The organism is Hydrotalea lipotrueae, from assembly GCF_019249625.1.
Classification (GTDB): domain Bacteria; phylum Bacteroidota; class Bacteroidia; order Chitinophagales; family Chitinophagaceae; genus Hydrotalea; species Hydrotalea flava.
In genome coordinates this window covers 57,672-111,497 of record NZ_JAESDL010000010.1, presented here as the reverse complement: position 1 = coordinate 111,497, position 53,826 = coordinate 57,672, and the positions used below count along the sequence as shown (strand labels likewise).

General features: G+C 38.2%; 47 protein-coding genes (1 of these 47 cut by a window edge). 24 read left to right on the top strand and 23 right to left on the bottom strand.

Annotation, left to right across the window (positions count from 1 at the left end):
- Positions 1-99: 99 nt before the first annotated feature.
- From JK139_RS07990 to JK139_RS07970, 5 genes are all read left to right on the top strand, one after another.
- A complete protein-coding gene (locus JK139_RS07990; RefSeq protein WP_218331000.1) occupies positions 100-2,271 on the top strand; it encodes a TonB-dependent receptor domain-containing protein in 2,172 nt (723 codons plus the stop codon).
- A 23-nt stretch (positions 2,272-2,294) separates the two neighbouring features.
- Positions 2,295-4,016 carry a SusD/RagB family nutrient-binding outer membrane lipoprotein gene (locus JK139_RS07985; protein ID WP_218330999.1) on the top strand — a complete coding sequence of 574 codons (1,722 nt, stop codon included), beginning with the start codon at positions 2,295-2,297 and terminating at the stop codon, positions 4,014-4,016.
- Between the two features lie 18 nt (positions 4,017-4,034).
- Positions 4,035-4,970: a hypothetical protein gene (locus JK139_RS07980; RefSeq protein ID WP_141676791.1), complete on the top strand. Its 936-nt coding sequence runs from the start codon at positions 4,035-4,037 to the stop codon at positions 4,968-4,970.
- 233 nt (positions 4,971-5,203) lie between these two features.
- Complete coding sequence (locus tag JK139_RS07975; protein WP_218330998.1) at positions 5,204-8,314, top strand: SusC/RagA family TonB-linked outer membrane protein; 3,111 nt, start codon at positions 5,204-5,206, stop codon at positions 8,312-8,314.
- A 38-nt stretch (positions 8,315-8,352) separates the two neighbouring features.
- Positions 8,353-9,714 carry a RagB/SusD family nutrient uptake outer membrane protein gene (locus tag JK139_RS07970; RefSeq protein ID WP_218330997.1) on the top strand — a complete coding sequence of 454 codons (1,362 nt, stop codon included), beginning with the start codon at positions 8,353-8,355 and terminating at the stop codon, positions 9,712-9,714.
- Between the two features lie 87 nt (positions 9,715-9,801).
- Here the strand turns inward: JK139_RS07970 and JK139_RS07965 are convergent, their stop codons facing one another.
- From JK139_RS07965 to JK139_RS07950, 4 genes are all read right to left on the bottom strand, one after another.
- Positions 9,802-10,137, bottom strand: coding sequence for a hypothetical protein (locus JK139_RS07965; RefSeq protein ID WP_218330996.1), 336 nt, complete (start codon positions 10,135-10,137; stop codon positions 9,802-9,804).
- Between the two features lie 260 nt (positions 10,138-10,397).
- Positions 10,398-11,030 carry a flavin reductase family protein gene (locus tag JK139_RS07960; RefSeq protein WP_218330995.1) on the bottom strand — a complete coding sequence of 211 codons (633 nt, stop codon included), beginning with the start codon at positions 11,028-11,030 and terminating at the stop codon, positions 10,398-10,400.
- Positions 11,031-11,065: 35 nt separating this feature from the next.
- A complete protein-coding gene (locus JK139_RS07955) occupies positions 11,066-11,650 on the bottom strand; it encodes a hypothetical protein (protein ID WP_218330994.1) in 585 nt (194 codons plus the stop codon).
- A gap of 109 nt (positions 11,651-11,759) precedes the next feature.
- A complete protein-coding gene (locus JK139_RS07950) occupies positions 11,760-15,143 on the bottom strand; it encodes a methylmalonyl-CoA mutase family protein (protein ID WP_218330993.1) in 3,384 nt (1,127 codons plus the stop codon).
- A 107-nt stretch (positions 15,144-15,250) separates the two neighbouring features.
- On the opposite strand from JK139_RS07950, the gene JK139_RS07945 reads away from it, so the two are divergent.
- Together JK139_RS07945 and galK are read left to right on the top strand one after the other, a co-directional pair.
- Positions 15,251-16,195: an aldose 1-epimerase gene (locus JK139_RS07945; RefSeq protein WP_218330992.1), complete on the top strand. Its 945-nt coding sequence runs from the start codon at positions 15,251-15,253 to the stop codon at positions 16,193-16,195.
- Entirely contained in the window at positions 16,195-17,373 is a 1,179-nt protein-coding gene (gene galK, locus JK139_RS07940) for a galactokinase (RefSeq protein ID WP_218330991.1), read from the top strand. Before JK139_RS07945 ends, galK begins: the two co-directional genes overlap by 1 nt.
- On the opposite strand, the gene JK139_RS07935 is transcribed toward galK, so the two are convergent.
- On the bottom strand, positions 17,345-17,728 hold the full coding sequence (locus JK139_RS07935; protein ID WP_218330990.1) for a RidA family protein: 384 nt from the start codon (positions 17,726-17,728) through the stop codon (positions 17,345-17,347). The genes galK and JK139_RS07935 overlap by 29 nt on opposite strands.
- 80 nt (positions 17,729-17,808) lie before the next feature.
- On the opposite strand from JK139_RS07935, the gene JK139_RS07930 reads away from it, so the two are divergent.
- From JK139_RS07930 to JK139_RS07915, 4 genes are all read left to right on the top strand, one after another.
- Complete coding sequence (locus JK139_RS07930) at positions 17,809-18,426, top strand: 3-hydroxyacyl-CoA dehydrogenase family protein (protein WP_218330989.1); 618 nt, start codon at positions 17,809-17,811, stop codon at positions 18,424-18,426.
- Positions 18,427-18,437: 11 nt separating this feature from the next.
- Positions 18,438-19,139, top strand: coding sequence for a tRNA (adenosine(37)-N6)-threonylcarbamoyltransferase complex dimerization subunit type 1 TsaB (gene tsaB, locus JK139_RS07925; protein WP_074421326.1), 702 nt, complete (start codon positions 18,438-18,440; stop codon positions 19,137-19,139).
- A gap of 81 nt (positions 19,140-19,220) precedes the next feature.
- Positions 19,221-19,556 (top strand): ArsR/SmtB family transcription factor, encoded by a 336-nt coding sequence (locus JK139_RS07920; protein WP_068242201.1) that lies wholly within the window; start codon positions 19,221-19,223, stop codon positions 19,554-19,556.
- Between the two features lie 375 nt (positions 19,557-19,931).
- Positions 19,932-20,624, top strand: a complete 693-nt coding sequence (locus JK139_RS07915; RefSeq protein WP_218330988.1) for a rhodanese-like domain-containing protein — start codon at positions 19,932-19,934, stop codon at positions 20,622-20,624.
- A gap of 17 nt (positions 20,625-20,641) precedes the next feature.
- On the opposite strand, the gene JK139_RS07910 is transcribed toward JK139_RS07915, so the two are convergent.
- From JK139_RS07910 to kbl, 7 genes are read right to left on the bottom strand one after another with little or no spacing between them, the layout of a single operon-like run.
- Complete coding sequence (locus tag JK139_RS07910; RefSeq protein WP_317196297.1) at positions 20,642-21,541, bottom strand: lysophospholipid acyltransferase family protein; 900 nt, start codon at positions 21,539-21,541, stop codon at positions 20,642-20,644.
- A 44-nt stretch (positions 21,542-21,585) separates the two neighbouring features.
- Positions 21,586-23,181: an L-aspartate oxidase gene (gene nadB, locus JK139_RS07905; protein ID WP_074421207.1), complete on the bottom strand. Its 1,596-nt coding sequence runs from the start codon at positions 23,179-23,181 to the stop codon at positions 21,586-21,588.
- A gap of 51 nt (positions 23,182-23,232) precedes the next feature.
- Positions 23,233-25,245 (bottom strand): (E)-4-hydroxy-3-methylbut-2-enyl-diphosphate synthase, encoded by a 2,013-nt coding sequence (gene ispG, locus JK139_RS07900; RefSeq protein ID WP_218330986.1) that lies wholly within the window; start codon positions 25,243-25,245, stop codon positions 23,233-23,235.
- Between the two features lie 52 nt (positions 25,246-25,297).
- Complete coding sequence (locus JK139_RS07895; RefSeq protein ID WP_218330985.1) at positions 25,298-25,888, bottom strand: tetratricopeptide repeat protein; 591 nt, start codon at positions 25,886-25,888, stop codon at positions 25,298-25,300.
- Positions 25,889-25,895: 7 nt separating this feature from the next.
- Positions 25,896-26,951 carry a vWA domain-containing protein gene (locus JK139_RS07890; RefSeq protein ID WP_218330984.1) on the bottom strand — a complete coding sequence of 352 codons (1,056 nt, stop codon included), beginning with the start codon at positions 26,949-26,951 and terminating at the stop codon, positions 25,896-25,898.
- A 59-nt stretch (positions 26,952-27,010) separates the two neighbouring features.
- Positions 27,011-27,883, bottom strand: a complete 873-nt coding sequence (locus JK139_RS07885; RefSeq protein WP_218330983.1) for a penicillin-binding transpeptidase domain-containing protein — start codon at positions 27,881-27,883, stop codon at positions 27,011-27,013.
- Between the two features lie 5 nt (positions 27,884-27,888).
- Positions 27,889-29,076: a glycine C-acetyltransferase gene (kbl, locus tag JK139_RS07880; protein WP_218330982.1), complete on the bottom strand. Its 1,188-nt coding sequence runs from the start codon at positions 29,074-29,076 to the stop codon at positions 27,889-27,891.
- 401 nt (positions 29,077-29,477) lie between these two features.
- Between kbl and JK139_RS07875 the strand changes: the two genes are divergently transcribed.
- Complete coding sequence (locus JK139_RS07875; protein ID WP_218330981.1) at positions 29,478-30,791, top strand: APC family permease; 1,314 nt, start codon at positions 29,478-29,480, stop codon at positions 30,789-30,791.
- 15 nt (positions 30,792-30,806) lie between these two features.
- Here the strand turns inward: JK139_RS07875 and mqnC are convergent, their stop codons facing one another.
- On the bottom strand, positions 30,807-31,931 hold the full coding sequence (mqnC, locus tag JK139_RS07870; RefSeq protein ID WP_218330980.1) for a cyclic dehypoxanthinyl futalosine synthase: 1,125 nt from the start codon (positions 31,929-31,931) through the stop codon (positions 30,807-30,809).
- A 267-nt stretch (positions 31,932-32,198) separates the two neighbouring features.
- On the opposite strand from mqnC, the gene JK139_RS07865 reads away from it, so the two are divergent.
- The 4 genes from JK139_RS07865 (at position 32,199) to JK139_RS07850 (ending at position 36,384) form a co-directional block, all read left to right on the top strand.
- Positions 32,199-33,413: an aspartyl protease family protein gene (locus JK139_RS07865; RefSeq protein ID WP_218330979.1), complete on the top strand. Its 1,215-nt coding sequence runs from the start codon at positions 32,199-32,201 to the stop codon at positions 33,411-33,413.
- A 93-nt stretch (positions 33,414-33,506) separates the two neighbouring features.
- Positions 33,507-34,748, top strand: a complete 1,242-nt coding sequence (locus JK139_RS07860; protein WP_218330978.1) for a M16 family metallopeptidase — start codon at positions 33,507-33,509, stop codon at positions 34,746-34,748.
- A complete protein-coding gene (locus tag JK139_RS07855) occupies positions 34,745-36,025 on the top strand; it encodes a M16 family metallopeptidase (RefSeq protein WP_218330977.1) in 1,281 nt (426 codons plus the stop codon). Before JK139_RS07860 ends, JK139_RS07855 begins: the two co-directional genes overlap by 4 nt.
- A gap of 11 nt (positions 36,026-36,036) precedes the next feature.
- A complete protein-coding gene (locus JK139_RS07850; protein WP_074421137.1) occupies positions 36,037-36,384 on the top strand; it encodes a phage holin family protein in 348 nt (115 codons plus the stop codon).
- Positions 36,385-36,460: 76 nt separating this feature from the next.
- Here JK139_RS07850 and mutY read toward each other — a convergent pair whose 3' ends face one another.
- Positions 36,461-37,525, bottom strand: coding sequence for an A/G-specific adenine glycosylase (gene mutY, locus JK139_RS07845; protein WP_218330976.1), 1,065 nt, complete (start codon positions 37,523-37,525; stop codon positions 36,461-36,463).
- A 215-nt stretch (positions 37,526-37,740) separates the two neighbouring features.
- On the opposite strand from mutY, the gene JK139_RS07840 reads away from it, so the two are divergent.
- From JK139_RS07840 to JK139_RS07825, 4 genes are all read left to right on the top strand, one after another.
- Entirely contained in the window at positions 37,741-38,031 is a 291-nt protein-coding gene (locus JK139_RS07840) for an HU family DNA-binding protein (protein ID WP_074421138.1), read from the top strand.
- 20 nt (positions 38,032-38,051) lie between these two features.
- Positions 38,052-38,900, top strand: coding sequence for a tetratricopeptide repeat protein (locus JK139_RS07835; RefSeq protein ID WP_288096665.1), 849 nt, complete (start codon positions 38,052-38,054; stop codon positions 38,898-38,900).
- A 312-nt stretch (positions 38,901-39,212) separates the two neighbouring features.
- The gene (locus JK139_RS07830) at positions 39,213-40,787 is read left to right on the top strand and encodes an Rne/Rng family ribonuclease (RefSeq protein WP_228733165.1); all 1,575 of its coding nucleotides are present in this window, start codon (positions 39,213-39,215) and stop codon (positions 40,785-40,787) included.
- Positions 40,788-41,021: 234 nt separating this feature from the next.
- The gene (locus JK139_RS07825; RefSeq protein WP_218330975.1) at positions 41,022-42,176 is read left to right on the top strand and encodes an acyltransferase family protein; all 1,155 of its coding nucleotides are present in this window, start codon (positions 41,022-41,024) and stop codon (positions 42,174-42,176) included.
- 450 nt (positions 42,177-42,626) lie between these two features.
- On the opposite strand, the gene JK139_RS07820 is transcribed toward JK139_RS07825, so the two are convergent.
- The 9 genes from JK139_RS07820 to JK139_RS07780 all read right to left on the bottom strand — a co-directional run bounded on the left by JK139_RS07820 (position 42,627) and on the right by JK139_RS07780 (position 48,661).
- Positions 42,627-43,277 (bottom strand): hypothetical protein, encoded by a 651-nt coding sequence (locus JK139_RS07820; RefSeq protein ID WP_218330974.1) that lies wholly within the window; start codon positions 43,275-43,277, stop codon positions 42,627-42,629.
- A 168-nt stretch (positions 43,278-43,445) separates the two neighbouring features.
- A complete protein-coding gene (locus JK139_RS07815; RefSeq protein ID WP_218330973.1) occupies positions 43,446-43,949 on the bottom strand; it encodes a hypothetical protein in 504 nt (167 codons plus the stop codon).
- Positions 43,950-44,267: 318 nt separating this feature from the next.
- On the bottom strand, positions 44,268-44,633 hold the full coding sequence (locus JK139_RS07810) for a hypothetical protein (RefSeq protein ID WP_218330972.1): 366 nt from the start codon (positions 44,631-44,633) through the stop codon (positions 44,268-44,270).
- Between the two features lie 219 nt (positions 44,634-44,852).
- Complete coding sequence (locus JK139_RS07805) at positions 44,853-45,122, bottom strand: C40 family peptidase (RefSeq protein ID WP_218330971.1); 270 nt, start codon at positions 45,120-45,122, stop codon at positions 44,853-44,855.
- A 298-nt stretch (positions 45,123-45,420) separates the two neighbouring features.
- On the bottom strand, positions 45,421-45,876 hold the full coding sequence (locus JK139_RS07800; protein WP_218330970.1) for a hypothetical protein: 456 nt from the start codon (positions 45,874-45,876) through the stop codon (positions 45,421-45,423).
- Positions 45,877-46,015: 139 nt separating this feature from the next.
- A complete protein-coding gene (locus JK139_RS07795) occupies positions 46,016-46,384 on the bottom strand; it encodes a hypothetical protein (protein ID WP_218330969.1) in 369 nt (122 codons plus the stop codon).
- A 179-nt stretch (positions 46,385-46,563) separates the two neighbouring features.
- Positions 46,564-46,758, bottom strand: coding sequence for a hypothetical protein (locus JK139_RS07790; protein ID WP_218330968.1), 195 nt, complete (start codon positions 46,756-46,758; stop codon positions 46,564-46,566).
- Positions 46,759-46,773: 15 nt separating this feature from the next.
- Positions 46,774-47,364 carry an MjaI family restriction endonuclease gene (locus JK139_RS07785; protein WP_218330967.1) on the bottom strand — a complete coding sequence of 197 codons (591 nt, stop codon included), beginning with the start codon at positions 47,362-47,364 and terminating at the stop codon, positions 46,774-46,776.
- Positions 47,339-48,661 (bottom strand): DNA methyltransferase, encoded by a 1,323-nt coding sequence (locus JK139_RS07780; protein ID WP_218330966.1) that lies wholly within the window; start codon positions 48,659-48,661, stop codon positions 47,339-47,341. The genes JK139_RS07785 and JK139_RS07780 overlap by 26 nt, the downstream gene beginning before the upstream one ends.
- A 292-nt stretch (positions 48,662-48,953) precedes the next feature.
- Here JK139_RS07780 and JK139_RS07775 point away from each other — a divergent pair, with 292 nt between their 5' ends.
- The 4 genes from JK139_RS07775 to JK139_RS07760 form a co-directional block, all read left to right on the top strand.
- A complete protein-coding gene (locus JK139_RS07775) occupies positions 48,954-50,903 on the top strand; it encodes a M1 family metallopeptidase (RefSeq protein ID WP_218330965.1) in 1,950 nt (649 codons plus the stop codon).
- A gap of 253 nt (positions 50,904-51,156) precedes the next feature.
- Positions 51,157-51,738, top strand: coding sequence for a Crp/Fnr family transcriptional regulator (locus tag JK139_RS07770; RefSeq protein ID WP_218330964.1), 582 nt, complete (start codon positions 51,157-51,159; stop codon positions 51,736-51,738).
- A gap of 194 nt (positions 51,739-51,932) precedes the next feature.
- Positions 51,933-52,517, top strand: coding sequence for a YceI family protein (locus JK139_RS07765; protein WP_218330963.1), 585 nt, complete (start codon positions 51,933-51,935; stop codon positions 52,515-52,517).
- A gap of 619 nt (positions 52,518-53,136) precedes the next feature.
- A protein-coding gene (locus JK139_RS07760) for a GDSL-type esterase/lipase family protein (RefSeq protein ID WP_074420780.1) crosses the window boundary here: on the top strand, positions 53,137-53,826 show its 5' portion. It continues 6 nt past the right edge of the window; only the first 690 of its 696 coding nucleotides appear in the window; it begins with the start codon at positions 53,137-53,139; its stop codon lies beyond the right edge, outside the window.

Genomic DNA, 53,826 nt, shown 5'->3' with positions numbered 1-53,826 from the left:
CCTGCAACCTTTTTTATCCGCATTTGTTCATAAACTATTGATCCCATTGTGTTCTATTCGTTTTTGAGGAACGACTATTTATACAAATTTTACAATAGTGTGCACAATTTCTTTCAAACAGGAAATACAAGTACCACCTCAATTAATGTTTCAGGCACTTCCGGTAAATTAAACTATAATATGAACTATGGTTATACTGGTGATGCCGGATATATTCCAATGAATAGTATGTTTAAAAATACGTTTGGTGTGGGGGGTAGTGCAAAATTGACAAATAATTTAACCATTAGTGGTACTTTGAATTATGTGTCTGATGATGTGAAATCACCGCCCACCAGTAATAGTTATGGTAACAACCCTGCCAATACATCTATTTTCGGTAACGTAATGTATACCCCTACGGCTGTAGATTTAATGGGATTACCTTACGAAAATCCTTTTGACCACTCTTCTGTATATTATAGGGGAAGTAATGATATTCAAAACCCCAGATGGACTTTATACAATTCATTTACAGATGACAAAGTGAGCCGTGTATTTGGCCAAATGCGTATTGGGTTGGATTTGGCGAAGGGTATTAATTTATCTTATCATGTTGGTATAGATAATTATACCGAATCTCAAATGTATGCGCAAAACAAAGGGGGTATTTTTACCCCAACCGGTATACTACGCACCTCTACTGCATTGAATACAATTATGGATCATACTGTATTGTTGAATTTTAACAGAAACCTCAACAGCAACTTCAACTTAAACTTAGATGCGGGTTTCAATGCCAGAAAGTATAATTTTTCGCAGACCGGGATGACGAGCACACAGCAACTGGTTTATGGATTAATGAACCACGGCAACTTTATTACTCATGATATCAATAGTGAAGCAGGTGCTCCTTTAAACTATAATACAGAAAAACTATTGATGGGTGCTTTTGCACAAGGGCAGTTAGGATATAAAGATTATGCATTTTTAAACTTTGGAGGCAGGAACGACTGGGCCTCTACTGTTGAAAAAAGCAATCGTAGTTTATTTTATCCAAATGTGGGTGTATCTTTTATCCCTACCAGCGTAATCAATTGGCTGCAAGGCAATAAGCAAATTAATTATTTAAAGTTTAGGTTAGGTTATTCAACCAGTGCTAATTTCCCTGATCCGTATAGCACCAGACCTTCTTTAAATATTGGTACACGTTCATTTATTACAGGGGGTGGAACTGCAATTAATGTGAATTCATTACAAACGCAATTGCCCAATCCGGATTTAAAACCTGAGTTATTAAAAGAAGCAGAGGCCGGTATTGAGGGAAGATTTATTGATAACCGACTAACATTAGACCTCTCATTTTATAGAAGAGTAGCTAATAATCAAATCTTAAATAGATTTTTAGACCCTTCAACCGGTTATACGTTCCAACAAATTAATGCAGGTACTGTAACCAATAAGGGAATAGAAATGGCTTTGGGTTATGATGTTATTAGAGGTAAAAAATGGAAATGGCACTTAGATGGTTTGTGGTCATTGAACAGAAGCAATGTGAGTGATTTGCCCAGCTATATCACCAGAATCAATACTTCCGGTTATTCAAACCAGGGAACATTTGCCATAAACGGGCAACCTTTAGGGGTTATTATGGGATCATACATACAAAGGGATCCCAAAACAAAACAGCGTTTAGTTGGTGTTGATGGAAACTATGTTGCTGCAAATGATATTGGTATTATAGGCGATCCGAACCCTAAATACAAATTAACCGGTATCAGTGAATTAAGTTATAAAGCGTTTTCATTTAGAATGCAATGGGATTATACTGCAGGAGGTGATTTATACTCTGGTACTTCAGGTGCCTTGTTAGGACGCGGTGTAACAAAAGATACACAGTTTGATAGAGCAGCCCCATATATTCTACCGGGTGTTTTAGCAAATGGTCAGCCAAATAATATACAGATATCAGCTACACAGGCATTTTTTAGTAATAGCATTACCGGTGGCGCTCCTGATGAAACTGCTATTTATGATGCAACCTGTATCAGGTTAAGAGAAGCTTCTCTATCCTACCAACTTCCTGCAAAATTGTTAACGAACTTACCTTTTGGTAGCATTTCAGTTTCACTTTCCGGAAGTAATCTTTGGTATTATGCACCTAATTTCCCTAAGTATATTCATTTTGATCCGGATGTGAATGGTTTGGGAGTAGGTAATGGAAGAGGAATGGAATTTTTAACTGGTCCTTCCGCACGTCGTTACGGAGCCAGTATTAGGGTAACATTCTAATTTTTAAATTAAAACTGCGTAAAATGACTTATAAAAAATTATTTATTGGATTGGGGATTTTTCTTACCCTTGTATCCTGTAACAAACAGCTGGATTATAATTTAAATAATCCAAACTATCCGGGCCTATCTACGGCCGATGTAGACTTGTACTTAAATCAGGTAGAAATAAGTTTTAATAACTTTTGGACTACTGCTTCTGATTATGGTGCACAATTAAGCAGACAACAAAACTGGGGTGGGCCTTTGTATAAAAACGCCTATCAACCTGCCAGTTTTGATGGTATGTGGACAACCGCCTATTCCAGTATGCTGGTGAATGCTACCGCCATGCTGCCTTTGGCCATTCAACAAAAAAAATACATCCATTCCGGTATTGCCAGAACACTAATGGCATTTACTTATGGCACTTTGGTAGATGATTTTGGAGATGTGCCTTATTCACAAGCAGTATTAGGTGCTGCCAATACCAATCCTAAAGTAGATGGCGGTGCAGCTATTTATACTGCCGTACAATCGCTTTTGGATAGTGCAATCGCTGATTTTCAAAAAACAGCAACAGCAAAACCTGCCAGCGATTTATTTTATAATGGCAGTGCTGCAAAATGGTTAACATTAGCCAAAACATTGAAGCTAAAGTTCTATATGCAGGCTCGCTTGGTAGATAATACTGTTGGGCCTAAAATTCAGGCTTTGTTAACTGAAAATAATTTAATTAATACCCCGGCACAGGATTTTGTTTTTAAATACGGAACAAATTTAACCGCTCCGGATAGTAGGCATGAACATTATGGTATAGATTATGTAAATAGTGGAGGTGTAGGTGAGTATTTAAGTAATTACTTTATTTGGGCAGTAACTGCTGAAAAATATAATGGTATTGTTAATATTGCCAATAATGCAAGCAGTAATGCAGATCCCAGAGCCAGGTATTATTTTTATCGTCAGGTAACCAATTATAGCTGGGCCAATCAACAAACCGCCCCATGTTTTGGCAATTCTTTGTATGGTAATTCTAATTTTCCTGCATGGTATCCAAGTGTGCCTGATCAAACACCCTATTGCGTAGTTGGTAAAGGTTATTTAGGACGTGACCATGGTGATAACAGCGGAGCCCCTCCAGATGGAAGTTTTAGAACTGCCTGGGGTATTTATCCTGCGGGTGGACAGTTTGATTATGATCAATCTCAATCAGTTTCATTAGGTATGGGTGCCGGGGGTGCTGGAATCAATCCAATATGGCTTTCTTCTTACACTGCTTTTTTAGAAGCTGAGGCTGCTTTATCACTCGGTATTACCACACAGGGCTCTGCCAGATCTTTATTACAAAGTGGTGTAACTGCCTCTATTAATAAAGTGATTAATTTTCCTGCATCTATTGGTTTTACAGGTGTTCCTGCAGCTCAAGTTCCAACTACTTCACAAATTAATAATTACATTAATTTAGTGTTGAATAACTATGATGCTGCACCAAATGCAGATGCACAAATGAATATAGTGATGAATGAATACTATATTGCTTTGTGGGGTAATGGTGTTGAGGCTTATAACAACTTAAGAAGAACAGGTAAACCCTCTAATGTGCAATTGGCTGTAACTACACCTTCTCCAGGTTTCTTTATGCGTTCGTTCTTTTATCCTTCTGTTTTTGTAAACAGAAACTCAAATGCGCCGGCACAAAAAACACCTGGCGATGCAGCAAACAAAGTATTTTGGGATAATAACCCCGATAACTTTATTAAATAAATGATTAAATTTATGAACATGAAGAAGCTAATATATATTTTATCGGTTGTCTGTTTAATAACAGTAACCAACTCCTGTAAAAAAACGGGGGGAGATATTAATCCTTTAAGCAGTTATAAAAATTTTGGGGTAGGGTCTTATTTAGTGTTAGATAGTACCATTAACCAAAATCTGAACTATGCATCTTTATCTAATTCTACAGTTGGAGTTATTGTTCACCAATACCCCAATGGCGAAGCAATTACCAGTATTACTGTTTTTGCTGTTGCAGGAACATCTTATGATACTACCCAATGGAAGAAGGTAAAGACCCTTAGTTATACAAGTCCTCAAACTACCATTACAGTAACAGGTGCAGAACTGGCAGCTGCTATGGGTGGTGCATCCGCCATTCAGCCCGGTGCCAATTACACTTTCTATAATCGAATTACTACCAAAAGTGGTAAAACCTATGATGTAAATAATACGGGCAATAACAGTGGTAGTGGATTGGTAACTGGTTTCTATTATCATAGTGCTTTCTCTTTCAGTGCTTATGTGGTTTGTCCGTTTGTGGCACCTATTGCCGGTACTTATAAAGTAATAAGAGATGATTGGGCAGATTGGAATCCGGGTGCCTTGGTGCAGGTAACAGATGGCCCAGGGCCTAACCAAGTAAATATAAGTAAGGTATATCCTAACCCAGCTTATGGAACAGTAGTAAGCCCATTAATTGTATATGTAGACCCCGCTTCAGGAACTGCCTCGGTTCCAAAAACAAATTTTGGAAATTATGGCGGCGGTTATAATATGACTGCTGTTGGTACCGGTGCAAAAACTTCTACTGGAAATATAGCCGGATATGTATTTTCCTGTACAGGTTATATTACTTTAACCATGGAATTAAAAGCAGACGGTCCCGGTGGAAACGGATATGATAATGGCCCTACCAAACTTATTCTCCAAAAACAGTAAAAAATATTTAAATATTTGTTTTTTTCTCTCGTGTTTTAATTTTCTATTCAATTCCGGGCGGTATTCTTACCGCCTGTTTTTTGTGGGCACATCAACATAAACACTTTTTATTAAACCATTCTTACTTTTTATCAGCCGTTCTTAATTTTTAAGCTTCACAATTTTATTTTTTTAAAGATTTTTCTGTAATTTGCTTCACTGGCAAGTATTTACGTTTAACTAAAACAACATTTATGAGAAAAAAGCTGTTGCTCATTATGAGTGCTGTATTGTTGCTTATGCTGCACGTACAGGCCCAAACCACCGTAACCGTAATCGGTACTATTACCGACCAACAAGATGGGAAACCACTTTCGGGTGTTACTATTAAAGCAAAAGGTACCAATGAGGCTACCACCACCAATGCAGAAGGAAATTTCAAAATTGTAGTACCCCAATCGGTTACTACCTTAGAAATTAGTTATGTAGGCTATCGCGATATGGCTGTTCGTTTAACCGGTCAACCACTTACCATTAAAATGGCGGAGGCAGATAAAAGCCTCAACGAAATAGTGGTGGTTGGATATGGTACCAAAATTAAAAAAGATGTATTAGGGGCTGTTTCAACAGTAACAGCTAAAGAAATAGCCAATACTCCCGCTACCAGTTTTGAAAGTGCCATGCAGGGCAGGGCTGCCGGCGTATTGGTATCACAACAAAACGGCAAATTAGGACAGGCCATTAATATTAAAATCAGAGGTGCATCTTCTGTGTCAGCAGGTAATGAGCCGCTGTATGTGGTAGATGGCATTCCGATTACTACCGATAACCTTTCCAGTACTACCGCTGCTACCAATGCATTGGCAGATTTAAATATGAATGATATTGAATCCATTCAAATTTTAAAAGATGCTTCTTCTACAGCTATTTATGGTGCCAGTGCTTCTAATGGTGTTGTGCTAATTACCACTAAAAAAGGGAAAGCCGGTACCTCCCGAATTGATTTTAATTATTATACCGGAACCCAAAAGCCAACAGGTAAACGCGAATTTCTTAATTCAAAACAATATGTAGATTATTTTACCCAGGCAGCATTAGGTGCCGCTAATCAGGATTATCTGGCCGGTTATTATTCTACACTTCAGGCGGCTCAACAGGATTATTTAAATTTTGTCAATAGCCGGTTTACCCGCTACTCTGCCGGTAATAATGACTGGCAAACTGCTAAAGTAAATACCAACTGGCAGGATCAGGCTTTTCAAAATGCGCCCATTTCTGAATATGACCTGAATATTTCCGGTGGCGATGCAAAAACAAAATTTTATGTATCAGGTCAGTATTTGGACCAAACCGGTATATTGGTGCGCAACAGTTATAAAAGATATTCCGGCAGGGCCAATTTGGAACATAAAGTAAAAGACTGGTTAACTGCAGGTGTAAATTTGGCTTTTGCCCGTTCTATGAACAGCAGGGTATCGAATGATAATGCTTTTTCTACCCCTTTACAGATTGTAGCTTTATCACCCATTACACCATTAATTGACCCCCGTACCGGTTTAATTAGTGGTGCTTTAGACCCCAATAGCGGAGCCCCCAATACCAATTATCCGGTATATTACAACCCATTGTTAAGTGTTATTGATGGTTTTTATAATACTTTGGTAAACCGAACTGTTGGTACTTTTTATGCTACTGCCAATTTAACAAAGAACTTAAGTTTTCATACCGACTTTGGTATTGACCAATTGAATCAGTTTGAAGAAAGTTATTATGGAAGATTAACTGCCCGAAATAATGGCGTACCCAATGGCAGTGGTTTTTATGGTACTACACAGGTGTTGAATTTAACCACCAACAACTATTTTAATTATAAAGCTAATTTTAAACAGAAGCATGATGTTGATGTAATTTTGGGTACCAGCTACACCGACCGCTCCTTCGATTTCAGCAGCGCTAATGGTGAACAGTTTCCCAGTGATGCCTACAAAAAATTAATCAATGCCGCATCTAAAACCGACGCCAGTTCTTCCTCCACTTCTAGTACCCTGGTTTCTTATTTCTCAAGGATAAACTATAAATTCAATAATAAATATCTGTTATCTGTTACAGGCCGTTATGATGGTTCGTCTCGTTTTGGTGCCAATAACCGGTATGGTTTATTCTTAGGCGCATCTGCAGGATGGGTATTAACGGAAGAAGATTTCTTAAAAGATGTAAGCTGGTTGAGCTTTTTGAAAATTAAAGCCGGTTATGCCGGTAATGGTAACGATCGTATTCCCGATTTTGCTGCAAGAGGTTTGTATTCAGGAAATGCACCTTATGGTGGCCAGCCGGGGCAACATCCTACGCAAATTGCCAATCCCGATCTAAAATGGGAAACTACCTATGGCACTGATATTGGCATTGAAGCCAGTTTGTTCAATAACCGTGTAAGCGTTGAAATTGATTATTACAACCGCGATACCCGCGATTTATTATTGAATCAGGAAATACCCGGCACCAGTGGTTTTGCTACGCAATTAAAAAATATTGGCCGACTGAAAAATAACGGTATAGAATTTACCATTAATACTACCAATATTTCCAATAAAAATTTCAGATGGACAAGCTCTCTGAATTTTGGTGCTAACAAAAACAAAGTAATTAATCTTGGGGGCCAGTTATTGGGTACAGATGTAAATAAAGCAATGGAGGGCCAACCACTGGGCGTATTTGTAGCCAGAGAATTTGCTGGTGCAGATCCTGCTAACGGTGATGCATTATACATTAAAAATACTTTGAAGGCTGATGGCACCAGAGACAGGAGCACTACCAATGATTATAATGCTGCCCAGGATGTAGTGATAGGCAGCCCAATTCCTAAATTCATTTATGGCTTTGGCAACACTTTTACCTTTAAAGGTGTTGATTTAGATATTTTATTGCAAGGAGTGTACGGCAATAATATTTATAATGGTGGCGGGCAATACATGTCAGCCAGTGGTAGTAATGGCTTTGATAACCAAACAATTGACCAATTAGCTGCCTGGAAAAAACCCGGTGATAAAACGATGGTGCCGGAGGCCAGATTATTTTACGCCAATGGTACCAATCCTTCCAGCCGCTATATTTCAGATGGTTCCTATTTAAGAGTGAAAGCGGTGACTTTAGGTTATAATTTACCTGCTAACCTGATTAGAAAAATTAAATTGGAAAGTCTAAGGGTATACCTCCGTGCGCAAAACTTATTTACCATTACCAAATACAAAGGTTGGGATCCGGAAGTTACTGCCGACTTTTTGGCAAGTAACATTACCCAGGGTGTAGATTTTTACTCTGCTCCACAATTAAAAACCATTGTTTTTGGTGTAAATATTGGGTTGTAATATAATGTAAATTTATTTTTAATACGAAATAATTTTTTATGAAACAATATATGTATAAAAGCTTGTTGCTGCTGTTGGTTGTTTATGGAACAGCCTGCAATAAAATGTTGAATACGCAGCCTACACAAAGTATTGATCAAACCGCTGCATTAAATACCAGCAGCGATGTGTTGGTAGCTTTAACAGGCGCTTATGCCGATATGGGCGTGGAGAATGCTTATGGAGGATTAACTTTTGTTGCCCCCGATTTATTAGGCAATTTTGCTGAATTAAACTGGAGTGGAACCTATCAGGGAATGACTCAAATTTATAATAAAACCATTCCTATTGATAATAATTTTACGACTCAAAATTGGTTAACCAGCTATAAAGCTATAAACGATGTAAACAATGTATTGAGTGCATTGAACGTGGTTACAGCCGATAAAAAAGCATCGGTGGAAGGACAGGCTAAATTTATTCGTGGCGCAATGTATTTTGATTTGGTACGCTTGTTTGCCAAAGCATGGAATGATGGTGACCCAACTGTTAATGACGGTGTGCCGCTTGTGTTAACTCCTACCGAAGGAATTACTGATGCGAATAAGGTAAAAAGAAATAAAGTATCTGAAGTATATGCGCAGGTAATCAGCGATTTAACTACTGCAGAATCATTATTGCCGGCTACCAATGGTTTTTATGCCAATAAAGCTGCCGCCAGTGCCATGCTGGCCAGAGTATATTTACAAAAGGGCGATTATGCCAACGCTGCAGCTGCCGCCAACAGAGCCATTACTACGGCCACTGCCAATGGCTTTGCATTAACACCTACTTATGCTGCTGCTTTTCCTGCACCCTACCCTCCGGCCGGTGTAGCCAATACTACTGAAGATTTGTTTGCCATGCAGGTAACTCCCACATCGGGTTATAATACCTTTAATGAGTACTATTCACCATTAAGCAGGGGTGATATTCAAATTAATCAGGCGCATTTAAATTTATATGAACCGGGCGATGCCCGTTTGGGTTTGTTCTATAATTCAGGCGGTTCTATTTATACTGCTAAATTCGATAATTTATATGGCAATGTGCACATTATTCGGTTGGCAGAAATGTATTTAACAAGAGCTGAAGCCAATTTTAGAATGGGAACACAAGTAGGTGATGCACCGGTAAATGACATTAATAAAATAAGACAAAGAGTGAATTTGTTGCCATATACTGCAAGTACGTTAACACTTGCCGCCATTTTAAAAGAAAGAAAATTAGAATTGGCTTTTGAAGGGTTTACATTACATGACATTAAAAGAACGCAGGGTACAGTAGGGCCGTTAAATTTCGATTCACCTAAATTAGTGTTTCCAATACCCAAAAGGGAAATTATTGTGAATCCGAATTTAACACAAAATGCAGGATACTAACGGAGTATCATTGACTTCCTTAACATAAAAAATGCCGCCTCTTTGCAGGGCGGCTTTTTGTTTTCATAGGTTCTTGATATTTTTTATTTAGTCATCATCTCCTTCATCTCTATGACCCCAACCATGGTTATGACCTTCATGTTCATTCCTTTCTCTATTATAATATACTACTCTCCCCCTGTTATAATAATCATCCCTACCCCAGTTATCATAATAATCATATCTACGTCGTGTAGGTACTACAATAACAGCTCTGGGTGCGCAAACTGGATAAGGATCATCATAAACAACAACTGGCCGTGGAGCCGGATAATAAACCGGTGTGCCAATTCCAAGGTTTACATTCACTCTAACTTGTGCTTGTGTATGTTCGGTTAAGCCTAACACTACAAATAATCCGGCTGCGATGATTAGCTTTTTCATAAAAAATGGTTTAATGGTTTAAAAATCCGGGATAGGGAAAACTCCTGAAAGGGCAACTTATCCAAACCCGTTCTAATTGATATAATGCCAATTGCGTGCCAGAATTTATTTTTTAGGGAAGAAGTATTTCCGGCTTCTATTTTACAGGAAGTAATTGGGATGCCTGAAAAGCAGTATTTACAATATTTTCAGGCATAATTGGAAAATATTTTTGAAGATGATTTTATCCATTTGATGCGCAGCTATTAACAAATCATTTATTAAATTGACGTAACCGGACGATCAGGTTTTGCGTAATGAAAGCGTTGTGTAATATTTCCGCAGCAATAGGTGTCTGAACCCAAACAAGCCAATGAACCTGTTTTGTCAATAGCTATCAATCCATCCGCTTCCGGTAAAATATCTTTTAAAAAAATATCGGTTATTTCTCCTATTACCAAGAATGTATGGTTATGTGTAATGGGTATTATCTCTACCAACTGTAAAGCGTATCGAATGTTGCTTTCTGCTACAAATGGTGCTTCAATACCTTCTATCCATTGCATAGTTAGGCCGGTAGCTATAAATTCATTTACAGCTGCATCATATTTGGCACTGGTTTGATGTGCCTGTGCCACAAATGCTGCCTGGATATGGTTAATGGTATACACTTTCGTGGCTTGTATATTGGCCAGGGTATGTGGCGCGGCACTTATTGGCCGATTGATGTAGCCAATTAATGCAGGATTGGAGCCCAAATGAACAATACTACTAAAAATAGCCAGATTGGGAATGCCATCCGGACTGGTTGTTCCAATTAAAGAGGCCGGTTTAAAACCGGTAATACTCTGAATGAGGTTGGCACGGTAAAATCTTTCCCAACCAGCAATGATTTGTTGATTAAAATGCTGCATATGGTTATAGTAACATATAACCCATAAAATTGTTGTTAATTGGGATTGGTTGATGCAACCTCATAAGTGTGCATAGGTTTAAAACTTAGCCGATCACCTTCTCCTTTTTGGAGCTGGTATTGAATAAACCTTTTTTTACCGGTATAGGAGGCAGTTGAATCATTGGAAGAATACAATGGGAAGTTTCGCATCAACAATCCTTCCATTAATTGAAAATGATCCTGACCTTTATAGCCATCTCTTAGTTTCGGGTCATTTAAAATGTCGGGAAAGCTAACAAAGGATACGGATTTGTTTTCATTCGATACCAATGCAATAACGTTACCATACATTTCATTCGGGCCGTTATAAACATTCATCATTAAATCGGGGAATCCGTCATTATTAAAATCATCAATGGCTGCCTGCTTAATCACTCCCTTTACAAAAAACTCAGGATCTCTGGCATTGGTGAAACCTACTAATTTGATGCTGGCTAAATTATTATCCGGATTTTTGTTATTGCACCGAACTCTGTAACCAATTTTACCAATTAAAACCGTGGTATCAATTTTTGAGGTTTGTGCCAAAATACATACAGGAAAAAAAACTACCATTAATGCAATACATCTTTTATTCATGCTTTCTGATTTAAATTGTATTAAACATTCCACTTCCATTTCTTCAAAAATGTCAGGAACAGTAAAGATGAATTTTTTTGTTTTGTTGAACGATTAAAATCAGTACAAATTACATATTTCTTCTGTATTGGCCACCCGCCTGATACAGTGCATGTGTTATCTGGCCTAAACTACAATATGGAACTACTTCCATAATAGCCGTAAACAAATTTCCATTTTGTTTGGCAGTTTGCTGCAAATAAGCCAGTTTTTCATTGGCTACTCCGGCATTTCTCTGGTGAAAAGCCTGCAAATTTTGAATTTGTTGTTCCTTCTCTTCTGTTGTTGAACGAATCACTTCACCGGGAATTACAGTTGGACTGCCTTTTTTATTCAGGAATGTATTTACGCCTATAATTGGTAAGTTTCCATTGTGTTTTAAGGTTTCATAATGCAAACTTTCTTCCTGAATTTTATTGCGCTGGTACATTCTTTCCATTGCACCCAAAACGCCACCCCGTTCATTAATTCGGTCAAATTCTGCCAATACGGCTTCTTCCACTATATTGGTTAATGTTTCTATTGCAAAACTACCTTGTATAAAATTTTCAATTTGCGCTGTTCCCAATTCGCGGTTAATAATGAGTTGAATAGCCATGGCTCTGCGTACACTTTCTTCCGTAGGTGTAGTAATGGCTTCATCATAGGCGTTGGTATGCAGCGAATTACAATTGTCGTAAAGAGCATACAATGCCTGTAAGGTGGTTCTGATATCATTAAAATCAATTTCCTGTGCGTGTAAACTTCTTCCCGATGTTTGAATATGGTATTTCAGTTTTTGGGAACGTTCGTTGGCATTGTATTTAAATTTCATGGTTTTGGCCCAAATTCTGCGGGCTACCCTGCCAATAACACTGTATTCGGGGTCCATTCCATTGCTGAAAAAGAATGACAGATTGGGAGCAAAATCATCGATATGCATACCTCTGCTTAAATAGTATTCTACATAGGTAAATCCATTGGCAAGGGTAAATGCCAATTGAGTAATGGGATTGGCGCCGGCTTCTGCAATATGATAACCACTAATGCTTACACTGTAAAAATTACGTACCTTATTTTCAATAAAATATTCCTGCACATCGCCCATTAGTTTTAGTGCAAATTCAGTTGAAAAGATGCAGGTGTTTTGTGCCTGATCTTCTTTCAAAATATCTGCTTGTACAGTACCCCTTACCTGTGCTAATGCGTTGGCTTTTATTGAAGTATAAATTTCATGTGGTAATACTTCACTACCCTGTAAACCAAGTAACCGCAAGCCGAGTCCGTTATGTCCTTCGGGTAAACGTTCCGGTGCCATGGGATTATAGTAAACCGGGCGCTGCAATTTATTATATTTTTTTGTGGCATATGCTTCTACTTCAGGCCATAAACCATGTTGTTCAATATATTTTTCGCATTGCTGATCAATTGCAGCGCACATAAAAAAAGCCAGTAAAATGGGTGCAGGACCATTAATCGTCATGCTTACAGAAGTTTTTGGATCACATAAATCAAAACCACTGTATAATTTTTTAGCATCATCAACAGTGGCAATATTAACTCCGCTATTGCCAATTTTACCATATATATCCGGTCTTATGGCAGGATCTTCGCCGTATAAGGTAACACTATCAAATGCGGTTGATAAACGGATAGCGGGTTGCCCTAACGATACATAATGAAATCTTTTATTGGTTCGTTCCGGTCCGCCTTCACCGGCAAACATTCTGGTTGGGTCTTCCCCTGTTCTTTTCAATTCAAATACACCTGCAGTATAAGGAAATCGCCCCGGCAAATTTTCTTGTAATTGCCAATGCAACACATCACCCCAGTCTTTGTATTGTGGCAATATAATTTTATGTATTGCAGTTCCGCTTAATGAGGTAACGGTTAGGGGCTGCTGTATTTTTTTTCCCCGAACTTCATAACTTAAAAATTCTGACTGGTATTGTTTTTTGATTGAAGGCCATTCATCAATGCGTTGTTTACAGTCAGGGTCTAATTGTTGTAAAGTTTGGGTTACAGCATTTTGCAGGTCTGTATTTTCTTTCAACCATTTGTTTTCTAAAACACCCTGTAGCTGATATAGTTTTGATGCAATATTGGATTGTTGTATGACCCATGCATCATATTCTCTGATGCGTTCAACAATTTCTGACAGGTAGCGTATTTTTTTGGGTGGAATAATAGAGGGTTTATTGCTATGCAAATGCAGTTCTGTGGCCGGTAGATGTTCAATGGGCCAATGTATATTTAATTTTTCTGCTGTTTTTTGCATCAGTAAATTAAAAAGTGTGTTCATGCCCGGATCGTTAAACTGCGCAGCAATGGTGCCTACAATGGGTAATTCAGCTACACTTGCCTGAAACAATTGGTGGTTGCGTTTGTATTGTTTTTGTACATCGTGCAGCGCATCTAATGCGCCTGCTTTATCAAATTTGTTGATACAGATCAGATCCGCAAAGTCCAGCATGTTTATTTTCTCTAATTGAGAGGCTGCTCCATATTCGGGCGTCATTACATATAAACTGACATCACTGCAATGTAAAATAGAAGCATCGCTTTGACCAACACCTGCGCTTTCCACAATAATACAATCAAAGCCGGCAGCTTTGCAAATGTTAATGGCATCTTGTGCATGCGCACTGATGGCTGCATTGTCTTCTCTGGTTGCTAAACTGCGCATATAGGTTCTTGCCCCAGCTATGGCATTCATTCTGATACGATCGCCCAATAATGCACCACCGGTTTTTTTCTTGGAGGGATCAATACTGATTACTGCGATGGTTTTTTGCGGATATTGAAGCAGGTAACGCCTAACCAGCTCATCGGTTACCGAACTTTTGCCGGCACCGCCTGTGCCTGTTATTCCAATAACTGGAATGAAGGCAGGAGCAGTATTGGTTTGTTGTAAATAATCTGTAATTGCTGTGTATGGTTGCTTGTTTTCTGCCATTGTTATGGCTCGTGCTATGGCTATAACATCTTTTTGCTCTCCCAGTGCAAAATGGAGCGGTTTCTTATAAATTTGTTTTAATTGGGGAGATATAACGGTACTGCACTGTTGCAGCACATCTTCAATCATGCCATCCAAACCCATGTGCCTGCCATCATCAGGTGAGTATATTCTGGTGATTCCATATTGATGTAAAATTTCAATTTCCTCCGGCAATATGGTACCGCCGCCACCGCCGAATATTTTAATATGTCCGCAACCATTTTCATCCAATAAATCTTTCATGTACTTAAAAAACTCAACATGCCCACCCTGGTAGGATGTGATGGCGATTCCCTGAACATCTTCCTCAATAGCCGCTTCTACAATTTCCTGAACACTGCGGTTGTGGCCGAGGTGAATAATTTCGGCACCTTTACTTTGTAAAATGCGTCGCATAATATTAATCGCTGCATCGTGTCCGTCAAATAAACTGGCAGCAGTAATCAATCTAATCTTTGAATGGTTCTTTTGTTCCATAGCACATGCATTCTAGTGACCAACAAAATTAGGGTATTGATGTTAACGGTTGTTAGTTTTGTGGATACACAGATTTTATTTTTACATTGTGCCTCAAAAATTAAGGTATGCGATTCAGCAGCTCAGTCATTACAAAAACGCCATTTGAAGTAATACAGTTAAAAGATGAATTAAATGGAACGGTGGTTGAAATTTATAGCATGGGTGCATTAATGAACGGATTCTATGTTTTTGCAAACGGGCATTTACACAATGTGATAGATGGATTTGCTACACCCGAAGCTGCTCTAAAAGAAATAACCTATGGCTTTAAGAGCGCAAAACTGGCGCCCTTTGTATGCCGAATGGCAAACGGACAATTTACAATAGATGGTCATCAATATACCATCGGAAAATTTTATTTAGGCGATCATGCCATTCATGGTTTAGTGTACGATGCTTTATTTGATGTGATGAACATACATGCCGATGAACATGCCTGCTCCGTTGGGCTGCGCTACAGCTATACCGGTTCCGACAAAGGTTATCCCTTCCCATTTGAATTATTGGTGAATTGGAAATTAGAAACCAACAATAAAGTTACCGTAACAACCACAGTACTGCATCACCATGCATCTGCTATTCCTTATAGTGATGGCTGGCATCCTTATTTTACTTTGGGTACCAGTGTAGATGATTGTACACTTCAATTTACCGGTAACCAGCAGGTTGAATTTGATGAACGCTTGTTGCCTACCGGCGTAACCATTGATGACCATCGGTTTGTTAAGGGAACGAATTTGAAAGACATTGATTTAGACAATTGCTTTCTGCTCAATGCATCTGAACCTCCACGTTGCCTGCTCAAAAATAATTTAATGGAACTGTGTATTCAACCCGATACAGCATATCCTTATTTGCAGGTATATATTCCACCACATAGAAACAGCATTGCCATTGAAAATTTAAGCAGTACTCCCGATGCGTTTAATAATGAGATGGGGCTATTGTGGTTAAAACCCAATCAACATCACATTTTTAGTACTTCATATACAGTAAAATCGCTTGAATAATGGATAAAGATCAGGAACGAATTGTCAGCATCTTTAAAAATACATTTAAAGATACACCTGCTTTGTTTTTTTCTCCCGGCAGAATGAATTTAATAGGAGAACATATTGATTATAATGATGGATTTGTTTTGCCGGCTGCAATTGATAAAGGTATCTGGATAGCTATTTCAAAAAACAATACCCACACCATTCGTTGTATTGCGGCCGATATTCAGGAAGAACTTTTTGTAACTACAGATGCAATTCAAAAGCAGGACGGATGGAAAAATTACATACTGGGTGTATTGCATGTATTGCAACAGGAAAATTTTTCAGTTGAGGGATTTGATTGTGTGTTTGGCGGTAATTTGCCGCCGGGTGCAGGCCTTTCTTCTTCGGCTGCCATAGAAGCGGGATTGTTATTTGCATTGAATGAATTGTGCAACTACCGGCTTTCTACCCTGCAGTTGGCTTTGCTGGCACAAAAAGCCGAACATAGTTATCCGGGTGTGCAATGTGGTATCATGGATATGTTTGCGAATTTGTTTGGAAAAGAAGCCAATGCCATATTATTGGATTGTGTTTCCCTTCAATATAAATGGGTACCTTTTGTTTTGAAAGAATATACTATTGTATTAATTAATTCAAATATACATCATAGTCTTGCTTCCGGCGAATACAACAAGCGAAGAGAGGAGTGTAAAGAGGGATTAAGCATATTGTCTTCTTTGCATAAAGACTATCATTCTTTCCGAAATATTTTACCTGAAATGGTTGAAGCCAATAAATCTGTTTTACCTGAAGTAATTTTTAAACGTTGTTTATTTGTTACACAGGAAATACAAAGGGTACTGCAGGCAGTAGAAAAATTGGAACAACAAAATTTAAAAGCTTTTGGGCAATTATTGTATCAAACCCATGAAGGGTTATGCCACTTATATGAAGTTAGCTGTGCTGAAACCGATTTTTTAGTTGCGGCTACTCGGAATTATCCGGAAGTGATTGGCGCCCGGTTAATGGGTGGCGGATTTGGAGGTTCTGTTCTTTGTATGATGCAGGACGGAGCGGCAGAAGCAATAACCCGGGCAATTTTAGCCGCCTATCAACAGCAATTTAACATCAAAGCAGAGGCCTATTTTGTAAAACCGGCTCCGGGTACGTACCAACAGGTTACAGATGCTGCAATGCAATCATGCTGATTTCAACATGTACATTTTTAGGTAATCCTTTTACAGCAATCGTTTCTCTGGCCGGGTAATCACCGGAAAAATAGCTGCCATATACTTCATTTACGGCCGCAAACAATGCCATATCGCTTAAAAAAATGGTTGTTTTAACAACATGTTCAAAGCTTATTTTGCTGGCTTCTAAAATGGCTTTTATGTTTTGCATCACCTGATGGGTTTCTGCAACAATATCATCTGTAACTAAATTGCCGGTTTGGGGGTTAATTGCAATCTGTCCGCTTAAATAAATGGTTTCTCCGGCTTTAATGGCCTGGTTATAGGGTCCAATGGGTGCCGGTGCTTTATCTGTTTTGATAATTTGCTTCATTGTAAAACTTATTTTACTTTGGCAAGTAACTGTATTTTCTGTTATCAACCAACCTATTTTTGTATTTTAAATAATGGATAATGCATATACTGGTTAAAGCCAATCAGGCGCAACGGGCCGCTTTATTACAGAAAAAAATACCGGCAGGGGTACAAGTTTACTGGTTTGAAGAGAACAACCATCCAATAGCAGATGCTTATTTTGATTTTTTATATGAAACAGAAGGCCCTGCATTTCAGCATATTACCGATAAACCTGTTTTTGTAAATGCAGTTATTCCACTATGGAAAACAATGCCTGTAAACTTTATTCGTTTCAATGCCTGGCCTTTTTTTTGGGAGAGGTCTATTATTGAATTGGTCAATCAGGAAAGCTCCGTTCAACAAACAGCAGAAAAAACGATGCAGCAACTTAATTTTTCATTTATCTGGTGTCCGGATATGCCCGGTATGATTGCTGCCAGAATCATTGCTGCCATTATTAATGAAGCGTATTTTTGTTTGGGAGATGGCGTTAGTACAAAAGATGAAATTGATACAGCCATGCGTTTGGGCACCAATTATATTTTGGGGCCGTTTGAATGGGCTGAAAAAATAGGTGTAAGCAATATTGTGCGCTTATTAGAGGCAATGCAACAACAATCTTCTCAATACCAGGTTGCCCCACTTTTATTGGAATCAATTCATACAACATATTAAAATATACAGTATTGGCAATTATTTTAAATATTGATACCGCTACAGAAACAGCCTCAGTATGTATATGTTATAACACTGAAGTCCTTTCTATCGCATACAGTAATGAACAAAAAAACCATGCAGCATTTGTACAGCCTGCCATTCAACAAATATTGCAAAAAACAAATACCCATATTGCTGCTATTGATGCAGTTGCCGTAACAGGTGGTCCGGGTAGTTATACAGGCTTACGTGTTGGTTTAGCCACAGCTAAAGGAATTTGTTATGCATTACAAAAACCACTTATTATTGAAAATACACTCAGGGTAATGGCTCAGGCGGCTTTGGCAACACTATCGCATTACATACTACAAAATACAAATACCCAGTGGCTGTTATGTCCGATGATAGATGCCCGTAGAATGGAAGTGTTTACTGCGGTTTATCAACCGAATTTAATGTCGGTATCTGAACCTGCAGCACGTATTTTAGAAGAGCACTGCTATAATAACTTGTTAAAAGACCACCATATATTATTTTTTGGCAGTGGCAGCATAAAATGGAAAAAATTAATACAACACCCCAATGCACAGTTTGCCGAAATTAGTCAAAATGCAGGCCATCTCGGTGTTTTAGCCTATCAGGCATGGCGAAATAAACAATGGGTTAACCTGGCTTATGCCACTCCTTTTTACCTGAAAGAATTTTATCATCCAAAAAAAAATTACAAATAATCCTTTTTTGGTATACACCGTATTTAAAAAGTATTTAACTTTAGCCTTATATTGTAATTTTTTAATCCCCAATCACTAAACATGAGTAGTTCACAAAACACACTAACCTTAAGCAATGGCAGGCCCAGTGCAAAGGTTGACTTGATCCAGTCAAAGAAGGCGGCTCTAATTTTAAGAGCGCTGAACCACAAACTTCGCCAGCAAATGCTGAAGTTGTTGGATGAAAACAAAAAAATGACTGTTACTGAGTTGTATGTAAAATTGCGTTTAGAGCAATCTGTTGCCTCTCAGCATCTGGCCATTTTGCGTCGTGCAGAATTAGTAAACACACAACGCAATGGTAAATTCATTTTTTATGCACCCAACTATGCCCGCATTAACGAGGTGATGAAATTTGTTACCGAATTAGTAGGATAAATTTTTTGATTTATCCCATACCCAATTCCACCGGTTTTCATTAATCGGTGGATTTTTTTTGTATTACACTCGTTGCTTACGGAATAGTTTTATTGATTTTCAATACAAGTATTTCAAATTTTCAATAGTGTTAGTTTCATTGTAAACAAGGACTTACCTTTGTACACTTTTAATCAATTATTGTCCGACAAAACTTAACTAAAAAATCGCTGTAATCCTTTGTTGTATAGGATTACAGGCTAAAAAATGGTTGTTTCAAAATTGGATGGAGTCTCCCATCTTTTGAAATCGGCTGAAATATGGTTCTGTAAAGGGTTTGAACCATTATTTTACAATTTTAGTCGGCCAACAATGACTTTTAATAATAAGATTCATATGAACAAAATGCCCGAAAAGCCACTTGCTTTAACTGTAGCAGAAGTAAAACAATGGCTGATTCAAAATGATGAAATTCGTGTGTTAGATATTCGGCCGGCCCAAAGTTTTGAAGCAGGTTTTATTACCGGTGCCATTACAATTTGTTCGGAAGATAATCTCTCCGAATGTTTAACCGCATTACAGTTGCAAATTAAACCCATTATTTTGGTTACCGATACAGCCACTGAAGAACGCATTCAATTAATGCAGCAACAAGGTTATCAGCAAATTATTGGATATTTAAAAGATGGCATGAATGCCTGGAATACACTGAATGAGCCCATCGACCTGATGATAGCAGTAGAAGCAGATGAATTGGCTATGGATATAAAATTTGATGAGCAATTAATTTTAATAGATACACGTTCTGATGAGGAATTTGAAGCGGAACATTTGAACAATGCTGTCAATATTCCTTTCACCGAACTAAAAGATCCTGCCAGTATGGCTAATTTTGAAGATTTTCAAAATATTTATATTTATGGCGAAAATGGTTACAGGGGTATCACAGCTTGTTCATTAATTAAAAAAGAAGGCATCCATAATTTGCGGCATTTGCAGGGAGGTTGGCCCGAAATTAAGGCAATGGGTGCTGTATTTGAATTGATAAAGCCTTCCAAAAAGGCGAATCATGATCCAAAGGAAAATTAAAGCAGAGGAGCAATAACTTATTTTAGTAGATGTGCATGCTTCTCCTGCTGAAAAGTCCATTTCCAGCGCCGATGGCTCCACAAATAATTAGCCGGCCTTTTTCGCACTTCATCTTCTATAAAGGCAATCATTGCTTTCGTAATGGCTGCTTCCGGTAAATTTTTTGGGGTAGTAGTAAATATGGTGGCTTCTGATTGATAGTAGCCTCTTTTTACCCGGTAAAAATTGCAGAAAACAACAGCAGTATCATTGTAACGGGCACTTAGTTCAGGGCCTTTTACAAAAGGGGCAGGTTTCCCAAAAAAATTAAACCAATAAGTATTATCCGGCTTGCCTGGATTTTGATCACCTACCAAAATTAATGCATATTGTTGTTTTGATTCTTGTGCAAATTCTTTCTTGAAATTAGATGCAGATACCAATTTTGTTCCAAACCTGCTGCGAATGTGCATGAACAGTCGGTTAAAAATTTTATTTTCAATAGGCTTGTATACCACAATAAAGTTGTATAATAAATGTTGTGCATAGGCTACATTTGCCAGTTCCCAGTTAAAGAAATGACCCAGCAAAATTTGTACATTTTTGCCAGTGGCATATAATTCGTTAATAGTATGGTAGTCTGCCTTTACTCTTTTATTCAATTCTTTCCCTGAAATAGAAACTAATTTAATTACTTCGGCAAATGTATCGGTGAATTGCCGGTAAAATTCTTTTGCAATTTTTCTTCGCTCCGCTTCCGATTTTTCAGGGAAGGCTGTCATCAAATTTTCATCCACTACTTTTCTTCGGTAACCAATGACATAATAAATAATTACATAAAAAAAATCACTTATCCAATAAATTGCACGCCATGGTAGCAAGGAGAGTAAATAAAATAATGCGTAAACAATGTAATACATATTTTTTCTGTAATGAATGGTGAAAGGGGCGAGATTTTATTGAATAGAATAGTGAATAATGTTTATAGTACAATGTTTTGCAGTAAAGCACTCTTTTCCGGATGGTCAGTATTGAAATGAAGCCCCCGACTTTCTTTACGAAACATGGCGCCTTTTACAACAAGATATCCAACGGTAATTACATTTCTTAATTCACATAGTTGTGGTGATACTTTGGCGGTTCTATACAATTGTTCAGTTTCCTCATATAACAAGTCCAATCGTTTCATGGCTCTTTGCAAGCGAATATCTGTTCTTACAATACCCACATAATCACTCATCAGTTGTTCCAGCTCTTTTCTGCTTTGGGTAATTAAAATCATTTCTTTAGGATGGGTTGTTCCTAATGCATTCCAGTCGGGAATATTTTCCTGAAATGCTATATGAACAATTTGTTCAACACTGGCTAAATAACTTCTGTGGGCAAATACCATGGCTTCTAATAAACTGTTGCTGGCTAAACGGTTGGCGCCATGCAAACCAGTACTGGCACATTCACCACAAGCAAACAAGTGTTGAATGGATGACTCGCCCCATTCATTGGTTTTAATACCTCCACAACTGTAATGTGCGGCCGGAGCAACGGGTATCATTTGACGTGATACATCAATACCAATACTCAAGCATTTTTCATAGATGTTTGGAAAGTGATGTTTAAATTTCCCCATATCCATGTGGCGGCAATCTAAATAAACATGCTCTGTACCGTCCTTTTTCATTTCATTATCAATAGCTCGGGCTACTATATCTCTCGGTGCCAGATCTTTTCGTTCATCATATTTTTCCATAAATGCTTCGCCCTGCTTATTTCTTAAAATTCCTCCATCGCCCCGAACAGCTTCGGTAATTAAAAAAGATGGAGAAACGCCGGGCTGGTACAATGCCGTAGGATGAAACTGAATAAATTCCATATTTTCAATGCGGCCTTTGGCGCGGTATACCATTGCCACTCCGTCACCGGTTGCAATGGTAGGGTTGGTGGTAGTTCTGTAAACCTGTCCGCAGCCACCGGTAGCCAGTACGGTAATTTTTGCCAGTACTTTTTCTATTTCGTTGGTTAATGTATTTAGAACATATACGCCATAGCATTGAATATCCTGTGTTGATTTGGTAACTAAATAACCCAAGTGGTGTTGTGTAATCAAATCTACCACAAACCAATGGTGTATTAATTGTATGTTTTTTGTGGCCTGCACCTCATTTAATAAAGCTCTTTCTAATTCCTGACCTGTAACATCTTTATGGTGTAAAATTCTGTAAGCACTATGTCCGCCTTCTCTTCCCAATGCATATTGGCCGGAAGCATCTTTATCGAACTCTGCACCATATCCAATCAATTCTTGAATTCGGTTCGGGCCTTCCTTTACAACTATTTCTACAATTGCTTTATTGCATAGTCCATCTCCGGCAACCAAAGTATCTTCAATATGTTTTTCATAACTGTCGGTAGTATCATCCCAAACACCAGCAACGCCGCCCTGCGCATATTTGGTATTGGTTTCTTCTGCATTTGTTTTAGTAATAACGGTAATGGTTTTATCTGGAAAATGCTTAGCTACCTTCAACGCATAACTTAATCCGGCTATGCCGGAACCTATCACTAAGAAATCAGTACGCATATGGTTCATGTAATTATCAATAAAGGTATTAATACTAAAAATTATTCAATTTTAATGAACCGGTTCAATCCATACGTTGCTTTCTTTCAGCAAGTCAATGAGTTCATTTAAAGCAATACCACTGTCTATATTTCTTTTTACAATTTCTTTACCTCTGTATAAAGTAATTTTTCCCGGGCCACTTCCAACATAGCCAAAATCGGCATCGGCCATTTCGCCCGGCCCATTTACAATACAACCCATGATAGCTATTTTAACGCCTTTTAAATGGTGTGTTTTTGCCCTTATTTTAGCAGTGGTTTCCTGCAAATCAAACAAGGTTCTGCCGCAACTGGGGCAGGAGATGTATTCTGTTTTAGAAATACGGCAGCGGGTAGCCTGCAAAATTCCAAAAGCGGTATTGTTTAAAAATGCTTCTATTGTGCTGTTTTCCAAATAATTTCTACCGCTGGCTGCGGTGCTTTTTTGCGCCAGATTATTGTAGATTGCTGCATCAATTTCTAAAAATAAGCCATCGCCCATGCCATCTAATAACATGGATCCGGCAACGGTTGCAAAATGTATCAGATGTTCATCAACGGTATGCCATTTGCTTGTGATATTGAAAATTACCGGATTTTGAATATTTCTATTCATCAACTCTATTGCCATTTTTCTCATAGCCGGCATAGTATGGGTGTTTTTTGTTGTTAAACAAATCACCACGGTAGGATCATTGGCAAATTCTGTTAAATATGTATAATCATTCAGCGTGGTATCATCACTATAGCAATCTAATAAAACAAAATTAATAGCCGCATCTTTTTGAATGGCCTGTACATAACCTGATCCGCTGAATATAGGATGATATTTGCTTTTATCAGCAGCTAATGCCCAGCTGGCCGGATAACAAATTACCTGTAAGGTTCCCGGTAATTCAAATGATAGTAATTGATGGCCGGTGAAAATATAATCTGCTGCTGCATCTCCAATATTCCATTTATCTGTTGTTGCATCATAAGCATAACCAATACTACGCAAATGCTGTGGCGTTATGTTATCTATCTTACTGAAATCGGCTACAACAACAGGCACTTGTGTGCCTCCTGTATTCTGTACCATGAAAGAATCCCTTCTTTTATATTGAAATGGATTATAGGGTATGTTGTTTACAGCAGGAATTTTATTTTGATTGCTTGAGCTTTGTGTATAGCGCTTTACCAAATCTTTACAAACAGGTATTTCAAATTCAGGATCTTCAGTTAAAGAAACCCTGATGGTATCGCCAATGCCGTCTTCTAATAACGTACCAATGCCTGCAGCACTTTTCATACGTCCGTCTTCACCATCGCCGGCTTCGGTAACCCCGAGGTGTAAAGGATAACATTCGTTAAATTCTGCCATCATTTGTTGTACCAACAGGCGGTATGCTTGTACCATTACCTGTGGGTTGCTCGATTTCATACTAAGTACAATGTTATGATAATCTAAGCTTCTGGCAATTCTTAAAAATTCCATTGCGCTTTCCACCATGCCATTGGGTGTATCGCCATAGCGGCTCATAATTCTGTCGCTCAATGAACCATGATTGGTGCCAATACGCATGGCAGTGCCATATTCCTTACAAATATTTACCAATGGGGTAAACCGTTCGCGGATTCGTTCTATTTCTTCGGCATATTCCGCATTGGTATATTCAATTTGTTCAAACTTCTTTTTATCAACATAATTACCGGGATTGATGCGTACTTTTTCTACTATTCTGGCTGCTATTTCAGCTGCATTGGGCGTAAAATGAATATCAGCCACCAACGGTGTGTTATATCCTCTTTTGCGTAATTCATTTTTGATGTTCAGCAAATTCTCTGCTTCATTTTTTGAAGGAGCTGTAATACGGATTAATTCTGCACCGGCTTCAATACAACGAATGGCTTGCTCAACTGTGGCAATTGTATCCATGGTATTGGTGGTGGTCATGGTTTGTATGCGAATAGGGTGCCCGTTACCCAACAGCAGGTTGCCAATTTTTACTTCTCGTGTTTTTAAGCGACAGTATTTTGTTAGGTTGTTACAATAAAGTTGCATAACTAATATTTTGAAGCGATTTTAATAAAACAATTATTTGCGCTAAAAGTTGCTACCAGTCTTTTTCAGTATTAACCGGTTTTATTTTTTGTTTTTCGTATTGTTGTAATTCTTTTTCCTGTTGGCGTAACTGGTTTAGCAAATTATCTGCCTGTTGTTTGCTTAAAGGATTTTTAGGTTGTTTTTGCTGATTGTTTTGCTGCTGTTCATTCTTTTTTTGTTCATTCAGCGCCTTTTGCAAATTATTTCGGGCTGAGTCGCTATTAGGGTTTAATAATAAGCTTTCTTTAAATGCTTGTATGGCATCACTTAACTGTTGTTGTTTAATGGCTGCTACGCCTGAATTATAATAAGCCTTTGCTTTTAAGGATGCATTGTTGCTGGTTAATGCCGCTTGCTGAAACTGTTTGGCCGCAGCATCATAATTTTTTTGTTGTTGTAAGGCGTTTGCTTTGTTAAATAGGGCAATACTGTTATTAGGATTGGTGGCTAATATTTTATCATAAAGCGACTGTGCTTCTGAATAGTTGCCGGATTGGTACAATTGATTGGCTTTATATAACAAAGCCTCTTCTGTTTTGTTTTGTGCTGTTGCCTGAAAAAAAAGGAGTAAGCAGGTAAATATGATATAAATTATTTTCATTTTTTGTTTAGATATTTGCCAATTGGTTTGCCTTTTTTGTTTCTTTCTGTTTCTTTTGTACGTTCAATAAAACTTTGTTGCGCTTCTTTTCTGAAATAAATATTTCCAGCAAAAGTAATATAAGTGCTACTGACAAGAATACAGGGTAGTACAAAGTATATTGCATATACCCTCCATTGTTGTTCAACGGCTTGGTTTGCATATTGTTTAATTGCATGGCTATTGCATTGGCCACACTGCCGGTATTGTCTAAAAAATAATATTTACCTTCTGTTTGGTTGGCCAGTTCCTGCAATAGTGGGGCATCTAATTTTGAAATAACCGTTTTGCCATTGGCATCTTTTTTATAAGCGCCACTTTCCATAATCGGTGCACCTCCTTCCGTTCCCACGCCAACGGTATATAAAACGGTGCCATGCTCTGCCAATGTTGCGGCAGCATCTTTTGCACCTGCATCTAAATCCTCCCCATCGGTAACCAATACAACGGTTTTATATTTTTTTTCTTCATCATCCAGCGAGGCATCGGCTAATCGAAGTGCCGCACCAATATCGGTTCCCTGAACCGGTGCCAAATCGGGCGATGCATTGTCAATGAACAATTTCGTGGCCACAGCATCGGGCGTAAGGGGCATTTGCAAATAAGCCTCTCCGGCAAACACTACCAAACCAATACGGTTGTGTTCTATTTCGGGTGTAAGCTGATTTAAAAATGATTTGGCCTTTTCTAAACGGCTGGGTGGCACATCCTGGCTCAGCATACTTTTGCTTATATCCAATACCAGCATCACATCTATACCATTACCCTTACCGTTTTTTTCTGATGTAGGTTTTCTGAGGTTTGCCCAGGAAAATATTAAACAGCCAATGGCTGTAAATACCAGTACAATTTTCAGTCCGTACCTTTTGGGCATATAATTATTGGTGAGTTGTTGCACCAATGTTGCATTGCCCAACATTTTTCTTATATGGCGCTTATGCCTTATAGCAGCAATATATGCTACCGCTAACGGAACAAGCACCCATAGTGCCCATAAATAATTTTGATTACCAAATTGTACCATGTGCTGCAAGCTACAGGTTCCTGTTAAAAAGGAAAAACTAAATTATTGGTTCACCAACACTATTTCTTCCCTTTAAAAAATCCCAATTGGGTTAATATATCATCTACTATTTGCGGGCCGGTGTTTTGTAAGGGTGTATTTGAACTTCCCTCTATATTCAACACAAAAAAATAAGGATGCTTATTTTCTTCTACCCAGCCCAATACCCAGCCAATGCTTTTTTGGTTTGGCATAATGCCTTCGCCATCAATGTAAGATAACTGATAATTGGCATTGCTTCCTTTCAGCATCAACTTTTTGATGAGAATTTGCCAGGTTTTATCAAAGGGCAATTGGCCAAAGTAAAGGCGTTTTACCAGGCCTAATTGTTCATCTGCGGTAATGGTAAGGGTATTATTTAACCAAAAACTATCTATACTGCTGCCTATTCGATGATTCCCATATTGCAGGCTATCTAACCAATACTGCATTTTTTCTTTCCCGGTTCTTCTTGCTATTTCCTGAAAATAGGGGGTGGCAGCTGCCTGAAATGCTTCATCAAAACGCAGGGTTTTATTCCAAGCAGCAGCGCTGTCGCCATTGGCATATTTTCGTGTTTGTCCATCCCAGGGTATAAGCATTCTTTCATTGGCAATGGTGCCAATTTGTAAACCTATCAATGCATTTACAATATTAAATGTAGCGGCAGGCTGGTAGGCAGAATCTTTATACCGTTTTAAATGGTACATGGTAAAGCTGCCCCTTCCATTGTCTAACAATGCAAAGCTGCCCTGTACACCATGCTGTGTAAAATAAGTTCCCAGCGAAGCATTTTCCTCAATATTATTAGAGCTGCAGGCCGATAAAAATAGTAGCGGTAATAGCACTGCAGCAAGTAGTTTAAGCTGCTTTAACCCATCTGTTTTTTTAAAAAATCTGAGAGAACTTTGCATAAATATTATTTTAACACATTCAATTTTTTGCCTACTTTAATAAAAGCCTGAATGGCATGATCTAAATGATGTTGTTCATGTGCAGCACTCAATTGCACCCTTATTCTGGCCTGCCCTTTGGGAACAACCGGGAAAAAAAAGCCAATTACATAAATGCCTTCCTGTAACAAGGCAGCGGCAAATTCCTGTGCCAGTACTGCATCGTACAACATAATGGGTACAATGGGGTGTTCGCCGGGTTTAATGTCGAAACCTGCTTCTGTCATTTTGGTTCTGAAATAGCGGGTATTGTATTCTAATTTATCGCGCAGTGCAGTGGTTTCTGTTAACATATCTAATACCGCTATGCTGGCCCCGACAATGCTGGGCGCTAAAGTATTGGAGAACAGATAGGGGCGCGACCGTTGCCGCAGCATTTCAATAATTTCTTTTCGGCCACTGGTAAAACCTCCGCTGGCACCGCCTAATGCTTTACCCAAGGTTCCGGTAATAATGTCAATTCTGCCCATTACACCGCGGTATTCGTGGGTGCCCCTGCCGGTTTTACCTAAAAATCCGGATGAGTGGCATTCATCAATCATTACAATAGCGTTGTATTGGTCGGCCAGATCGCATATTTTATCCAATTGTGCTATGGTACCATCCATACTAAAACTGCCATCGGTAACTATAATGCGGCTACGACAGCTTGCAGCATTTTGCAGTTGTGCCGCTAAATCGGCCATACTGTTGTGTTCGTACCGAAAGCGTTGTGCTTTGCAAAGCCTTATCCCATCAATAATAGAGGCATGGTTCAACGCATCGCTGATAATGGCATCTTCTTCATTGAACAAAGGCTCAAATACGCCACCGTTAGCATCAAAAGCGGCAGCGTATAAAATGGTATCTTCTGTTCCCAGAAATTGGGCAATTTTTGTTTCTAATTCTTTGTGAATATCCTGTGTGCCGCAGATAAACCGCACACTGCTCATCCCATAGCCATGGGTATCAATAGCTTTATGAGCAGCCTCAATTACTTTGGGATGGGCCGATAAACCCAGATAATTGTTGGCGCAAAAATTCAATACTTTTTGGCCGTTAACCATAATTTCTGCGCCTTGTTCGCTGGTAATAATGCGTTCTTTTTTCATTAAACCAGCTTCGGCTATTGCGGCCAGTTCTTTCTGTATCCGTGCAACAAAAGGTTTGTTCATGATGCATTTTTTTAAGGTGACAAAGGTAGGGAAAGCCGTTGGCAAGTATCTGTTTTATGTTCCATACGCATATCCCGGCATTCACCCTTTAAATAAAATGTGCTGTTGTTAATGAGCCGGGTATTGGTTGGTTTATTCAACTTACAAGAACCGGGAATAAAAAAAGGCAGCTTCTAACCCCTTAAAAAAATCTGTTTCCTATATAATCGCTGATGTTGAAATGTAAAAACCTGAAGATACGATAAAAAATATTTTTTTACATTATATGTGAAAAGATTGCAGTTAAATATGGTGCCTGTTTTCGATTGGCTTTCCCTTAATTTAGTGGCTGAATTCAGGATCGAATTCTAAAGGCGATTGGTATGTTTTTGATAATTATTGAACAGACTTAATTTTTCTTTTTGAAAAAAATCAGCGTATACACGGCAGCCTCCATTGTAATTGCGAATATGATTGGCACCGGTGTTTTTACCAGCGTAGGCTTTCAACTCAATGCCATTCAAAATACCTGGAGTATTTTGAGTTTATGGGCTATTGGTGGCGTACTTTCACTTTTTGGCGCATTTGCTTATGCCGAATTGGGCACCCACTACAAAGAATCGGGCGGCGATTATATTTATTTATCCCGCATATTTCATCCGGTATTGGGTTATCTCTCGGCCTGGGCAGGTTTAACCGTTGGTTTTTCGGCGCCGGTAGCCCTGGCTGCTATGGCATTTACCCAATACCTTTCGCCCGTGCTGGGCTTTGCAGGTAACCAATGGATGGCCGTTGGTATTATTGTGCTAATTGGGCTAATGCATAGTTTTACCATTCGGCATAGCAGCCGACTCCAAAATATCAGTACATTGGTTAAAATAGGTTTTATCTTAATCTTAATCATCATTGGTTTGTTGTATGCCACACCGGCAGCCAATGCCATTCAGTTGAATAACAACTGGCATAAAGAAATACTACAACCCGGATTTGCAGTATCAATGGTATATGTAGCATTTGCCTATACCGGCTGGAATGCTGCTGCGTATGTGGTAGATGAAATTGAAAATCCCGGCATTAGCCTGCCACGTGCCTTAATAGGCAGCACTTTATTTGTTACCGTAGTGTATATTTTATTTCAATATGTATTATTGAAACATGCTACCGTATCGGCTTTAAAGGGCAGGGAAGAGGTAACTTTTATTGCCTTTAACAATATTTTGGGTACTACCGGCGGTAAATGGGTGAGTGCCTTTATTGCCATTCAGTTAATAGCTACCATTAGTTCTTATTTATGGGTGGGGCCAAGGGTAACCTGTGCTTTGGCGCAGGAAAATATGCTCTGGCGGCCTTTGGCAACTAAAAATAAAAATGGTATACCGGTGGCTGCTGTTTGGTTGCATGTGGGTATTGCTATTGTACTACTCTTAACCGGTTCGTTTGAAAAAGTATTGCTGTATGCCGGTTTTATTTTGCAGTTAATGGCATCCTTAACAGTAGTTACCAGTTTATTTACTACGCCAAAGCCACACAAAACATTTAAAAGTCCGTTGAAGCCTTTTTTGCAAATTATTTTTTTATTGTTTAATGCTTGGGTACTGGTGTTTACACTAGTAGATAAACCGGTTGAAAGTATGATTGGGATAGGTATATTATTGGCAGGATTGGTATTATATTTTTTCGATGCACCTTATAGCCGGCAACAAAAAGAGGCAACTGAAAATCAATTGCCTCAATAAAATCCAACTGTTTTTTTAATAATTAATCACCTGCTCTTGAATGGTTTCAGGAATGTTGCGCCACTCATATTGCTGATTCCTGAGCTGTGGTTCAAAGCCGGCTTCGCGAATGGCATCCTGAATGGTTTTATAGGTAAAACGATGCGGAGCACCTGCTGCGCTAACTACATTTTCCTCAATCATTATACTGCCAAAATCGTTGGCGCCGCTGTGTAAACATACCTGTGCTGTTTCTTTTCCTACCGTTAACCAACTGGCCTGAATATTCTTGATATTGGGTAGCATGATGCGGCTAATGGCAATCATCCGTATATATTCATCAGCGGTGGTTAAATTGTGTACACCTCTGATGCGGGTTAACAGGGTATCTACATCTTGAAATGTCCAGGGTATAAATGCCAGAAAACCTTTGGCATTGGCGGGTTTCATGGCCTGTACTTCGCGAATGCGGGCAAGGTGTATAAACCGCTCTTCAATGGTTTCTACATGGCCAAACATCATGGTAGCACTGGTGGTAATATTCAGTTCATGAGCTTCATGCATTATGGCCAGCCATTCATCTGCACCACATTTGCCTTTTGATATTAATCTTCTTACCCTGTCAACCAATATCTCAGCACCTGCACCGGGCAAAGAATCCAGTCCCGCTTCTTTCAATGCAGTTAATACTTCACGATGGGTTGATTGTTCTAATTTGGTAATATGGGCAACTTCCGGCGGCCCCAGTGCATGCAGTTTAATGGTGGGAAATTCCTGCTTGATTTGCCGAAAAATATTGGTGTAAAAATCCAAACCCAACTCCGGATGGTGGCCGCCCTGTAGCAGCAACTGATCGCCACCGTAACGAATGGTTTCCGTAATTTTTTTCCGATAGGTATCCATATCGGTAATATAGGCTTCCGCATGCCCAGGTATGCGGTAAAAATTACAAAACTTACAATTGGCAATACAAACATTGGTGGTATTTACATTCCGGTCTATCTGCCAGCTAACCTTACCATGTGGCACCTGTTTTTTCCGCAGCGCATCAGCCACAAACATCAATTCGGTTAATGGGGCCTGCTCAAACAAAAACATGCCTTCCTCAATGGTTAAAAATTCCAGATTTAATGCTTTCTGATACAAATCATTCAACTGCATAAACAATGTTTAAAGAGTAACAAAGGTAGGGGGCTAAAAGTTGTATTTACAAATGCAGCTTCCAATAAACCCCATTTTCATTTGCTGCCTCCTTTTGGTTGCATGGCACCCATCAACGTTTCGGTTAAAACATGTCTTTGTTTTTCCGTTTAAAAATTCATCACACCTTTCATGTTTTTGTATAAACTAAACTTGTGTAAATTATAAATCTTGCTTATATTGAATAAAATTACCCATACATGCTAAAATTTGAATGGGAATCATTGCATGAAATCAATCCTTGTATTTTGTATCAGTTTATTCAGTATTTCATTAATTGAGGCACAGTCGGTACAAGCTACTAAAACCTTTGCCCAATTGCTCCCAAAACCCATAGCCGGTTTTCAATTTATACAATTAAGCGGAGGCATCATTATTTTAAAAGCGGCTTTGGATGATATACCCGATTCACTCAATTTTATTTTAGATACCGGCAGTGGCGGCATATCGCTCGATTCGGCCACGGTAGATGAATTTCATTTGGAAAGGGTGCACACCGACCGCACCATTCGCGGAATTGCCGGCATTAAAACGGTTGATTTTACTTACCATCATCGCCTTTCATTTCCGGGGTTTAACTTAGATAGCCTCGATTTCCACATCAATAATTACGATTTGTTAACCAGCGTTTATGGCGTAAAAATTGATGGCATTATCGGCTATACTTTTTTTAGCAGGTATGTAGTAAGTATTGATTATGATACCCATACAATTGGGGTGTATCCGCCGGGTCCATTTAAATATCCAAAGGGGAGTGGCGGATATATTTTGCATCCCCGGTTTAGTACATTGGTATACCAGCCGGCTATCATTACCGATGCCCGTAAAGTACTGAGCCGTTTTATTTTTGATACCGGAGCCGGGCTGTATTTTTTAATATCTGATCGTTTTTTGCAGGATAGCAATTTGCTGAAAACCAAACGTAAATTATATCCCACACAAGCCGAGGGTTTGGGCGGAAAAAAGGAAATGCAGTTAACCGTTACAGAAAAAATTAAGATTGGCCCCTATCTGTTCAGAAGGGTGCCTTTACTAATATTTAGAGATGATTACAATATTACCAGTTATCCCTTTTTGGGTGGTATTCTGGGTAATGATTTGATGCGCCGGTTTAATGCAATTTTCAATTATTCTGAAAGAAGTATTTATATTGTTCCCAACCAGCATTACCTCGATCCTTTCGATTATTCTTATACCGGACTGGGTATTTATTGGGTAAATGGTGCCGTAAAAGTAGTGGATGTAATGCCCGGCTCGCCCGGCGACAGGGCAGGCTTTTTACCCGATGATATCATTCTTGCCATGAACAATGTGTTCACTCAAAATATTCAAACCTTTAAAAATATACTGCAAAATGCAGGCTCAAGAATAAAAGTAATTGTGCAACGTAAAGGCCGACTCGAAACTTTAGATTTGAAAATTGTGAATATTCTGCGCCGATAAATCCTGTTTTATCAATTTTTAAATCTGCTGATCCAAAACAGGTGTGCTAACTCTCCTTTTTTGTTGCTATTTTGCACCCTTCACTGAACGATTATGATTGAATTTAACCGATTTGTTTTAGAGAATGGATTAAGGGTACTGGTACATGAAGATACAGCTACACCCATGGCTGTTGTGAATGTGATGTATGATGTGGGTGCCAGAGATGAAAACCCAGCTAAAACAGGCTTTGCCCATTTGTTTGAGCATTTAATGTTTGGCGGCAGCAAACATATTCCCGATTATGATGAGCCCCTGCAAAGAGCCGGAGGCGAAAACAATGCCTATACCACCGACGATTTAACCAACTACTATTGCCAGTTGCCGGCCGAAAATATTGAAACCGCCTTTTGGTTAGAGAGCGACCGGATGTTAAGTTTAGCCTTCAGCAAAAAAAGCTTAGAAGTGCAACGGAAAGTAGTGTGTGAAGAGTTTAAAGAACACTATATCAACAAGCCTTATGGCGATATGTGGCATAAAATGCGGGCATTGGCTTATCAGGTGCATCCATACCAGTGGTTAACCATTGGTAAAGAACTGAGCCATATTGAACAGGTGCAGTTAGAAGAAGTAAAAGCATTTTTCTTCAAACATTATCGCCCCGTTAATGCCATATTGGTAGTAGCAGGCAATGTAAAAACCAACAATATCCGCCGTTTGGCCGAAAAATGGTTTGGCGATATACCCATGGCTCAAAAATATGTACGCCATTTACCTGCCGAGCCTTTGCAAACGGCTGCCAGAACAATGGAAGTAACTGCAGATGTGCCTCTGGATGCGTTGATGAAAACCTGGCACATGGATGGACGCTTACAGAAAGGCTACTACGTTGCCGACCTGATTACAGAAATTTTAGGTGGTGGCAGCTCTTCTCGTTTATACCAGGCATTGGTAAAAGAACAGCAATTGTTTTCTGATATTCAATGTTATCAGTTGGGTAGTATTGATCCGGGATTGTTAACCATACAGGGCAAATTGGTAAAAGGGGTTGCCATGCAACAAGCCGAAGCTGCCGTGAATGCGGTAGTACAGCAATTGGTACAAGATCCGGTATCTGAAACTGAATTAATGAAAATTAAAAATCGAACAGAAAGTGTGATTGTGTTTGAAGATATGGCCCTCATGAACCGCGCCAACAGCCTGGCTTATTATGAACTGCTGGGCGATGCCAATCTGATTAACCATGAACTGAACCGTTATCATGCCGTTACTATAGAAGATATCAGGCAAGGTGCACAAACTATTTTTAAACCGGAAAATGTAAATACCCTTTATTATTACAGCAAAGCATTATGATGAACAGAACCCAACAACCGGCCATTACTGAACCTATACACCTGCATTTACATTTACAGCCTGTCAGGCATTTTACACTCGATAACGGTGTACCCGTTTATGCAGTGGAAGCTGGTGCTCAGGAAGTAGTACAGTTAGAATTGGTTTTCCATGCAGGCAACTGGTACGAGCAAAAAAATATACAGGCAGCTACCACTAATTTCTTATTAAAAAATGGCACCCGCACCAAAAATGCATTTGAACTGAATGAACATTTTGAAATGTATGGCGCTTATCTGAACCGGGGCTGCTACCACGAAAGGGCTTCCCTTAGTTTGCACAGTTTAACCAAATACCTACCACAGTTATTGCCTGCTATGTCAGAAATTTTAAGTGAGTCGGTTTTTCCGGAAGAAGAACTGAACATTTACCGGCAAAATCAAAAACAACGTCTGGCGGTGAATTTGAAGAAGGCAGATTTTGTGGCCAATCGTATGATAGATGCATATTTGTTTGGCGAACAACATCCTTATGGCAAATATAGTAATCCGGCTGATTATGATGCATTAACACGTGAAGATCTCTTGCAGTTTTATGCGCAATATTATTTGAAAGGCAACTGTACCATTTTTATTGCCGGTAAATTACCGGCCAATGTTGAACAGTTGCTCAACCAGTTTTTTGGTCAACTGCCATTGAATGGTACTGCATTGGCGAAGCCTGATTTTTCAATTACACCTTCGGCTCAGAAAAAGTATTCTGTAATGAATGATGCCAATGGAGTGCAGGCTGCCATTCGTTTGGCAAGGCCTTTCCCCAATCGCCATCATCCCGATTTTTTGAAAGCGCAACTGCTGAATGCATTGTTTGGCGGATTTTTTGGATCGAGATTGATGAGCAATATCCGCGAAGACAAAGGCTATACCTACGGCATCCACTCTTATATACAGGCACATCAGCAACAAAGTGCATGGATGGTAACTACCGAAGCAGGAAGAGATGTTAGCCGCGCTACCATTGAAGAAACCTATAAAGAAATGCTGGACCTGCAAAAAGAACCTGTAACGGCAGAAGAATTGAGCCTTATTAAAAATTTTATGATTGGAACCCTGCTGGGTGATGTGGATGGGCCTTTTCATATTATAGAACGTTGGAAAAGCTATATTCTGAATGAGATGCCGGCCGATTATTTTTATACCAGCATTCAAACCATAAAAGATACTACCGGTGAGGAGCTGCAGGTACTGGCAAAAAAATACCTGAATCCGGATGATTTTTACGAACTTGAGGTGATATAAATTAAAATTGTATGGTGTCATTCCTCTCCAAAGTATTATTCACAGCGGTAGCCATACTGCTGGCCACATTCATTTTGAATGGCGTGCATGTGAACAGCACTACTACGGCCATACTGGTGGCGGCTGTGCTGGGTTTATTGAACACATTTGTAAAACCTATCTTAGTGCTGTTAACCATTCCATTCACCATCCTTACACTGGGTTTATTTCTGTTGGTTATTAATGTAATAATTATTAAATGGACCTCGGCGCTGGTGCCTGGCTTCCGGGTAGATGGCTGGTGGCCTGCCCTTTGGTTCAGTATCATTGTATCGCTCGTATCTTCTTTTATTGAAGGGTTGGTACATGCTCAGAAATAAAAATGTTTTATAAAATTTTATGGGTTCAGCAATTATCTGTAATACATAACGATTATGGATTGGTGTACTTCATGTATTACCATATTCCTGCATTTTTCATTAACTGGTGTATAAATTTCGGAAAAGGTTTTTCTGCCAATTGTGCCAATGCTATGGTTTCATATTGTTGCAAGGCAGGCAGTGCTTTTTTGAATTGAACATGTATCAATCTTCCTGAAATTTGCTGGTGTGTAAGCTGCTGTGTTTCCTTGCCTGAAACCTGCAGTAAAGTATAATCCTTCACCCCCCATTGTTCGTGTAACCATTGCTGCACCTGCTTTTCCGTCCATTCTATTTCTTCTTCACTTTCAACCAAAAACAGTTCATACAAATTTTCCCATATATCTTTCCTGGTTCTTTTGTGTATCCATACCTTTCCATTCTGTTCTAATAAAAAATAATAAAACCTGCGTTTTTTCTTCAGTAATATTTTTTCTTTCACGGGTAATTGGTAAACGGTACCTTCATGATGTGCTTTACAGATGGGCTGCAACGGGCAGGATCTGCAAAGTGGCAGTATGGGTTTGCATACCGTAGCGCCTAAATCCATAATAGCCTGATTAAATAAATCCGGGTGTTGCTTGCACAATACTTCCTGTGCCAGTTGTGTAAATACCTTTTTTCCTTTTGTACTATCGGTAGGGGTATCAATGCCAAATACACGTGCCAACACACGAAAAACATTACCATCTACCACGGCATAAGGCAGTTGAAAGGCAAATGAAGCAATGGCTGCTGCTGTATAAGGCCCAATTCCCTTCATACCCAGCAGGGCAGTATAATCGGCAGGAAATTGTCCACCGTATTCTTGTAATACGAATCGTGCAGTACGCAATAAATTTTTGCAGCGGCTGTAATAGCCCAGTCCTTCCCATAATTTAAAAACAGCTTCATCTGTTGCATGGGCTAGATCGGGCAGGCCAGGGTACTGCTTTAAAAAGCGTTCATAATAAGCCCACCCTTGTTCTACACGGGTTTGTTGCAGTATAATTTCACTCAGCCATATTTTGTAGGGGTCTTTCTCCCCCTTCCAGGGCATGATGCGTTCATTGTGGTGCCGGTGCCAGTGCAAAAGCAAGGGTGTTAATTTTTGTTGCCGCATAGGGGGCAAAGTTGTAATAAAATTGGCACAATACATGAAACTGTTGAGCGGTTAAGGTATAATTCAATCAAAGAATATCTGGCACAATATTATGTAAATCATGCACTTATAAATAAATTTGCAGTCAGTCACTAATATGTATTATTTTTTTTATTTTCTTGTAATACACAAAATTTGTTCTAATTTTAAAAACTATTCAACTGAAAAGCTTTTTTATGAGAAAATCAGATCTCATTACCATCATTTCCGAAAAAACAGGTATACCAAAAGTGGATGTACTGGTAACGCTTGAAACTATGTTAGGCGAAATAAAAGGCAATCTGGCTGCCGGTCGTAACATTTATATCAGGGGTTTCGGCAGTTTTGTTACCAAAAAAAGGGCGGCTAAATTAGGCCGTAATATCAAGTACAATACCACGGTGCAAATACCCGAACATTTTGTTCCCGCCTTTAAGCCTGCAAAAGAATTTATGGAAGAAGTGCGGAACAAGCGCAAGTCGGAATAACTTTGCGCAAAATTGAAATAGTGAAAAGAAGTCAAATTTTACTGGTTGCCGGTGCCGTTGTGGTGGTAGTGTTGTTATTTGTATTTGGAAAAGTGAGTGCCCCCAAATCCTCCGGAGCCGCAGCGTCAATGGAGCAACAGACAGGTGCACCACCCGCAGTTCAGTTCAAAGATATTTTACAAAAAGCCCGCAAGCAGCTCAACCCCGAACAAAATCAAAGAATCATTGCTCTTGAAAATGCCATAACCCGTGGCGATGTAAAAGACCAGCAATTGCACGTTTACCACCAGTTGGCAAAGTTCTGGAAAGACTCTGCCCACGTTTTTGAACCCTATGCTTATTATACCGCACAGGCAGCTAAGTTGGAGAATTCGGAAAAAAGTCTCACATTTGCCGCCCAACTGTTTGTAGATAACCTGCTGACAGAGAATAATCCGGCTATGCAACACTGGCTGGCAGAAAATGCAAAAGATCTTTTAGATAGGGCACTTGTCATCAATCCCAACAACGATTCCAGTAAAATAGGGCTGGGGGCTTGTTATATGTTCGGCAATATTTCTGATAATCCCATGCAGGGTATCCTGCCGGTTCGTGAAATAGCGCAGAAAGACTCCAATAACCTCTATGCACAAATGGTATTGGGGTTAGGAGGTAAAAAAAGTGGTCAGTTAGACAAGGCAATTGAACGTTTTCAGTTCATTGTGCGGAAAGATCCGCATAATCTGGAAGCCATTTTTCAGTTAGCCGAAACCTATGATATGCAGGGCGATAAAGCCCATGCCATTCAGTGGTATGAAACTGCCAAACGAATGATTAACAATGATGCCATCAAAAAAGAAATTGATAAGCGTATCAATGAACTAAAATAAATTATTTAACTAAAAAAATCTGACAGCGTATGCCTTGTGGTAAGAAAAGAAAACGTCATAAAATTGCTACTCACAAACGTAAAAAACGTTTGAGAAAAAACCGTCATAAGAAAAAGAATAAATAATTTCTTAACAGGTTTTCATTTTATAGAGTAAAGGTCTCCGTATCCTTTATACAAGAGGCCTTACTTCTGTTTCACTGTAATGTATTTGCCGCTCTCCTTTCCGCTGCAACTTTACCTTTCCCACATTTAAGGGTAAATACATGAAGTGTACACTGCGTGCTCATGCTTATAAACGGGGTGCGTCATTATGTATATTAAAGTTGCCAAATTTGTGAACAAAGAACTGATTATTAGCGTTTCCCCCAGTGGGGTTGAGATTGCTTTACTGGAAGATAAAAAACTGGTAGAACTGCACAATGAAAAAGCAGATGCCAATTTTGCCGTGGGCGATTTGTATTTGGGAAAAGTAAAAAAACTGATTCCCGGATTGAATGCTGCATTTATTGATGTAGGATTTGAAAAGGATGCTTTTTTGCATTATACCGATTTATCGCCCTATGCCCGCTCTCTCCTGAAATTTACCCAAATGGCCATGCACGATAAGGGCGAAAAGCCATTCGATTTCAGCACCTTTAACATTGAACCCGAAATTGTAAAAACCGGTAAAATCAATGAAGTGCTCAATGGCAAACCCAATATTCTGGTGCAGATTTTAAAAGAGCCCATTGCAGCCAAAGGCCCACGCCTCAGTTGCGAATTAAGCCTACCCGGCCGGTTTGTAGTATTAACCCCCTTCAATGAAATTGTTGCTGTATCTAAAAAAATTCATTCGGCAGAAGAAAGAAAACGCCTGCATAAAATTGTAGAAGCCATTCGCCCCAAAAACTTTGGGGTTATTGTTCGTACTGCTGCTGAAGGTAAAAGTACTGCTGAACTGCATCAGGATTTAATTGCACTCAACGAAACCTGGAAGCAAATTCAACACAACCTGAAAGGTGCAGTGGCACCAGCTAAAATACTGAGCGAGCAGGATAAAACAACCAGCATGCTGCGCGATTTGCTGACAGTAGATTTTAACCGGGTGGTGATTAATGATAAAAATATTTACAACGATACTAAGGCCTATATTCAAAAAATTGCACCTGATAAGGCCGATATTGTTACCTATTACAATGGCCCCTTACCCATATTTGATCAATATGGGGTAACCAAACAGGTAAAAGGCTCTTTTGGTAAAACGGTGAACCTGCCCAGCGGTGCCTATTTAATTATTGAACATACCGAGGCCCTGCATGTAATTGATGTAAACAGTGGGTATAAAAGTGTTAGCAATAACCAGGAAGAGAATGCCCTGCAAACCAATTTGGAAGCAGCAGAAGAAATTGCGCGGCAGTTACGCTTACGCGATATTGGCGGCATTATTGTGATTGATTTTATTGATATGAAATTGCCCGATAACAAACGGAAATTGCAGGAAGCGATGGAGGCATACATGCAAACCGATCGGGCTAAACATGCCGTATTGCCTATTTCCAAATTCGGGTTAATGCAAATAACCCGCCAGCGGATGCGTCCGGAGGTAAACATCAATACTTCTGAAATTTGTCCGGCCTGTGGCGGCACTGGTATGGTAACGCCTTCTATATTGCTGGAAGATGAAATAGAAAAACGACTGCATTATCTGGTAACCCATGGTCATAAACAAATTGACTTATATGTGCATCCCATTGTATATGCATTCTTAACCAAAGGTTGGTTCAAGTCCATTGTAAAAAAATGGAAGAAAAAATTCAAAATTGCCCTGAAAGTCATGTCCAATAACAATTACAGTTTTATAGAATACCATTTTTTCGATGAAAATGAAGAAGAAATTAAATTCTAATCCATACAGAAAAGGCTATCATCGGGTAGCCTTTTTTTATTCCGGTATCCAATGAATGGTTGGAGAGTTTAAGCAATTTCCGACACGTTCATTTTTTTTGAGATAGCCTCTTTTTCTATCGTTAACGACTGCACGTTATAAGGGGGATGTTTGACGATTGCAGCATCCGGTTCTGTAAAATCCACTCTTTTTCATTTCTTTTACTTAATTTAACGCCTTGCCAAATACACTTCTATGCAACAACAGCGCTATTATTCCTTAGATGTGTTTCGCGGGGCTACCGTAGCACTCATGATTTTAGTGAATAACCCGGGCTCTTGGGAACATATTTATACCCCATTGGAACATGCACCCTGGCATGGCTGCACACCCACCGATCTGGTATTTCCTTTTTTCCTCTTTGCGGTGGGCAATGCTTTTTCTTTTGTAATGCCACGTTTTGAACAGAAGGGCAACAGCTATTTCCTGAAAAAAGTATTTAAGCGCTCCATCCTTATTTTTCTCATCGGCTTGTTCCTGAACTGGACCCCATTTGTGCAATGGAGCAATGGTCATATTGTATTCAAAGGTTTTGAGCATGTGCGTATTATGGGAGTTTTGCAACGCATTGCCCTCAGCTACTTTTTTGCAGCTCTGATTATTTATTATGCTAAGGCCCGTGGCGCTTTTGTGATTGGCTGTATTATTTTATTGTTGTATTGGGTATTCACCCTGCTGGCAGGTGAGCCTGGCGATCCTTATAGTCTGCAGGGCTTTTGGGGCACTTCATTCGATATTCATGTATTCGGACTGAACCATGTGTACAAAGGAGAGGGGGTGCCTTTCGATCCGGAGGGACTGTCGAGTACGCCCGGTGCTGTAGTGCAGGTAATTATTGGTTATTTAACCGGGCAATACATACAACAAAAGGGAAAAACCTATGATATGCTGGCAAACCTCTTGGTGCTGGCACTCGTATTAATGGCTGCCGGTTATGCATGGGATATGGTATTCCCCATCAATAAGAAAATATGGAGCAGTAGTTATGTGGTATACACCAGTGGACTGGCCATTGCTACTTTGGGCATCCTGATTTATGCCATTGAATTTAAGGAGGTACGTGGAGCCTGGAGCAGCTTTTTCGATGTGTTTGGTAAAAATCCTTTGTTCATTTTTGTGCTCAGTGGGTTCCTGCCCCGGGTATTGGGTTTGATCCGCATTCCCCATGGTATGAATGAAGAAGGATTGCTGGTATATCTTTCTCCTTTGGGATGGTTTTATGAACAGGTATGTAAACCCATCAGTACTGATGAACGCATTGGATCTTTACTCTATGCACTCATTTTAATTGCCTTCTACTGGCTGATTGTGTATGGCATGGATAAAAAGAAAATCTACATCAAGGTATAGCCATTAGTGTCTTGTATTTGGCTTATATATCAATAGCAAATGAGAAATTCATTCAAAATGAGATTTACAAAATCCAAACACATGCCCAATGCGTAATCATGTTTAATCATTATTGGTAGGCATCCCTCCAACCAACTGGAAAAGCATAGAAGCTGCTACTGTGTTTGTTGAGTTATGTGTGACACCCATCGATGAATTTTACGAAAATTAATGCCATATTTGGCACCCAATGGAAGATATCTGCAATCGCCTGTTAAGTACTCGGCTATAATAGCCTCTTGATTGAACTCTTTTTCTTGCATAATTTGTCCAAATTTAAGTAACAAATAATCGTCAAAACGACAACTCCATAATCAATAAACACCCAAATAATTTACTGGTTTCGTTCAACAGGCGGCTTCATTGTTGGCGCTGCGCACACAACGAAGCCTTAGTTGTTACCAGCAGTTTTTATCCATTATCAGTTCGAGCATATAAGTCAAGTTTTCTTGTATAAATTGGGAATTTCGATTCATATACATCGGTGTATTCAATTTTAATTGTTAATTGTCTAAGCACTCCACGCATTTCTTCTCTAAATTTTCTTTGTGTGTCTTTAAATGCGTCATTTTTTATCTCAATTACTTTGATAACTTTTCCAGCCTGCATTGGAATATCTCTGTCACGTGTTAGATAGTTTTGATAAGAAACTCCTTCTGGAAGGTCAGGCATCCAACTATAAACATTTTGTTTTTTCTCGTAGTCGTTTTTTTCAACAGTTATTTTTTTAATAATTGCAGAACCTACTCCTTCATTTACTAATTCGATTAAAATACAGTTTGAATAGTCAAATGGATTTACGTTTATTATTGGCTTTAATGAATTTTTATTGTGTTTCCTTGTTTGGAAAATTGTCACAATTGTCAAAATGAAGGATAGCACAGCAACAATCAGGGATGAAAATGCTATTTTATCAGCATTTGTCATTTCAGTTACATGTTGTTTTGTATTTAGTGTCAGGTCTGTTTTAACAGTTGTTTTAATTGGTAACTTACTGCTGTCAGCTTGTGCAAAAGACAAAATGCTTGATAATAAAAATATTAGTGTTAGTGTCCTTCTCATTTTTTCTTTTTGTCGTTTATGTGGTCGTCTAAAATTACTGCCAACGTTAACGCATTTGTGTTGTGGCGGAATTTGAAATTATATTGTTCAAATAAAATTACAAAAGTTGATTAAAGAATTGATGATGAGTTTTAGTTTGTCGTCCGCCGACATAAAGCAAATGCTTTGTTAGCGGTAATTTTTCTTTGGTCTTAATTTTTTATTAGTCACTTTTTTTTGTCTGTCATTTTCTGAAGATATAAGCAATTGCTTGTTTCTATATTCTTCTATGTATTTGATAAATTTTTTTTGCTGAGTTTCACTTTTTAAAAATCTCTGAAACTCTTTGTCATTAATTTCAATTATTAAAGGGTCATTAAGAATTGTCTTTAATATTTGTTTTAACTTGTCGTAAGAAAAATTTCCAATCAGTCCGCTTATTACCGCAAGTCCAACAAAAGAGAAAATGTTATGAAGTTCTTTTAGATAAAATGCTCTTTTGATATTTGAATTATGTCGTGACTCATACTCGCTTCTTTTTCGATACTGAAAACCAATACGAACAATGTTATGTGCTTTTTTTAAGTCACGATTATATTTTATGATAGAATAAGTTATTGAACAATCATTACAATGTAATTTTCTGTCAACTTTTGTGACATTTCTACTTAAACATTTAGTACATAAATACATGGTCATTAAATTACCGCTAACTCATAAATATACGAATCTTTACAAGTTACTTGTCGTCTGGTTAAAAAATATTGTTACCCTCATTATCAAAACGTTATAAAACTTTTGCGAAATACATATGCATTATTAAACGCTTTCGTAAAGCCAACTACCTGTTTTTTTCAAATATTTTTAAAACATTTATACACCATATTTGGTACCTAAACAGAGAAAACGGTAATTCAGAGTACTAAATAATTGGCAATGATAAACTATACTTTATTGTGCTTCTATTACATAGTTTTCCTAAATTTAAATGGAGGAAAATGATAACATGATTTAGGTCAAGACATTTTCCTGTTTATAAAGTAAATCCATTTTTTTAAAATATTTAAATGACAAATTAATAATATATAACATATCAGAAACATATCTTTTACAGCATAGTAAAGTATAATCTTTTTGCCAATTTGTTTCATTTGGTAATGATTCTAAACTAAATTTTATTCCTTCAATTAATAAATAATTTCTATAATGATTTAAATAATTTTCTAATTCTTTATTATTTATATCTTCAAAGTAAGTAAGTTTTAAAAATGATTCCATTTTGTTTGGCAATAAAGATTTAAAAAATATAATATTATATTCTATTTGCAAATTTTGGACTTCAAAATTTACTGATTCTAATTTTTCAAGTTTTGTCATAAATAATAAATTTTAAATTTATATAGTCATTAATAGTTATAATTATCTCAATAATTTGTATGAGTTTATTACCATTTCCTTTTACAGTCCGGTTACTAATATAAAATAATTTGTAAATAATAAAAAAATTATTTAAAAAAAAATCCTGGGTAGAAACCCGGGACGTAAAAAAAACATTAAAAATATATATAATTCTACAAATTAATAATTTAATTTTAACTATCCCTCATTTACTGATAATTTTTCACTGCTGGAAAGAAAATACTTTTTAACCGATGCCGGGGCAGCGGTATGGTAAAAATTACGTGCAGTGTACAGGCGGGCTTTGGCAATTTCAACAATACTGTAAGCATTACCCTGGTTGCTACCCATTACATGGTAGGTGTTTTCACTTTCGGCAATGTACATGCCTACATGGGCGCCGCCTTCGCGTTTAAAAATGAGTATATCGCCGAGCTGCGGGCAAATGCACATACACATTAATGCCACCGGATTGAAACAAATTAACCGTAACCATGCTGCTAAGTTGCAGCGAGGGCGGTGGCGGGAAAAGGACAAAGGGGAGAGGGCATTAAAAAACTATTTCCGGCAATTCTTCATATACTCTTTCCTCCTGCGGATGCAGAGCAGTTTTAAATTGCTTATCAATTGGCCAGGCTTCGAATTAGTATTCCATAAATCGGATATAAGCTTAAAAATGAGCAGAAATTAATTATTTTTCGTCTTTTTTACATTTGCAACACTCTTTGTTTAGTGTAGATTTATTTGCGAACAATTGATGAATCTTCTATACTTTTTCTTGATTTCTTAATTTATTATTATTTTTAATTGTAAAAAAAGCAATCATAACTATATAACCGAGGTGAAATGAAATTATTGATAAAATACCTTGATGTTGAGTCTCACTTAAGTTAAAGAAACTTAGAACAGATGGAACATAAAATGATATACCTACTACTGCGCAAGGAATTCCCATCAGCTTAAAAATCTTCGTTTCTTTTTCTTTTTCTGTTTCTTGTTTTTTCATGAAAAAAGCAGATAAATAATTAACAAAGAAATTTAATATGGAAACAGGTACTCCAATGCAAATTGATAGTATGATTCTTTCGATAAAATCATTTGTTTTGTAAATATCATTAGCAAATTGGAATATGTACCAATAAGGAGCTAAAAAAATACCAAAAATTATTAGTCCTATATTTGTTCCTTGATTAAATGAAAGGCTTTTAAAAAATTCAAACATTTTTAGTAATTGTTTAATTTAATGTTTTCTAAAGTATTCCTCTTTTTTACTGTATAATATTTAGATTTTACGGCAGTTGCTTTTGCCTTATGCGACCTGAAAATGTTTGTGAATGTTGAGCGTTGGCATTTCTGACTATTTATGCGTTCTCAATTATTTTTATTTCTTCTTCGGTCAAACCGTAAAGCTGGTAAACCAATTGGTCTATTTGTTTTTCTAAGTCTTTTGTGTCTGCTGAATTGTCCAGCAACTTTCTAGATAATATTCGATTAACAAGTGATGATAATATTTCTACATTTCCATCATCCATATAGGGAAATGGCAATTGCCTTAATCCCATTGGGCCACGCTGCCCACTTCTTAATTGAGGCGTTTTACCAACTTTAATTAAAACAATTTCTTTCTTAATAGCATAAAAGGAAATAACTCTTGAGTTCAATATTGCTAAATATGCCTTCAATAAATTAATATCATTTTCTTTGTGATATGCGGTAAATAAAGAGTCCATGCGGTTTTGCAGCCCTCATCCTTTCTCCAGTACTATTTTCCCTAAAAGAGTTAATTGGATATTTCGCTAAAATCAGAATGGAGAATTTCTTTGCAGATATCTAATACAATTATTCTCTCTGATTGTTGGCAATGAAAGCAGTCGTGGAAAATCTTTTCGTTTCTTAACACGAAGCAGTTCTAAGTAAGGAGAAAATTTATATGTACCTGCTTGTATTTTTTTCTTTCAATAATCTTTAATTCTTTTTCTTTATCCCTTTTGAAGTTGGTTGCCGACTTTTTATCAATGCCTTTTGATTTAACCTTGACTACTTTCTTATCAAAGCAGCTTTCAAGGTTAGCATAAGAAAACTGGTCGGCATATTTTTTCTTCATCAAAATTTGAAGCGATTAAATAATAGATTCGTCAAAAGTGATTTTAATTCCGTCTTTCAGTTTCTCATACAAGATAAACGGAACTTCAATCGTTTCGCTGAGTGATTTTTTCATTTCATAAGAAGTTGGTTTGATGCTTACAGGTTTTTCTCCAATCAATCCATCAATGCCTTGTGATTCTTCTTCTGGTGTAGCAAGCCGGTAAGTTTTGTTTAATTCAGAGGCAACGCTTTTTAAAATTGCTTCTTGAAATTTCAACCCGATGAAAGTTTTTAAAATCACTAAATCTTTTACCCACTTTTCAACCATTTCTTTGTCAATCTTTGTCATTACATCTTTGAAGTTCTCAACCATTTCAAAAACTTTTGTCGCTGCTTGCGACAACGCTTCAGGGTGTTTATTCAAATACCATTCTTCCCACTCCTTTAATTTGCTTCCAGGGAATTCCTGAATCAAATCACTCATTTGCCCTACAACAGATGGTCGTGTTCCCTGTGCGTTTTGATTTGCAAGATTTAAAATCTGTGTAGCGTATTTCGGAAAGTTGGTTGCTTCTGCATCAAGCAGTGAAAGGATTTCGTTATTTGAAATTTTTATTGTCTTCATTAATAAAATGTGCTTGATTGAATAATTGTTGAAATTTGTCTTTGTATTTAAACTCTGTTTTACTATCAACCTGAACCAACCCGTTTTTGATTAGGTGAGCATTAATGAAAGTTTTGTTTTCAAGATAGAGATAGCAAAGGAGATTATTCTCCTTATCGTGCTTCACTTCATCATAACGGATAAAAACTCTTTTGCCTTTTGTTTTTTCTTTCAAAAAATTTGTTGCGTCACCATTAATAATTGGGTCTTCCTTGATTCCGATAAGTTTTATCGTGAGGTCATTATTGAGACGAACTTTTTCTGGGCTGATAATTTCTTTTACTGTGTAAAATTCTTCTCGTTGAGTTGAGCTGTTTTTGTCAATTCGGCTTCCGAATTGTAATTTTTTTACATCAATTTTCTTATCAAGGGTGTGGGGGTCTTTGAAGATGTAAGGCAATTTTTGAATTTCTTTTTCAAAGTCAGTCTCAATCCCTTTTTGTTTAATGAAATTATATGTTGTTCCGCTCAAATCCTTTTGATGAGTTTCTAACTTTTCTTTAATGAAAGGAATAAATTCTGGATTGATTTCGTAACCAATTGAATTTCTGTCAAGATTTTTTGCAGCTAAAGCAGTAGTGCCACTACCAGCAAAGGGGTCAAGAACCGTTTCACCAACAAAAGAAAACATTTTGATTAAGCGTTTGGGCAATTCTTCGGGGAACATTGCGATGTGGTTATTTTGCCTTGCTCCAGCAAAATTCCAATGCCCTGCAAAGTAAGTGTTCCATTCTTCGGCGGTCATTTTAGAAAGTTCCTTTTGTTCTTTTGTTGGTTTGGGTGCGTCCCCCAATTTTTTGAAAACGAGAATAAACTCATAATCCAATTTCAAAATTCCGTTTCTCGGATATGGGTAAGAACCCATTTGAACACCACCGCCTGTTGTGTTGGATGTTGTAACTTTTTGCCAAATGATTGCTCCCATATAATCAAACCCAATGTTTTCGCAGAATTTGATTATCTCTTCACGAATCGGGATGACTTTATAGCGTCCATAATAAACAGCTCTAGCGAACTGGTCGCCAATATTTACACACAACCTGCACCCATTATGAAGAGTGCGGTAGCACTCTTTCCAAACCAAATTCAGATTGTTGATGTAGTTTTCATAACTGTCGTGAAACCCAATTTGATTATCTGTCCCGTAGTCTTTAAGTTGCCAATAGGGCGGCGAGGTAATAGCTAAATGAACTGAATTGTCTGGCAGTTCGGTCATTTGTCGGCTGTCGCCATTTACAATTTTATGATGAGTCTTCAATTGCTAAAATATTTGGGCAAATCTAAGTAAAAAGAGTCAGACCAATGAGCAGGGAAATGTCCACAAAAAGCTATGCCGAAAAAGACTGGCATTTGCATCGAACTTGTCGAACACCTGTCGAACAAATTCTCCCAAATCCCCATCATTCCTGCGTTTTTTTAAAAATACCTTAATTTTTATCTAAAACACAGACCAATCATCCATAATTTTTTTCAATACAACCCTGCCATGCTTATCTTAGATGCTCTTTTTTTAGCATACTGTATTATTCATTCACATTAAAAACAGGCACATGAAGAAATGGACATCTTTATTTGTATTACTAGCCATCATCACCGGCTCGTATGCACAAACTACCGGCAACTACAACCAACACGAGGCCTTTGCCCCTATGTTTTATCCAGCCTTCGGCGATAAAGTAAGAGCGGCAGATGGTACCCCCGGCCCGGAATACTGGCAAAACCGCGCCGATTATAACATCAATGCCAGCATCGATACCCTTGCACAAAGCATTAAAGGTGCTGTGCTCATTTCTTACACCAACAATAGCCCGCAAAACTTGTCGTTTTTATGGTTGCAATTAGATCAGAACATCTACAGCCTATCTTCACGTGGGGTAGCTACTACTGCGGTAAGCGGTGGTCGCTGGGCCAACCGCAATAATTTTAATGGTGGTTACAATATTGAATCGGTTGCAGTAATAACCGATGGTAAAACCGAAAAAGCCAACTACCTTATTAATGATACCCGTATGCAGATTAAACTGACCAAATTGTTGAAAGCACAAGGCGGAAAAATTCAGATAAAAATTAATTACAGCTTTAAAATTCCCGAATATGGTACCGACCGTATGGGTAGGCTCAATACCAAAAATGGCTGGATTTATGAAATAGCACAATGGTACCCCCGTATGTGTGTGTACGATAATGTATATGGATGGAATACATTGCCTTATTTAGGCCAGGGTGAGTTTTATTTGGAATATGGCAATATTGAATACCATGTTACTGTTCCTGGCAATTTCATTGTAGTAGGTTCGGGAGAGTTAATGAACCCACAGGAGGTGTTAACTACTGCTGAATTAAAACGCTGGAAAGAAGCGGCACAAAGTGATAAAACGGTTATGTTGCGTTCTGCTGCCGAAGTAACCGACCCGGTCAGCCGTCCGTTTAAGAAAATGCTTACCTGGAAGTTTAAATGCCTGAATACGCGTGATGTGGCCTGGGCTGCCTCCAGATCCTTTATTTGGGATGCTGCCCGCATTAACCTGCCCAGTGGCAAAAAATCGCTGGCCATGAGTGTATATCCGGTTGAAAGTAATGGCGATAGTAGCTGGAAACGCTCTACCGAATTTGTAAAAGGCGCTATTGAATATTATTCAAAATATTTATTTGAATTTACATACCCTACTGCTACCAACGTAGCCGGTATTGTGGGTGGAATGGAATATCCGGGCATAGTATTTTGTGGTTATCGTGCTACAGGCCCCAGTTTATGGAATGTTACCTCACATGAATTTGGTCACAACTGGTTCCCGATGATTGTAGGAAGTAATGAACGTAAATTTCCCTGGATGGATGAGGGCTTTAATACCTTCATCAATACTATGGCCGATGCGCATTTTAATAACGGCGAATTTTTAAATCACCGAATGGATAACCTTCACATGGCTGCCCGTTATGTGTTTAGAGATAGTACCGAAAGTATTTTTACTATTCCCGATGTGGTACAACCCCAAAACCTGGGTATTTATGCTTATTATAAACCGGGTATGGGTTTAAAATTGCTGCGCGAAGAAATTTTAGGCCCCGGCCGTTTTGATAGTGCCTTTAGTTATTATGTACACCAATGGGCATTTAAACATCCTACACCCTGGGATTTTTTCCATTGCATTGAAAACTATACCGGCGAAACTTTAGATTGGTTTTGGCGGGGTTGGTTTATGCATAGCTGGCGTATTGACCAGGCGGTGAAAGGCGTTGCATATAACGATAATAACCCCGCTGATGGCAGTATTATTACCATTGAAAATTTAGGTCAGTTGCCCATGCCGGTTACTGTGGCAATTACAGAAGCCAATGGTAAAACCGGTACCGTTCATTTGCCAGTTGAAATTTGGCAGCATGGTGCTACCTGGAAATTCAGATACCCATCTTCCGATAAAATTACCAAAGTGGTGATTGATCCGGAGTATAAAATACCCGATTTTAACAGCGCCAACAATACCTGGCAGGCAGAATAATGATTCCAAAATATTAGGTTCTAACATTCCGGATGGTTAGCATTGAATTGCACCACCCGGAATTTTTTTTAGATGAATGCAGCAGACTATTAATTGAATAATGCTTTAACAACAATATCCTCATTTGTTATCAAAAGTGATGCTTCATTTTGAAGTAATGGATTGAGTAGTTTTGTTAGATTGAATTAATTTGCAGATGGCAATCTTTGATTTCTTTTTTTGAAATCAGTACATCGTTGTATTAAACACTTTTATGAGCAATACCTTCATTCAGCACATCAACTCAAAAATAAAACTTACGGAAACAGAAGTAGATTTAATTCAAAAACACATAGTGCATAAAAAAATACGAAAAAAACACTATTTCTTGCAAGAAGGAGATATTTGTAAATACACTGCGTTTGTTGAAAAAGGTTTATTACGCTCCTACACTATTCATAATAATGGTAATGAACACATTGTACAATTTGCAATGGAAGGATGGTTTATTGCCGATTTATATAGTTATTTATCGGGTGAAACTGCGTTGTATAATATTGAAGCCATTGAAGATTCAGAACTGGTATTAATGTCTAAAGCCGCTAACGATTTGCTGCTGCAGCAATGCCCCAACTATCAAACTTTTATGCTGCAAGTAATTACGAATGCTTATGTAGCCTTACAAAAGCGTTTAAGTGCTATTCCGCATTTAACCGTAGATGAACGCTATCAACATTTATTGCAACAATACCCTACATTACCAAACAGAGTGCCACAACACATGATTGCTGCTTATTTGGGCATTACACCCGAAACATTAAGTAGGGTACGTAAGCGCTTACAACAGCCAAAATAAATTTGCCTGCATTGTTGCTTATCTTGATTCAAATCAACGTTTTTTATTGCTTTTTGTCATTGTACCCAAACTATGGTTGGGGTAGTTTTGCAGGGTTGTAATTGTAACAACTACTTTTATTTTTTTTGAAATACAAGTGTAGCTGTAACAATTCATTCTTATAAGCATATTCATAAAACCAAACCAATTAAACAATGAAAAAAATGTTCGTAGCAGCGTTGCTTTTATTACAATCGGCTGCCTTTGCTCAAACAACCTGGAAGAATGATAAAGCACATTCTAAACTCACTTTTACCGTTACCCATTTAATGGTATCGGATGTAGATGGATTATTGAAAAATTTTGATGTAACCATACAGGCTTCCAAACCCGATTTTAGTGATGCTGTATTTAGTTTAACTGCCGAGGCCGCATCTATTAATACTGAAGTAGAAATGCGTGATAACGACCTGAAAAGTCCCAACTTTTTTGATGTGGCTAAATTTCCTGTAATTACTTTTAAAAGTACCGCCATTCAACCTGTTGGCAATAACCATTATAAATTAACCGGCAACCTAACCATGCATGGTATCACTAATCCCGTTACCATGAATTTGGTGTATCGTGGTACCATTGTGAACCCTATGACAAAAAAAGACGATGCGGGTTTTAAACTTACCGGTACCATTAATCGTACCGATTTTAATATTGGTACCAAATACCCATCGGCAATGATTAGTGATGAGGTAACCATTAAGGCAGATGGCGAATTTGCAAAGCTCACAAAGAATGCACAGTAATTTAAACTACAAAATGGTTTGTAGCCACAAATGGACTCGCATAACCAATCACTTAATCACCAATTAATTCCGGTTGGTGCCCCCACCAACCGGTAGTTTAAATTTCAAAAGCTCACAAAGAATGCTTTGTAGTACACACCTCAAAATGATAAGTAGCCACAAATGACGCGGATAGACACGAATGAATATCACTAACACCCAAAGACCAACTACCTAAAGACCAGCCACCCATCTCTCTCTGCCCTTTGTGTAAAATCCACTGTGGGCTTTGTTGTTAAGAAAGTCAGGTGTAAATAATACGGGTAAACATGTGATAACGGCATTCCATTGCTGTGAATATCTAATACCCAACACCCAAAGACTAAAGAACTTCATAAACCAACAGAATCTTGAGTCCGGCTTATTTCAAAATATAAACTAAAAAAATATTTGTTTTCGTCTTTTCAGCGTTGTATATTCACACAGCGGTAATCGGAAATATACTCATTCATTATACTGCCCATTTTCCCTGATTTTATATTCAACACAACCATGCAATACATCAGCATTGCAGGTAACTGTTTGCATAATAGGCATTAGGGTAAATATATTCAGTTTAACCACTTAAAAACAACAACACATGAAAGCGCTGAGGTATTTTATATTTGGATGTATGCTATGGCCATTGGGAATGCAGGCACAAGTAACCAACCAGCATTTGTTTGATACTACGGGCTTTATACCCGAACATTATGCCGTTCGTATGGCTGCATTTGCAAAAGAGCCTATTGTAAAAGGCAAAATCATGTTTTTGGGTAATAGCATTACCGAAATGGGTAACTGGGAAATACTGTTAAATGATTCAACGGTGATTAACAGGGGTATTGGTGGCGATATTACTTATGGCGTTTTAAAGCGGTTAGAGGATGTAATTGCCCGCCAACCTTCAAAAGTGTTTTTACTAATTGGTATTAATGATATTGGGAAAGATATTCCCGATGCCGTTATTGCCGATAACATTGGTAAAATTGTGCGGCGCATACAAGCAGGAAGCCCGGATGCAAAAGTGTATGTGGAAAGTATTATGCCTGTAAATCCCGATGTAGTTAACTTTCCCCAGCATTATGATAAACAAAGCCATATTGTGCATACCAATCAACTCATTCAAAAAATGGCGGCACAATTAAAAGTACCTTTTATCAATATTCATGATTTGTTTACTGATGAAAAGGGAAGGCTCAATGCAAAATATACCGCCGATGGGTTGCACTTAACCGCTACCGGTGGGGGATATCAAAAATGGGTTGCTTATTTGAAAGATAAAGGGTAT

What these genes read in the sequence shown, in the direction of transcription:
- JK139_RS07830 (WP_228733165.1), top strand. Translation starts at nt 39,213, where the DNA reads ATGTATATTAAAGTTGCCAAATTTGTGAACAAAGAACTGATTATTAGC.
- JK139_RS07895 (WP_218330985.1), bottom strand. Translation starts at nt 25,888, where the DNA reads ATGAAAATAATTTATATCATATTTACCTGCTTACTCCTTTTTTTTCAG.
- JK139_RS07775 (WP_218330965.1), top strand. Translation starts at nt 48,954, where the DNA reads ATGAAGAAATGGACATCTTTATTTGTATTACTAGCCATCATCACCGGC.
- JK139_RS07980 (WP_141676791.1), top strand. Translation starts at nt 4,035, where the DNA reads ATGAAGAAGCTAATATATATTTTATCGGTTGTCTGTTTAATAACAGTA.
- JK139_RS07975 (WP_218330998.1), top strand. Translation starts at nt 5,204, where the DNA reads ATGAGAAAAAAGCTGTTGCTCATTATGAGTGCTGTATTGTTGCTTATG.
- JK139_RS07935 (WP_218330990.1), bottom strand. Translation starts at nt 17,728, where the DNA reads ATGAAGCAAATTATCAAAACAGATAAAGCACCGGCACCCATTGGACCC.
- JK139_RS07885 (WP_218330983.1), bottom strand. Translation starts at nt 27,883, where the DNA reads ATGCAAAGTTCTCTCAGATTTTTTAAAAAAACAGATGGGTTAAAGCAG.
- JK139_RS07765 (WP_218330963.1), top strand. Translation starts at nt 51,933, where the DNA reads ATGAAAAAAATGTTCGTAGCAGCGTTGCTTTTATTACAATCGGCTGCC.
- JK139_RS07795 (WP_218330969.1), bottom strand. Translation starts at nt 46,384, where the DNA reads ATGGACTCTTTATTTACCGCATATCACAAAGAAAATGATATTAATTTA.
- mutY (WP_218330976.1), bottom strand. Translation starts at nt 37,525, where the DNA reads ATGCGGCAACAAAAATTAACACCCTTGCTTTTGCACTGGCACCGGCAC.
- JK139_RS07790 (WP_218330968.1), bottom strand. Translation starts at nt 46,758, where the DNA reads ATGAAGAAAAAATATGCCGACCAGTTTTCTTATGCTAACCTTGAAAGC.
- ispG (WP_218330986.1), bottom strand. Translation starts at nt 25,245, where the DNA reads ATGCAACTTTATTGTAACAACCTAACAAAATACTGTCGCTTAAAAACA.
- JK139_RS07810 (WP_218330972.1), bottom strand. Translation starts at nt 44,633, where the DNA reads ATGACAAAACTTGAAAAATTAGAATCAGTAAATTTTGAAGTCCAAAAT.
- JK139_RS07865 (WP_218330979.1), top strand. Translation starts at nt 32,199, where the DNA reads ATGAAATCAATCCTTGTATTTTGTATCAGTTTATTCAGTATTTCATTA.
- JK139_RS07815 (WP_218330973.1), bottom strand. Translation starts at nt 43,949, where the DNA reads ATGTATTTATGTACTAAATGTTTAAGTAGAAATGTCACAAAAGTTGAC.
- nadB (WP_074421207.1), bottom strand. Translation starts at nt 23,181, where the DNA reads ATGCGTACTGATTTCTTAGTGATAGGTTCCGGCATAGCCGGATTAAGT.
- JK139_RS07800 (WP_218330970.1), bottom strand. Translation starts at nt 45,876, where the DNA reads ATGTTTGAATTTTTTAAAAGCCTTTCATTTAATCAAGGAACAAATATA.
- JK139_RS07825 (WP_218330975.1), top strand. Translation starts at nt 41,022, where the DNA reads ATGCAACAACAGCGCTATTATTCCTTAGATGTGTTTCGCGGGGCTACC.
- JK139_RS07985 (WP_218330999.1), top strand. Translation starts at nt 2,295, where the DNA reads ATGACTTATAAAAAATTATTTATTGGATTGGGGATTTTTCTTACCCTT.
- JK139_RS07965 (WP_218330996.1), bottom strand. Translation starts at nt 10,137, where the DNA reads ATGAAAAAGCTAATCATCGCAGCCGGATTATTTGTAGTGTTAGGCTTA.
- JK139_RS07850 (WP_074421137.1), top strand. Translation starts at nt 36,037, where the DNA reads ATGGTGTCATTCCTCTCCAAAGTATTATTCACAGCGGTAGCCATACTG.
- JK139_RS07770 (WP_218330964.1), top strand. Translation starts at nt 51,157, where the DNA reads ATGAGCAATACCTTCATTCAGCACATCAACTCAAAAATAAAACTTACG.
- JK139_RS07860 (WP_218330978.1), top strand. Translation starts at nt 33,507, where the DNA reads ATGATTGAATTTAACCGATTTGTTTTAGAGAATGGATTAAGGGTACTG.
- JK139_RS07920 (WP_068242201.1), top strand. Translation starts at nt 19,221, where the DNA reads ATGAGTAGTTCACAAAACACACTAACCTTAAGCAATGGCAGGCCCAGT.
- mqnC (WP_218330980.1), bottom strand. Translation starts at nt 31,931, where the DNA reads ATGCAGTTGAATGATTTGTATCAGAAAGCATTAAATCTGGAATTTTTA.
- JK139_RS07855 (WP_218330977.1), top strand. Translation starts at nt 34,745, where the DNA reads ATGATGAACAGAACCCAACAACCGGCCATTACTGAACCTATACACCTG.
- JK139_RS07890 (WP_218330984.1), bottom strand. Translation starts at nt 26,951, where the DNA reads ATGGTACAATTTGGTAATCAAAATTATTTATGGGCACTATGGGTGCTT.
- galK (WP_218330991.1), top strand. Translation starts at nt 16,195, where the DNA reads ATGGATAAAGATCAGGAACGAATTGTCAGCATCTTTAAAAATACATTT.
- JK139_RS07915 (WP_218330988.1), top strand. Translation starts at nt 19,932, where the DNA reads ATGAACAAAATGCCCGAAAAGCCACTTGCTTTAACTGTAGCAGAAGTA.
- JK139_RS07785 (WP_218330967.1), bottom strand. Translation starts at nt 47,364, where the DNA reads ATGAAGACAATAAAAATTTCAAATAACGAAATCCTTTCACTGCTTGAT.
- JK139_RS07840 (WP_074421138.1), top strand. Translation starts at nt 37,741, where the DNA reads ATGAGAAAATCAGATCTCATTACCATCATTTCCGAAAAAACAGGTATA.
- JK139_RS07960 (WP_218330995.1), bottom strand. Translation starts at nt 11,030, where the DNA reads ATGCAGCATTTTAATCAACAAATCATTGCTGGTTGGGAAAGATTTTAC.
- kbl (WP_218330982.1), bottom strand. Translation starts at nt 29,076, where the DNA reads ATGAACAAACCTTTTGTTGCACGGATACAGAAAGAACTGGCCGCAATA.
- JK139_RS07955 (WP_218330994.1), bottom strand. Translation starts at nt 11,650, where the DNA reads ATGAATAAAAGATGTATTGCATTAATGGTAGTTTTTTTTCCTGTATGT.
- JK139_RS07970 (WP_218330997.1), top strand. Translation starts at nt 8,353, where the DNA reads ATGAAACAATATATGTATAAAAGCTTGTTGCTGCTGTTGGTTGTTTAT.
- JK139_RS07930 (WP_218330989.1), top strand. Translation starts at nt 17,809, where the DNA reads ATGCATATACTGGTTAAAGCCAATCAGGCGCAACGGGCCGCTTTATTA.
- JK139_RS07945 (WP_218330992.1), top strand. Translation starts at nt 15,251, where the DNA reads ATGCGATTCAGCAGCTCAGTCATTACAAAAACGCCATTTGAAGTAATA.
- JK139_RS07950 (WP_218330993.1), bottom strand. Translation starts at nt 15,143, where the DNA reads ATGGAACAAAAGAACCATTCAAAGATTAGATTGATTACTGCTGCCAGT.
- JK139_RS07820 (WP_218330974.1), bottom strand. Translation starts at nt 43,277, where the DNA reads ATGAGAAGGACACTAACACTAATATTTTTATTATCAAGCATTTTGTCT.